The 55,166-nt window shown below is 60.2% G+C and carries 55 protein-coding genes and 3 pseudogenes; 30 read left to right on the top strand and 28 right to left on the bottom strand.

What is annotated here, in order from left to right; all coding sequences use genetic code 11:
- The first annotated feature begins 142 nt into the window (after positions 1-142).
- Positions 143-1,867: a monovalent cation:proton antiporter-2 (CPA2) family protein gene (locus HX803_RS27230; protein WP_178925039.1), complete on the top strand. Its 1,725-nt coding sequence runs from the start codon at positions 143-145 to the stop codon at positions 1,865-1,867.
- Here HX803_RS27230 and HX803_RS27225 read toward each other — a convergent pair.
- Positions 1,854-3,062 carry an ammonium transporter gene (locus HX803_RS27225; RefSeq protein WP_178925037.1) on the bottom strand — a complete coding sequence of 403 codons (1,209 nt, stop codon included), beginning with the start codon at positions 3,060-3,062 and terminating at the stop codon, positions 1,854-1,856. The genes HX803_RS27230 and HX803_RS27225 overlap by 14 nt on opposite strands.
- Positions 3,063-3,409: 347 nt before the next feature.
- Here HX803_RS27225 and HX803_RS27220 point away from each other — a divergent pair, with 347 nt between their 5' ends.
- The 8 genes from HX803_RS27220 (at position 3,410) to HX803_RS27185 (ending at position 12,201) form a co-directional block, all read left to right on the top strand.
- On the top strand, positions 3,410-3,724 hold the full coding sequence (locus tag HX803_RS27220) for a YqjD family protein (RefSeq protein WP_010211812.1): 315 nt from the start codon (positions 3,410-3,412) through the stop codon (positions 3,722-3,724).
- Between the two features lie 2 nt (positions 3,725-3,726).
- Complete coding sequence (locus HX803_RS27215; protein WP_012723020.1) at positions 3,727-4,110, top strand: phage holin family protein; 384 nt, start codon at positions 3,727-3,729, stop codon at positions 4,108-4,110.
- Positions 4,107-4,448, top strand: coding sequence for a hypothetical protein (locus tag HX803_RS27210; protein WP_178925034.1), 342 nt, complete (start codon positions 4,107-4,109; stop codon positions 4,446-4,448). Before HX803_RS27215 ends, HX803_RS27210 begins: the two co-directional genes overlap by 4 nt.
- Before the next feature lie 91 nt (positions 4,449-4,539).
- Positions 4,540-5,703: an EAL domain-containing protein gene (locus tag HX803_RS27205; protein WP_178925032.1), complete on the top strand. Its 1,164-nt coding sequence runs from the start codon at positions 4,540-4,542 to the stop codon at positions 5,701-5,703.
- A gap of 72 nt (positions 5,704-5,775) precedes the next feature.
- A complete protein-coding gene (locus tag HX803_RS27200; protein WP_178925030.1) occupies positions 5,776-7,107 on the top strand; it encodes a deoxyguanosinetriphosphate triphosphohydrolase in 1,332 nt (443 codons plus the stop codon).
- A gap of 172 nt (positions 7,108-7,279) precedes the next feature.
- Positions 7,280-7,681, top strand: coding sequence for a response regulator (locus HX803_RS27195; RefSeq protein ID WP_178925071.1), 402 nt, complete (start codon positions 7,280-7,282; stop codon positions 7,679-7,681).
- 249 nt (positions 7,682-7,930) lie between these two features.
- A complete protein-coding gene (locus tag HX803_RS27190; protein WP_178925028.1) occupies positions 7,931-8,557 on the top strand; it encodes a response regulator transcription factor in 627 nt (208 codons plus the stop codon).
- An 8-nt stretch (positions 8,558-8,565) separates the two neighbouring features.
- Positions 8,566-12,201, top strand: a complete 3,636-nt coding sequence (locus tag HX803_RS27185) for a transporter substrate-binding domain-containing protein (protein WP_178925026.1) — start codon at positions 8,566-8,568, stop codon at positions 12,199-12,201.
- A 31-nt stretch (positions 12,202-12,232) separates the two neighbouring features.
- Here HX803_RS27185 and HX803_RS27180 read toward each other — a convergent pair whose 3' ends face one another.
- Together HX803_RS27180 and HX803_RS27175 are read right to left on the bottom strand one after the other, a co-directional pair.
- Positions 12,233-12,715 carry a GAF domain-containing protein gene (locus tag HX803_RS27180; protein ID WP_178925024.1) on the bottom strand — a complete coding sequence of 161 codons (483 nt, stop codon included), beginning with the start codon at positions 12,713-12,715 and terminating at the stop codon, positions 12,233-12,235.
- Complete coding sequence (locus HX803_RS27175) at positions 12,712-13,602, bottom strand: ATP-binding protein (protein ID WP_178925022.1); 891 nt, start codon at positions 13,600-13,602, stop codon at positions 12,712-12,714. The genes HX803_RS27180 and HX803_RS27175 overlap by 4 nt, the downstream gene beginning before the upstream one ends.
- Positions 13,603-13,766: 164 nt before the next feature.
- Here HX803_RS27175 and HX803_RS27170 point away from each other — a divergent pair, with 164 nt between their 5' ends.
- A complete protein-coding gene (locus tag HX803_RS27170; protein ID WP_178925020.1) occupies positions 13,767-16,076 on the top strand; it encodes a response regulator in 2,310 nt (769 codons plus the stop codon).
- On the opposite strand, the gene HX803_RS27165 is transcribed toward HX803_RS27170, so the two are convergent.
- The 3 genes from HX803_RS27165 to msrB form a co-directional block, all read right to left on the bottom strand.
- Positions 16,057-16,521 (bottom strand): MarR family winged helix-turn-helix transcriptional regulator, encoded by a 465-nt coding sequence (locus tag HX803_RS27165; RefSeq protein WP_178925018.1) that lies wholly within the window; start codon positions 16,519-16,521, stop codon positions 16,057-16,059. The genes HX803_RS27170 and HX803_RS27165 overlap by 20 nt on opposite strands.
- The gene (locus tag HX803_RS27160; protein ID WP_176998239.1) at positions 16,518-17,003 is read right to left on the bottom strand and encodes a glutathione peroxidase; all 486 of its coding nucleotides are present in this window, start codon (positions 17,001-17,003) and stop codon (positions 16,518-16,520) included. The genes HX803_RS27165 and HX803_RS27160 overlap by 4 nt, the downstream gene beginning before the upstream one ends.
- A 184-nt stretch (positions 17,004-17,187) precedes the next feature.
- Positions 17,188-17,580, bottom strand: a complete 393-nt coding sequence (gene msrB, locus HX803_RS27155) for a peptide-methionine (R)-S-oxide reductase MsrB (protein WP_176998240.1) — start codon at positions 17,578-17,580, stop codon at positions 17,188-17,190.
- A 202-nt stretch (positions 17,581-17,782) separates the two neighbouring features.
- Between msrB and HX803_RS27150 the strand changes: the two genes are divergently transcribed.
- A complete protein-coding gene (locus HX803_RS27150) occupies positions 17,783-18,994 on the top strand; it encodes a pyridoxal phosphate-dependent aminotransferase (RefSeq protein WP_016978462.1) in 1,212 nt (403 codons plus the stop codon).
- Between the two features lie 303 nt (positions 18,995-19,297).
- Entirely contained in the window at positions 19,298-20,185 is an 888-nt protein-coding gene (gene htpX / locus HX803_RS27145; protein WP_178925016.1) for a protease HtpX, read from the top strand.
- 164 nt (positions 20,186-20,349) lie between these two features.
- On the opposite strand, the pseudogene HX803_RS27140 reads toward htpX, so the two are convergent.
- Positions 20,350-20,992: pseudogene (locus HX803_RS27140) on the bottom strand (thiopurine S-methyltransferase).
- A gap of 103 nt (positions 20,993-21,095) precedes the next feature.
- On the opposite strand from HX803_RS27140, the gene HX803_RS27135 reads away from it, so the two are divergent.
- A complete protein-coding gene (locus tag HX803_RS27135; RefSeq protein WP_178925014.1) occupies positions 21,096-21,863 on the top strand; it encodes a class III extradiol ring-cleavage dioxygenase in 768 nt (255 codons plus the stop codon).
- Positions 21,864-22,071: 208 nt separating this feature from the next.
- Here HX803_RS27135 and HX803_RS27130 read toward each other — a convergent pair whose 3' ends face one another.
- Positions 22,072-23,745, bottom strand: coding sequence for a DEAD/DEAH box helicase (locus tag HX803_RS27130; RefSeq protein WP_178925012.1), 1,674 nt, complete (start codon positions 23,743-23,745; stop codon positions 22,072-22,074).
- A gap of 422 nt (positions 23,746-24,167) precedes the next feature.
- Between HX803_RS27130 and HX803_RS27125 the strand changes: the two genes are divergently transcribed.
- Positions 24,168-24,959, top strand: coding sequence for a crotonase/enoyl-CoA hydratase family protein (locus tag HX803_RS27125; RefSeq protein ID WP_178925010.1), 792 nt, complete (start codon positions 24,168-24,170; stop codon positions 24,957-24,959).
- Between the two features lie 119 nt (positions 24,960-25,078).
- Here HX803_RS27125 and HX803_RS27120 read toward each other — a convergent pair whose 3' ends face one another.
- On the bottom strand, positions 25,079-25,834 hold the full coding sequence (locus HX803_RS27120) for a spermidine synthase (RefSeq protein WP_178925008.1): 756 nt from the start codon (positions 25,832-25,834) through the stop codon (positions 25,079-25,081).
- A gap of 122 nt (positions 25,835-25,956) precedes the next feature.
- Between HX803_RS27120 and HX803_RS27115 the strand changes: the two genes are divergently transcribed.
- Positions 25,957-27,303, top strand: coding sequence for a class II 3-deoxy-7-phosphoheptulonate synthase (locus tag HX803_RS27115; RefSeq protein ID WP_176998246.1), 1,347 nt, complete (start codon positions 25,957-25,959; stop codon positions 27,301-27,303).
- 113 nt (positions 27,304-27,416) lie between these two features.
- Here the strand turns inward: HX803_RS27115 and HX803_RS27110 are convergent, their stop codons facing one another.
- Positions 27,417-28,649 (bottom strand): winged helix-turn-helix domain-containing protein, encoded by a 1,233-nt coding sequence (locus HX803_RS27110; RefSeq protein ID WP_178925006.1) that lies wholly within the window; start codon positions 28,647-28,649, stop codon positions 27,417-27,419.
- A gap of 45 nt (positions 28,650-28,694) precedes the next feature.
- Entirely contained in the window at positions 28,695-28,901 is a 207-nt protein-coding gene (locus tag HX803_RS27105; protein WP_256732950.1) for a DUF1127 domain-containing protein, read from the bottom strand.
- A gap of 70 nt (positions 28,902-28,971) precedes the next feature.
- On the opposite strand from HX803_RS27105, the gene HX803_RS27100 reads away from it, so the two are divergent.
- The gene (locus HX803_RS27100; RefSeq protein WP_178925002.1) at positions 28,972-29,853 is read left to right on the top strand and encodes a LysR family transcriptional regulator; all 882 of its coding nucleotides are present in this window, start codon (positions 28,972-28,974) and stop codon (positions 29,851-29,853) included.
- Here HX803_RS27100 and HX803_RS27095 read toward each other — a convergent pair.
- Positions 29,843-30,592, bottom strand: a complete 750-nt coding sequence (locus HX803_RS27095) for a sulfite exporter TauE/SafE family protein (protein WP_178925000.1) — start codon at positions 30,590-30,592, stop codon at positions 29,843-29,845. The genes HX803_RS27100 and HX803_RS27095 overlap by 11 nt on opposite strands.
- A 109-nt stretch (positions 30,593-30,701) precedes the next feature.
- Here HX803_RS27095 and HX803_RS27090 point away from each other — a divergent pair, with 109 nt between their 5' ends.
- The 4 genes from HX803_RS27090 (at position 30,702) to HX803_RS27075 (ending at position 33,968) form a co-directional block, all read left to right on the top strand.
- The gene (locus HX803_RS27090; protein WP_178924998.1) at positions 30,702-31,652 is read left to right on the top strand and encodes a LysR family transcriptional regulator; all 951 of its coding nucleotides are present in this window, start codon (positions 30,702-30,704) and stop codon (positions 31,650-31,652) included.
- A gap of 80 nt (positions 31,653-31,732) precedes the next feature.
- The gene (locus HX803_RS27085; protein WP_178924996.1) at positions 31,733-32,185 is read left to right on the top strand and encodes a MarR family winged helix-turn-helix transcriptional regulator; all 453 of its coding nucleotides are present in this window, start codon (positions 31,733-31,735) and stop codon (positions 32,183-32,185) included.
- 318 nt (positions 32,186-32,503) lie between these two features.
- Positions 32,504-32,923: an organic hydroperoxide resistance protein gene (locus HX803_RS27080; RefSeq protein ID WP_178924994.1), complete on the top strand. Its 420-nt coding sequence runs from the start codon at positions 32,504-32,506 to the stop codon at positions 32,921-32,923.
- Positions 32,924-32,951: 28 nt separating this feature from the next.
- Positions 32,952-33,968, top strand: coding sequence for an alpha/beta hydrolase (locus tag HX803_RS27075; RefSeq protein WP_178924991.1), 1,017 nt, complete (start codon positions 32,952-32,954; stop codon positions 33,966-33,968).
- 64 nt (positions 33,969-34,032) lie between these two features.
- On the opposite strand, the gene HX803_RS27070 is transcribed toward HX803_RS27075, so the two are convergent.
- Positions 34,033-34,605: an elongation factor P gene (locus tag HX803_RS27070; protein ID WP_003172723.1), complete on the bottom strand. Its 573-nt coding sequence runs from the start codon at positions 34,603-34,605 to the stop codon at positions 34,033-34,035.
- Positions 34,606-34,654: 49 nt separating this feature from the next.
- On the bottom strand, positions 34,655-35,788 hold the full coding sequence (gene earP, locus HX803_RS27065) for an elongation factor P maturation arginine rhamnosyltransferase EarP (protein WP_178924989.1): 1,134 nt from the start codon (positions 35,786-35,788) through the stop codon (positions 34,655-34,657).
- A gap of 132 nt (positions 35,789-35,920) precedes the next feature.
- Here earP and HX803_RS27060 point away from each other — a divergent pair, with 132 nt between their 5' ends.
- Positions 35,921-36,289, top strand: coding sequence for a hypothetical protein (locus HX803_RS27060; RefSeq protein WP_178924987.1), 369 nt, complete (start codon positions 35,921-35,923; stop codon positions 36,287-36,289).
- A gap of 5 nt (positions 36,290-36,294) precedes the next feature.
- Complete coding sequence (locus HX803_RS27055) at positions 36,295-36,777, top strand: transcription elongation factor GreAB (protein ID WP_178924984.1); 483 nt, start codon at positions 36,295-36,297, stop codon at positions 36,775-36,777.
- Positions 36,778-36,884: 107 nt separating this feature from the next.
- On the opposite strand, the gene cysB is transcribed toward HX803_RS27055, so the two are convergent.
- From cysB to HX803_RS27030, 5 genes are all read right to left on the bottom strand, one after another.
- The gene (gene cysB, locus HX803_RS27050; RefSeq protein WP_003189876.1) at positions 36,885-37,859 is read right to left on the bottom strand and encodes an HTH-type transcriptional regulator CysB; all 975 of its coding nucleotides are present in this window, start codon (positions 37,857-37,859) and stop codon (positions 36,885-36,887) included.
- Positions 37,860-37,963: 104 nt separating this feature from the next.
- Positions 37,964-38,464 carry a universal stress protein gene (locus tag HX803_RS27045; protein ID WP_178924982.1) on the bottom strand — a complete coding sequence of 167 codons (501 nt, stop codon included), beginning with the start codon at positions 38,462-38,464 and terminating at the stop codon, positions 37,964-37,966.
- A gap of 70 nt (positions 38,465-38,534) precedes the next feature.
- Positions 38,535-39,452, bottom strand: coding sequence for a 5'-nucleotidase (locus tag HX803_RS27040; protein WP_178924980.1), 918 nt, complete (start codon positions 39,450-39,452; stop codon positions 38,535-38,537).
- Positions 39,453-39,468: 16 nt separating this feature from the next.
- The gene (locus HX803_RS27035; RefSeq protein ID WP_178924978.1) at positions 39,469-40,431 is read right to left on the bottom strand and encodes a putative 2-dehydropantoate 2-reductase; all 963 of its coding nucleotides are present in this window, start codon (positions 40,429-40,431) and stop codon (positions 39,469-39,471) included.
- The gene (locus tag HX803_RS27030) at positions 40,428-40,814 is read right to left on the bottom strand and encodes a co-chaperone YbbN (RefSeq protein ID WP_178924976.1); all 387 of its coding nucleotides are present in this window, start codon (positions 40,812-40,814) and stop codon (positions 40,428-40,430) included. Before HX803_RS27030 ends, HX803_RS27035 begins: the two co-directional genes overlap by 4 nt.
- Between HX803_RS27030 and HX803_RS27025 the strand changes: the two genes are divergently transcribed.
- Positions 40,813-41,247: a PilZ domain-containing protein gene (locus tag HX803_RS27025; RefSeq protein WP_178924974.1), complete on the top strand. Its 435-nt coding sequence runs from the start codon at positions 40,813-40,815 to the stop codon at positions 41,245-41,247. The two genes, HX803_RS27030 and HX803_RS27025, sit on opposite strands and share 2 nt — an antisense overlap.
- A gap of 131 nt (positions 41,248-41,378) precedes the next feature.
- Positions 41,379-42,455, top strand: coding sequence for a 3-deoxy-7-phosphoheptulonate synthase (locus tag HX803_RS27020; RefSeq protein WP_010211874.1), 1,077 nt, complete (start codon positions 41,379-41,381; stop codon positions 42,453-42,455).
- Between the two features lie 65 nt (positions 42,456-42,520).
- On the opposite strand, the gene HX803_RS27015 is transcribed toward HX803_RS27020, so the two are convergent.
- Entirely contained in the window at positions 42,521-42,802 is a 282-nt protein-coding gene (locus HX803_RS27015; protein WP_003189869.1) for a GNAT family N-acetyltransferase, read from the bottom strand.
- A 612-nt stretch (positions 42,803-43,414) separates the two neighbouring features.
- Between HX803_RS27015 and oprI the strand changes: the two genes are divergently transcribed.
- Positions 43,415-43,666: an outer membrane lipoprotei OprI gene (gene oprI / locus HX803_RS27010; protein WP_003172710.1), complete on the top strand. Its 252-nt coding sequence runs from the start codon at positions 43,415-43,417 to the stop codon at positions 43,664-43,666.
- Between the two features lie 122 nt (positions 43,667-43,788).
- Here the strand turns inward: oprI and HX803_RS27005 are convergent, their stop codons facing one another.
- The 3 genes from HX803_RS27005 to HX803_RS26995 form a co-directional block, all read right to left on the bottom strand.
- On the bottom strand, positions 43,789-44,757 hold the full coding sequence (locus HX803_RS27005; protein WP_176998262.1) for a L,D-transpeptidase family protein: 969 nt from the start codon (positions 44,755-44,757) through the stop codon (positions 43,789-43,791).
- Between the two features lie 82 nt (positions 44,758-44,839).
- A complete protein-coding gene (locus tag HX803_RS27000) occupies positions 44,840-45,133 on the bottom strand; it encodes a hypothetical protein (RefSeq protein ID WP_016972348.1) in 294 nt (97 codons plus the stop codon).
- A gap of 58 nt (positions 45,134-45,191) precedes the next feature.
- Positions 45,192-45,797, bottom strand: coding sequence for an arylesterase (locus HX803_RS26995; protein ID WP_178924972.1), 606 nt, complete (start codon positions 45,795-45,797; stop codon positions 45,192-45,194).
- A gap of 10 nt (positions 45,798-45,807) precedes the next feature.
- On the opposite strand from HX803_RS26995, the gene HX803_RS26990 reads away from it, so the two are divergent.
- Entirely contained in the window at positions 45,808-46,491 is a 684-nt protein-coding gene (locus tag HX803_RS26990) for an ABC transporter ATP-binding protein (protein ID WP_178924970.1), read from the top strand.
- Positions 46,491-49,001: an ABC transporter permease gene (locus HX803_RS26985; RefSeq protein WP_178924968.1), complete on the top strand. Its 2,511-nt coding sequence runs from the start codon at positions 46,491-46,493 to the stop codon at positions 48,999-49,001. Before HX803_RS26990 ends, HX803_RS26985 begins: the two co-directional genes overlap by 1 nt.
- A 45-nt stretch (positions 49,002-49,046) precedes the next feature.
- Here HX803_RS26985 and greB read toward each other — a convergent pair whose 3' ends face one another.
- Both greB and HX803_RS26975 read right to left on the bottom strand, forming a co-directional pair.
- Entirely contained in the window at positions 49,047-49,520 is a 474-nt protein-coding gene (gene greB, locus HX803_RS26980; protein ID WP_178924966.1) for a transcription elongation factor GreB, read from the bottom strand.
- Positions 49,521-49,651: 131 nt separating this feature from the next.
- Positions 49,652-50,596 (bottom strand): hypothetical protein, encoded by a 945-nt coding sequence (locus HX803_RS26975; RefSeq protein WP_178924964.1) that lies wholly within the window; start codon positions 50,594-50,596, stop codon positions 49,652-49,654.
- 270 nt (positions 50,597-50,866) lie between these two features.
- Here HX803_RS26975 and HX803_RS26970 point away from each other — a divergent pair, with 270 nt between their 5' ends.
- Genes HX803_RS26970 through HX803_RS26960 form a run of 3 tightly spaced genes read left to right on the top strand, consistent with a single transcriptional unit; the run spans position 50,867 to position 54,198 of the window.
- Positions 50,867-51,793, top strand: coding sequence for an ABC transporter ATP-binding protein (locus HX803_RS26970; RefSeq protein ID WP_178924962.1), 927 nt, complete (start codon positions 50,867-50,869; stop codon positions 51,791-51,793).
- Positions 51,790-52,515: an ABC transporter permease gene (locus HX803_RS26965; RefSeq protein ID WP_178924960.1), complete on the top strand. Its 726-nt coding sequence runs from the start codon at positions 51,790-51,792 to the stop codon at positions 52,513-52,515. The genes HX803_RS26970 and HX803_RS26965 overlap by 4 nt, the downstream gene beginning before the upstream one ends.
- Positions 52,516-52,530: 15 nt before the next feature.
- Positions 52,531-54,198 (top strand): Gldg family protein, encoded by a 1,668-nt coding sequence (locus HX803_RS26960; protein WP_178924958.1) that lies wholly within the window; start codon positions 52,531-52,533, stop codon positions 54,196-54,198.
- Between the two features lie 4 nt (positions 54,199-54,202).
- On the opposite strand, the pseudogene HX803_RS33230 reads toward HX803_RS26960, so the two are convergent.
- From HX803_RS33230 to HX803_RS26950, 3 genes and pseudogenes are all read right to left on the bottom strand, one after another.
- Positions 54,203-54,310: pseudogene (locus HX803_RS33230) on the bottom strand (class I SAM-dependent methyltransferase); the annotation flags it as partial.
- Positions 54,311-54,314: 4 nt separating this feature from the next.
- Positions 54,315-54,437: pseudogene (locus HX803_RS33225) on the bottom strand (class I SAM-dependent methyltransferase); the annotation flags it as partial.
- A 260-nt stretch (positions 54,438-54,697) separates the two neighbouring features.
- Complete coding sequence (locus HX803_RS26950) at positions 54,698-55,132, bottom strand: DoxX family protein (RefSeq protein ID WP_178924956.1); 435 nt, start codon at positions 55,130-55,132, stop codon at positions 54,698-54,700.
- Positions 55,133-55,166: the final 34 nt, after the last annotated feature.

The following is a 55,166-nucleotide window of genomic DNA, read 5'->3' as shown; positions in this document are numbered from 1 at the left end:
TGGACCTGATCAGAAAACAGGCACACATTCTAAGCCCGGTAGCAGCCTCACGCCCACCCCATAAACCCTGACCCAGATCACCATGGCCTATAACTGATTCAGCGATGTTTGTGGCTTTTTTGCCTGCCCCCTTGCAACGGAGATGCCTGTGTTTGCCAACCTGTTGATCATCCTGGCCTCATCCCTGGTAGTGATTGCGCTGTTTCGCCGGCTGCAATTGCCTCCCGTGCTGGGCTACCTGTGCGTGGGCCTGGCCGTGGGGCCCACCGCCCTGGACTGGGTGAACGACAGTGAAGAGCTCCCCGACCTCGCCGAACTGGGTGTGGTGTTCCTGCTGTTTTCCCTGGGGCTGGAGTTTTCCCTGAGCAAGATGCTCGCCCTGCGCCGCGTGGTGTTTGGCTTGGGCAGCCTGCAAGTGGTGGGCTGTGGGGTGTTGCTGGGCGTGCTGTTGATGATCCTGGGCGTGGCACCCGGCATCGCCCTGCTGCTGGGGGCGGGACTGGCCTTGTCGTCCACCGCCATCGTGAGCAAGGAGCTCGGCAGCCTCGGGGAGATTTTCAGCAGCCATGGCCAGAACGCGATTGGCGTGTTGCTGTTCCAAGACGTAGTGGCTGTCTTGCTGCTGACCCTGGTGCCGGTGTTCGCGGGCACCGGTGAGCAGGCCTGGTACCTGGCACTGCCCTTGACCTTGGGCAAGACTGTGGTGCTGTTTGTGGGCCTTCTGTTTGCCAGCCGCTGGTTGTTGCCACGGTTGTTCCACGAAGTCGCCGAGTCCCACTCGGCCGAATTGTTTGTGCTGCTGGCCCTGGTGATTGTCTTGCTGACGGCGTGGCTTACCCACTTGCTGGGCTTGTCCCCTGCCCTCGGCGCCTTCCTGGCCGGCATGCTGCTGGGGGAGAGCCACTATCGCCACCAGATCGAAGCGGACATCCGGCCCTTTCGCGACATCCTGCTGGGGCTGTTTTTCGTCAGTATCGGCATGCTCATCGACCTGCAGCTGTTCGTCAGCCACAGCCTGCTGATCCTTGGCCTGACCCTCACCTTGATGTTGGTCAAGGGCGGCGTGGTGGCCGCGCTGGTCAAGCTACGCGGCAGCGACAGTGAAACCGCCTGGCGCAGCGGCCTGGCCCTGGCCCAGGGCGGCGAGTTCTGTTTTGCCTTGATGGCGCAGATGCAGCAAAGCCGCTTGATCCCCGACGAATTCAACGGCTTGCTACTCGCCGCGACCTTCTGCTCGATGCTGCTCACGCCCCTGTTATTGCGCGCCGCTCCGAGCCTGGCCCTGCGCCTGCACCGCACGCCCAATCAGCAGGTCCAGCTGGACGAAATCACCGCGCTCAACGCCGAGCTGCACGGGCATGCGGTGATCTGTGGCTATGGCCGCGTCGGGCAATCCATCGGGCGTTTTCTACGGCGCGAACAGCAAGCCTTTATCGCACTGGATGACGACCCTGAGCGGGTACAGGAAGCTGCCACTGAAGACAGCAGCGTGCATTACGGGGATTGCCGGCGTGGCGCCCTGCTCAGCGCGGTGGGCCTGGAGCGCGCGCGGTTGGTGGTCATCGCCGTGGACAACAGCGATGTGGCGTTGGTGGTGCTCAAGGAAGCGCGGCGCATCAACCCTGACGTGCCGATCCTGGTGCGCACCCGTGATGACAGCCAGTTGGCCGAGCTGAAAGCCGCGGGCGCCAGCGAAGTGGTGCCCGAACTGTTGGAATCCAGCTTGATGCTCGCCTCCCACGCCTTGATCCTGCTGGGCCTGCCGGACCAACAGGTGCAGGCGCGGGTCGACGAAGTACGGCACAACCGCTACCGCCTGCTGCACGGCTTTAATCCATCGGCCGAACCGCCGATCAATCCTGACTGACCGCACCGATTTTATGGATCGACAGGTCCGCGCCGTAGTACTCCTCCTCCTGGCTCAGGCGCAGCCCGTGCACGCGCTTGATCACGCCGTACACCAACAGGCCACCGCCCAGCGCCACCACCACGCCGAGGGCAGTACCGATCAGCTGGCTGATCAGGCTGACGCCGCCGAGGCCACCCAGTGCGGTCTGGCCGAAGATACCGCAGGCGATGCCACCCCACACGCCACACAGGCCGTGCAGCGGCCACACCCCCAGCACGTCGTCGATCTTCCAGCGATCCTGGGCCGCAATGAAGCACCACACGAACAGCCCGCCCGCGACCGCGCCAGTGACCAGCGCGCCCACCGGGTGCATCAGGTCGGAGCCGGCACAAATTGCCACCAACCCGGCCAATGGGCCGTTGTGCAGGAAGCCCGGGTCGTTGCGCCCAATGATCAGCGCCGCGACAGTGCCGCCCACCATCGCCATCAGCGAGTTGACCGCCACCAGGCCACTCACGCCGTTGAGGGTTTGCGCGCTCATCACGTTGAAGCCGAACCAGCCGACAATCAGGATCCACGAACCCAGGGCCAGGAACGGAATGCTCGACGGCGCGAACGCCACCAGTCGCCCTTCACGATAACGCCCGTTACGCGGGCCCAGCAGCAACACCGCTGCCAGCGCCAGCCAGCCGCCCATGGCGTGCACCACCACCGAACCGGCGAAGTCATGGAAGCTGGCGCCGAACGTCGCCAGCAGCCAGGCTTGCAGGCCGAAGTTGCCGTTCCACACCATGCCTTCGAAAAACGGGTAGATAAACGCCACGATCAACGCGGTGGCGCACAACTGCGGAACAAAACGTGCACGCTCGGCAATACCCCCGGAAATGATCGCCGGGATCGCCGCCGCAAAGGTCAGCAGGAAGAAGAACTTCACCAGGCCATAGCCGTGGTCGGCGCTGATCACCGCAGCCGGTTGCAGGAAGCTCACGCCGTAGGAGATCCAATAGCCTATAAAGAAATAAGCCAGGGTGGAGATGGCGAAGTCGCTGAGGATCTTCGACAAGGCGTTGACCTGGTTTTTCTGGCGGACCGTGCCCACTTCCAGGAACGCGAAGCCGGCGTGCATGGCCAGGACCATGACCGCGCCGATCAGGATGAACAGGGTATTGGAGCTATGGACGAGGGTGTCCACCGCACTTTGCAAATTTTCCATGGAGGTTGGCAGGCCTGCATTAAAGGCAAAAAGCACCAAAGCGGTTCAAGCCAGGGTTGCACGCACTAAATTGGCACCACCGGCCTCGCCCCTCTTCAGAGGGCGTGAACCGCTTTAGCGCAGCGATCAACTCAACAGGCTGTTGCCGACAGGGTTTTTCCGCGAGTTTCAGTTATTTAGGGTAAGGTTTTTGAAGGCATTGCTTCATTCCGCCCAGATTCAGCGCAGGCCCCGGGGCGTGCGCACCAAGGCAAAGCAAAAGCTGTACCAGACAATTGCACTGAACCTTCACCGAAGCCGGTGACTCGAAACCACTAAGTACCGTTCAGCCAATCACGGAGATACCCATGGCCAGAAGAACTGCAAAGACTGCTCAAGAAATACTGATGGCGGATTTTCAAACCCTGGTCAGCGACACCGAAAAGTTGCTCGATGACACCAAGGTGCTCGCCGGTGACCAGGCTGACGAGCTGCGCAGCAAGATCCACGAGAGCCTGCTCAAGGCCCGTGAAACCCTGCAACTGACCGAGGACTCCCTGCGTGAACGCGGCCAGGCGGCCGTCACCGCGACCGAAGATTACGTGCAGGCAAACCCTTGGCAGTCGGTGGGCATTGCCGCCGGTGTGGGCTTTCTGATCGGCCTGCTGGCTACAAGGCGCTAACCATGTCTATCGGCGAAACGGGCTCGTCCACGGGCACCACTTCAAGACGTCTGGGCGCGGCCGTGCTGGGCTTGCTGCACAGCCACGTCGAATTGTTTGGCATCGAATTGCAGGAACAGAAAGCCCGCACTGTCAGCCTGCTGCTGTTTGCCGGCCTGGCGCTGGTGTTTGCGCTGCTGTTGCTGGTGGGGTTGTCGACACTGGTCATGATCCTGGTATGGGACACCGGCTATCGCCTGACGGGGATCATCTGCCTCTGTGTGTTCTACAGCCTGGCCGCCGCCTTCTGCGGGGTGCGCCTGAAAGCGGCGGTGTTCGATGAATCCACACCGTTCCACGCCACCCTCGAAGAGCTGGCCAATGACCGGGAGCGCCTGCTGCCATGAGCATCACTGAAATCCCCCAAACCACCTCCCGCCGAGAAATGCGCAAGGCGTTGATCCGCCTGCGCATGGAAATGCACCGCCAGGAGATCCGCCACGAGTCCCAGCAATTGATGCTGCCCCTGAACAAGGTGCGCAATATGGGCAGTAACTGGCAGGACAGCCTGGGCATCAAGCACGCGCCGCTGTGGGGCGTGGCTGCGGTCACACTGTTGGGTTTCTTTACCGGCAAAGGTGCCAAGGGCGGCAGTATCAGCAGCCTGACACGCCTGGTGCGACTGGGAGCCGGGTTGATCCCGCTGATCAAGCTGGCCATGCAGGGCGCGTCTCGTAAAGGTTGAGGCCTGCTGGCTGCATTCTTGCACACAGAATCGGCCCGGCCCTCGTTACTGAGGGCTGGGCCTTTTTTCGCCGACTCTTTAAGGAGGCCCCGTGATTGACGGGCAACCGCTCGCCTGCTTCCAGCCGTTCATCGACACCGCCACCGGGCGCATTGCTGGCGTTGAGGCCCTCGGCCGCCTGCGCCAGGCCGATGGCCGCTTGCAGTCTGTGGGCCCCTTGTTCGCCGACCCACGCACGCCGGGGGCCACCTTGCGACGCCTTGACCGGCAGATTCGCGACAATGCCCTGAGCCGCTTGCATGAGGCCCCCGACGACTGGTTTCTGAGCCTGAACATCTCGCCCCGCTGGATCAACCGCCTGCGCCCCGGCCAGGCGCTGCCCAGCTTGAGGCAAGTGCAAGCCCATGGCGTCGATCCACAGCGCATCGTGTACGAGATCACCGAGCTGGGGGGTAACATCCAGCGCCTGGCCGAGGTGGTAGCGCGCTATCGCGAGGCCGGCGCACGCATCGCCATTGATGACTTTGGTGCCGGCTACTCCCAACTCGACCGCGTGCTGGCGTTGCAGCCGGACATTCTCAAGCTGGACATGCGCCTGTTCCAGGAAGCCGCCCGAGGCGGCCCGAGCAGTGAAGTGGTACGGGCCCTGGCGCAGATGGCCGAGAAAACCGGCTGCTGGATCATTGCCGAAGGCGTGGAAACCGAGGCGCAGTTGAGCTTCGCCTTGGAATGCGGCTCGCGCTACGTGCAGGGCTACCTGTTCGCCCAGGCGCAGCTGGACTGGTTCGCCACAGACGCCTTTGTGCCGCGCTTTGCCCAATTACGGACGGCCTACGTCCAGCAGAAGCTCGCAGAGCGGGGACGCGTAATGCAGTTGCGCCTGCAATTGGCCGAGCTGATGAAAATCCTGCAGGCCTGGGCACAGGGTCAAGCCCCCCTGGCTCAACTGCCCCAATTGCCGAACTTTCCCTGGCTGCTGCGCTTTTACCAATGCGACCGGCATGGCACCCAGCTGACGCCCAACTTCGAATGGCGCCAGGACGCCTGGCAGGCCGACAGCCGCTACCTGGGCCACAACTGGTCGTGGCGCCCCTACTTCTATCACCTGCTCGCGGAAGGCTGGGAGGAACGGCGCCTGACCCTGTCGTCGACCTATCGCGACGCCACCACTAATAGCTACTGCCTGACCGCAGGACAATTCTTCGATAACGGTCAGCGTTTGCTGTTAATCGATATCGACGCGGCCGGGCTGTAGATTTTCGCTTGCCCCGCCACGGCGGAACCGGGAAGCTGGGGGACGTCATTCACCGCACGGAGAGTACCCGCCTTGGATTGGCCCACCCTGTTGACTCGCGAACGCCTTGGAAAACCGTTGCACAGCCCGGAAGAACTGGGCCGCAGCCCGTTTCACAAGGACCATGACCGCATCATTTTCTCGGGCGCATTCCGCCGCCTGGGCCGCAAGACCCAAGTACACCCGGTGTCCAGCAATGACCATATCCACACGCGGCTGACCCACTCCCTGGAAGTCAGTTGCGTGGGCCGCTCCCTGGGCATGCGCGTGGGCGAGACCCTGCGCAGCGCCCTGCCCGACTGGTGCGACCCGAGCGACCTGGGCATGGTGGTGCAATCGGCCTGCCTGGCCCACGACATCGGCAACCCACCGTTCGGGCATTCGGGCGAAGATGCCATCCGTCACTGGTTCCAACAGGCGGCCGGCCGTGGCTGGCTGGATGACATGAGCAGCGCCGAGCGCAATGACTTCCTCAACTTCGAAGGCAACGCCCAGGGCTTTCGCGTGTTGACCCAGCTTGAGTATCACCAGTTCGATGGAGGCACACGGCTGACCTATGCCACCCTGGGTACTTACCTGAAGTACCCCTGGACCGCCCGCCATGCGGACTCCCTGGGCTACAAGAAACATAAGTTCGGTTGCTATCAGAGCGAGCTGCCGATCCTTGAACAGATCGCCCACAAACTCGGCCTGCCACAGCTGGAAGAACAGCGTTGGGCCCGCCACCCGCTGGTCTACCTGATGGAAGCGGCGGACGACATCTGCTACGCGTTGATCGACCTTGAAGACGGCCTGGAAATGGAGTTGCTGGAATACGCCGAGGTCGAGTCCTTGCTGCTCGATCTGGTGGGCGACGACTTGCCCCAGACCTACCGGCAATTGGGCGCGCAGGACTCGCGCCGGCGCAAGCTGGCGATCCTGCGGGGCAAGGCCATCGAACACCTGACCAATGCGGCGGCACGCGCGTTTGTCGAACAGCAGGACGCTTTGCTGGCAGGCCTGCTGCCGGGTGACCTGGTGGAGCACATGCACGGTCCCGCCAAACGCTGCGTGCTGGACGCCAAGGACATGGCCCGCAAGAAAATCTTCCAGGACAAGCGCAAGACACTGCACGAAATCGGTGCCTACACCACTCTGGAAATCCTGCTGAACGCTTTTTGCGGGGCGGCATTGGAACAACATGGCGGGCGCACGCCCTCCTTCAAGAACCGCCGCATCCTCGACTTGCTGGGCAACAGCGCGCCAAACCCGGCGTGGCCGTTGCACGCGTCATTCCTGCGCATGATCGACTTCATCGCGGGTATGACCGACAGCTACGCCACCGAAATGGCGCGGGAGATGACGGGGCGTTCCAGCCCTCAATAGCACCATGGATCAAGCTTGCCTGTTCCCTGAAAGGAATATGCCTACACAGGGAACAGAGCAGCCTGATCGAATTCGCACACGTACCCGAAGAATAATCACGCACGCTTTTGGCGGACCTGACGATGATTTCCTACGTCACGCTATCAAAGCCTGACCCCTACGTATGCTCACTATGCCCAGACATCGCCTTCGTATCCTGTTAGTGGAGGATCATCCCTTTCAACTTCTGGCCACCCAATGCCTGCTCAAAAGTTTCGACTTCGACAACCTGACCCTTGCAGAAAATGCCGAACAGGCGATCCTCCTGATGACGCAGGCCGGTACGCCTTTCGATCTCATGCTGTGCGACCAGTGCCTGCCGGATCTGCCCGGGCTTGAGTTGATTGACATCGCCAATCGCCGCCACTTCATCCTTGCCGCCATCCTTCTTAGCGGGTTGCCTGTGTCGGAGTTATCCGAACTTAGCGACCAGGCTCGGCAAAGAAACCTGCCGCTGCTGGGTTATTTATCGAAGCCACTGAGTAAAGAGAAACTTATCGAGTTGGTGAGTCGATTGCCGACCGCCAACGTGTAGGAACTTAAACATAGCAACACCACAAAAAGTCGCCTCACGATCTACACCCGCGCTCCAGCGTACTCACCGCACCTTATATTTCTCAAATATTTACATTTCGCTTCACAATGCCTTACCAGCAAGTAGGTCAACACCTTTTTTTGCGTAGGATTTTTCCTGTTTTATATCCCCTCCCCCTCTGGCTCATGCTCCCCCCTGAGCTTCTGAGCTAATGTGCCGTCTTTATTTGCACTTGCCTGGGATATGACCATGAACTCAGTTTTTATTATCGATGACCACCCCGTCATACGGCTTGCTATCCGAATGTTATTGGAACATGAGGGTTATAAAGTCGTAGGAGAAACGGACAACGGGTGTGATGCGATACAAATGGTCAGGGAATGCCTGCCAGACCTTATTATCTTGGATATCAGTATTCCAAAGCTTGACGGCCTCGAAGTGCTCTGCCGATTCAACGCAATGAACACGCCAATGAAAACCCTGATCCTTACAGCCCAGTGCCCCACGCTGTTTGCAACGCGCTGCATGCGCTCGGGTGCTGACGGCTATGTCTGCAAAGAAGGCGACTTGAGCGAACTGCTGAGCGCCATCCGTGCCGTATTGTCAGGTTACAACTATTTCCCAAGCCAGGCATTGAGCGGCAACGGTGCTGAGGGCGCCGACACCTATGAACTTGAACTATTCAAAACAGTCAACGATCGAGAACTGATGGTATTGCAACTTTTTGCACAGGGAAGAACCAACAAAGAAATTGCCAAAGGTATGTTTTTAAGCAACAAGACAGTCAGCACTTACAAAAAGAGACTTATGCAAAAACTGAAAGCCAAATCTTTGGTAGAACTTATCGAGATGGCAAAACGAAACGCGTTAGTGTGAGAAAACGGATGCCCAGCCGTATAAAGGACTATCTCATTATATTGAGTACCGGCTTGTGCTTCAGCACCGCCGTGCCCGCGGCCCCTCAAACCGGCCCGGAACACTTCACCCTGTTGAGCCGCGCGGGTGCCGTTCAACTCGACACTCAGCTGGACAAGGCACAGCGCCAGTGGTTGCAGAACAAACGCGAACTGGTGCTCGGCACCGCCGCACCTGATTACCCTCCTTTCGATCTGACGTCCAGCGGCCACGACTACGAAGGCCTCACCGCCGACTACGCAGGGCTGCTGTCCAAGGCCTTGGCCTTGCCCGTCAAGGTCTTGCGCTACCCTGACCGGGAGGCGTCGATCCGCGCCCTTGAGGCCGGCGAAATCGATTTGCTGGGCTCCTCGAATGGCTTTGAAGCCGCTAATCCGAACCTCACCCTGTCGCAGCCGTACGCGGTGGATCAACCGGTACTGGTGACCCGGGAGGGGGAAACTCGCAGCTTGAGCAATGGGCTGGGCGGGCTCCGCTTGAGCCTTGTCTATCACTATCTACCGATCAGCGAAGTCAAAAAGCTGTACCCGCAGGCCAACATCCGTACCTACCCGTCCTATCAAAACGCCCTGAACGCAGTGGCCTTTGACCAGGCGGATGTTTTTCTCGGCGATACCATTTCCACCCACTACATGATCAACAAGGGTTATCTGAAGAACATCCACATGGCCAATTTCGGCAAGCATGAGGCCTACGGCTTCAGCTTCGCATTGCGCCAGGACCAGCATATCCTCCTGGGCATCGTCGACTCGGTGCTGGCTGCCGTGCCTGTCAATGAACGGGACACCATCGCCAGACGCTGGAGTGCCGGCAGCGACATCCTGCTGACCGATAAGAAATTGCAGCTGACACCACGCGAAGAGCGCTGGTTGAAAGACCACCCGGTCGTCAACGTCATCGTGAACGAAACGTTTGCACCACTGACATTCTTCGACGCCGATGGCAACTTTCGTGGCATCACCGCTGACTTGCTGGAACTGATTCGCCTGCGTACCGGGTTGAGTTTCCATATCCAGCGCAGCCGTGAAATCAACACGATGATCGATGAGGTGAGCACTGGCAAAGCCGATATCATCGGCGCGATCGTCCCGAGTATTGAAAGGGAGGCTCAACTCAATTTTAGTCGCCCTTACCTGGAAAACTCCTATGTGCTGCTGACGCGCAAAGAGCCCAATGCCCCCTCGAACCTGGAGCAGATGGCAGGCAAACGCCTGGCGATCACCACGGGCAACCCGCTGGCAAAAAGCCTGCAACGCGACTTCCCGCAGATACAACTGGTAGAGGCCAGTGACACCTTCCGGGCATCGGAGCTACTCGCACAAGGGCTCGTTGACGGTGCCGTGAACTCGCTGGTGATCGCCAACTATTTCCTGTCCTCCCAAGTGTTCCAGGACAAACTGCAGATCAGCAGCAGCATCGGCACGCTTCCTGCCACATTCGCCCTGGCAACGTCACGCCATGCGGTTGAGCTGAGTTCGATCCTGAACAAGGCGTTGCTGAGCATCGCCCCTGACGAACTGGGGGTGATCAACAGCCGCTGGCGTGGCTACACCGCCGCCTCCGACAGCTACTGGCGTAACTACCATCACTTGATAGCCCAGATCATCGTGGGTACCGGACTGCTGCTATTGATCTCCCTGGCCTGGAACGCCTACATGCGCCGCCAGATCAAGCATCGACAAATGGCCGAGCGAGCGCTCAACGATCAGTTCGAGTTCATGCGTGCCCTGGTCAATGAAACACCCCATCCGATCTACGTACGCGATCGCAAAGGCTTGCTGCAAACCTGCAACGACAGCTACTTGCAAGTGTTCGAGGTCAATCGCGAGGACGTGATCGGCAAAAGTGTGATCCAGATGAACATGGCCCAGGAGGCGGAAGCGGCGCAGTACCATGCCGACTACCAGCGAGTGGTGACCGAGGGTACTCCGTTGATCCTCGATCGCACCCTGCATATCCACGGCAAAAAACTGACGATCTATCACTGGATCCTGCCCTATCGCGACTCGGTCGGCGAAGTCCAGGGCATTATTGGCGGCTGGATCGACATCAGCGAGCGGCGCCAGCTGTTTGATGAGTTACGCGCTGCCAAGGAGCGGGCTGACGAGGCCAACCGCGCCAAGAGCACCTTCCTCGCCACCATGAGCCACGAAATCCGCACCCCGATGAACGCGGTGATTGGCATGCTGGAGCTGACCCTCAAGCGGGCCGACCAGGGTCATCTCGACCGCCCGGCCATCGAGGTGGCGTACAACTCGGCCAAGGACCTGTTGGAGCTGATCGGCGATATCCTCGACATCGCACGTATCGAATCCGGGCGCTTGAGTCTCGCGCCAGAACGGGTCAACCTGCGGGAAGTGATCGAGTCTGTGGTGCGGGTCTTCGACGGCCTGGCCCGACAGAAAACCCTCAGTCTTTCGTTGGAGTTCACCCCGCCGCTCGATGACACCGCTGTACTGATCGACCCATTGCGCTTCAAGCAGGTGCTGTCGAACCTGATCAGCAATGCCATCAAGTTCACCGAGTGTGGCCAGGTGAAAGTCAAGGTCACGGTGCACGCAACCGAATTGCCGCAGCAGATCGAGATGAAGCTGGTGGTCGAAGACACCGGCATAGGCATCAGCCGTGAGGACCAGTTGCGACTGTTCGCCCCCTTTGCCCAAGCCGACAACTCCGGACACCTGGCAAGGAGCGGCGCTGGCCTGGGACTGGTGATCTGTCGCAGTCTGTGTTCGATGATGGGCGGTGAGTTGAGCCTGAGCAGCGTGCCGATGGTAGGCACCCAGGTTCATGTGGCCTTGAAAATGCCTCTCTTGCAGCCAGCAGTGAAAGTTGATGAACTCAAGCCCGAGCCCTGTGCCAAAGCGCCGGTGCTCAACGTGCTGGTGGTGGACGACCATCCGGCCAATCGATTGCTCATGTGCCAGCAGTTGGGTTACTTGGGTCATCAGTTCACTGATGCCCAGAACGGTGCTGCTGGCTTCCAGGCCTGGCGGCAGGACCGTTTCGACCTGATAATCGCCGACTGCAATATGCCCATCATGAATGGCTACGAACTCAGTCGCTCGATTCGTGAATACGAACAACGCGAGCACCTGACACCGTGTGTGATATTGGGTTTTACCGCCAATGCCCAGCCGGAAGAAAAACTGCGCTGCATTGAGGCCGGCATGAACGATTGCCTGTTCAAGCCCATCAGCCTCACGGCACTTGAACGGCAACTGGCACATATTGTTCTGCAACCCGACAACCAACGGCTGGACCTTGGCTGCCTGGAAGCCTTGACCGATGGTGACCCGCAATTAAGCAGGCGTTTACTCGAGGAGCTGTTGAGCAGCAGTCGCCATGATCGTCAGGAACTGGTAACCCTACGAGCTAGCGGGGCACCGCCACAGGACATCATCGAACAAGCCCACAAGATCAAGGGCGCCGCACGCATTGTCCAGGCCTACTCACTGGCCGCGCAATGCGAAGCGCTGGAGCAAGCCTGTGCCAAAGACGAAGACCGCTCACTGATCGACGCTGGGGTAAAGTCCCTGGAAAAACTCATGCAGGATCTGGAAAGAATGCTGCACCAGCAGCTTCAGGAGCTCAACCGCCAATGAAAGGCAGGGGCTACCGCCCCTGCCTCACCGATCAGCAGTCAGTCAAACGCAGGAAAATAGCCGCCAATTGCTCGATGCCCGCCTGGTCCTGGAGGGTAAACCGCGCCAGCGACGGGCTGTCCAGGTCAAGGACACCAATCAACGTACCGTCCTTGACCAATGGCACCACCAGTTCGCTGTTCGAGGCGCTGTCGCAGGCGATGTGCCCCGGGAACGCATGCACGTCCTCCACTCGCTGGGTTTGCCGTGACGCCGCCGCCGCGCCGCATACGCCACGGCCGAACGGAATGCGCACACAGGCAATCTGGCCCTGAAACGGGCCAAGTACCAGTTCTTCATTGCGGTTGAGGTAGAAACCGGCCCAGTTCAGGTCTTCCAACTGATTGAAGAGGAACGCGGAAAACTGCGCGCTGTTGGCAATGAAATCCCGCTCATCAGCCAGCAGCGATTCCAACTGCGCGCACAGCATGGCGTAGCCATCCAGGCCCGTGCCGGCGTGTTGTAGGTCGATCATGGTTGACGCTCCAGCAATTTGAGGCCCACCCAATAACGAGCGAATTGATAGGCACAGCGGCCATTGCGGTTGCCGCGGCCGGTGGCCCAGCGCACGGCAAGGATGTCGAGCGCCTCGTCACGCTGCCATTGCAGACCGGCCTTGCGCGCCAACTCGCCGATCCAGTGCTCGACCACGTCCAGGAAGTGTTCCTGGGTGAATGGGTAGAACGACAGCCACAGGCCAAAACGGTCGGACAGGGCAATCTTGTCTTCCACCGCTTCGCTTGGGTGCAACTCACCATCCACCCGCTTCCAGTTGTCATTGTCACTCTGGTTTTCCGGCACCAGGTGACGCCGGTTGGACGTGGCGTACAGCAATACGTTTTCCGGCGCCTGTTCGAGGGAGCCGTCCAGCACACTCTTGAGTACGCGGTAGTCGCCCTCGCCTGCCTCGAACGACAGGTCGTCGCAGAACAGGATGAATCGCTGCGGCAGCTTGATCAGTTGCTCCACCACCCGTGGCAGGTCGGCCAGGTGGTCGCGCTCGATTTCGATCAGGCGCAGGCCAGCCTTGGCGTGCTGTGCCAGCAAGGCGCGCACCATCGACGATTTGCCGGTACCGCGCGAGCCCCACAGCAGCGCGTGGTTGGCGGGCAGGCCGTCGATGAATTGTTGGGTATTGCGGGCCAGTTGTTCGCGTTGTTTGTCCACGCCGATCAGGTCGGACAGGCGCATGTCCAAGCTCACGTCCAGCGGCAGCAGGAAGCCGGTGCGGCCTTCGCGCTGCCAACGGGCGGCGAGGCACTGGTTCCAGTCAACGGCTTGGCGTGGCGCAGGCAACAAGGGTTCCAGGCGAGCAAGTACCGCATCGGCCCGCTCAAGAAAGGCATTCAATCGAGAATCCACGATTATTCCTCTGGCAAGTTCTTGCAAAAGATGGCGTATTGGCAACCCTGCGGCAGACCACACGAGGCTGCGTAAAAAAACGATTCATGCCGGCCAAGCCAGAGCCTGTGGATGTTCAGCTATGCTTGCCGGGCGAAGGGAAACGTGAAGTGGTTCAACACTCGATGGATATCAAGTTCGCCCACCGCTTGTCTTATAAACAAGCCAGATTGACTGTGCTGGTCGGTTTCGTCTTGGGAACCTTGCTCAGCCTGATCCAAATCGGTATTGATTATGCCAGCGAAGACGCATCCATCAACCGTGAAATTCGTTCGCTGATCGAAATCAGCCACAACCCCGCCTCACGCATTGCCTACAACATCGATGCCGAGCTGGCCCAGGAACTGACCCTGGGTCTGCTGCACTCGCCTGCGATCACCCACGCGCAATTGATTGACAACAATGGCGTGGTCCTGGCGGACGTTGATCGCCCACGCAAGGAGAGCTCCTACCGTCCCATCAGCGATTTCCTGTTTGGCGCCAGCCGCCAGTTTGAAGACCGCCTGTTCCTCAGCCACATGCCCAACGACTCCCTCGGTGTGCTGCGCCTGGATGTGGACACCTACGCCTTCGGTAGCCGTTTCCTGCGGCGCGCGGAAATCACCCTGCTCAATGGCTTCGCCCGCAGCCTACTGCTGACGGGCATTTTGCTGGGCCTGTTTTACGTGATGCTGACCCAACCCTTGGTCCGCATCATTCGCGCCTTGAGCACCAGCAAACAGGCCCACCTGGATTGCCCGCCCGGGCATGAGAACGATGAAATCGGCGTGCTGGTCAATGTCGCCAACCAACAATTCGAAAACATGGAGACTGAAATCCAGCAACGCCGTCATGCCGAGGACCGTCTCACCGAGTACCTGGGGCAACTGGAAGACATCGTCTCGGCGCGCACCCTGGAACTCAAGGCCAGCAACCAACGCTTGAGCCAGTCCAACGACGAGCTGGAGGCGGCCAAGATGACCGCCCTAGGCATGGCCCAGGCGCGGGCGGCGTTCCTGGCCAACATGAGCCATGAGATCCGCACGCCCCTCAACGGCTTGCTGGGCATGATCGCGCTGTCCCTGGACAGCCCGTTGAATGCCGAGCAACGCCAGCAACTGTCGATTGCCCACGACTCCGGCAAGGTGTTGGTGGAACTGCTCAACGATATTCTCGACCTGTCCAAGTTCGACGCCGGGCAGCTGGAGCTTGAGCGTATCCCGTTCGATCTCGGCGCCCTAGTGGAAGACACCGCCAACCTGCTTTCGCAGAATGCGGCGCCGAGCGTCGAGCTGACGTGCCTGATCGACCCGCAATTCCCCGCCCAAGTGATCGGTGACCCGACACGTGTGCGGCAGATCGTCAGCAACCTGCTTTCGAACGCCTTGAAGTTCACGCGCTTCGGCCGCGTTGACGTGCGTCTGAGCGCCCATGAAGGCCAGGTCAAGATTGAAGTGTGCGATACCGGCATCGGCATTGCCCAGGAAGCGCAGGTCAAAATCTTCCAACCCTTCACCCAGGCCGGCGCGGGCATCACTCGCCAGTTCGGTGGCACAGGCCTGGGCCTGGCGCTGACCCACAACCTGTGCGAAGCCATGAAGGGACGCTTGAGTATCAGCTCGGAAGTGGGCTTTGGCAGCCAGTTCTGTGCCGACCTGCCATTGCCCACCCACCTGCCTGCGGTTGGCTATGCCCCCCTGGCGGGTGAGGTAATTGCCATCACCAGTGCCGACAGTGGCCTCACGGAGCTGCTCACCACCCTGCTGCCCCATTGGGGGCTGACACCTCGCTGCTATTCCCGCGATGAGGACCTGAGTGGGCAAACCCCCGATCTGCTGATCACGGACTGCCCCGAATGCCTGTTCCGCCTGCGCCCGACCAGCAACACACCGATCCTGCTGGTCACCGCCTACGGCAACTTCATGCCCAGCGAAGAAGTAGCGGCCCTGGCGCCGTTGCAACAGCAGGCCCGCCCGCTGAGCCGCAACGCGCTGTACCAGATACTGCAACGCAACCTGCGCAGCGACACACAGCTGATCCTCGACCCCATCCAGATGGAGTCCCCGCCGCTCGCGCACCGGGCGCGCATCCTGTTGGTGGAGGACAACGCGGTCAATCAACTAGTGGCCAAGGGCATGCTCGGCAAGCTTGGGTGCGAAGTGGTCGTGGCCGCCCACGGCGGCGAGGCGCTCAAACGTCTTGAGGAGCAGCGCTTCGACATGGTGTTGATGGATTGCAACATGCCCGTGATGGATGGCTACGAGGCCAGCCGGCAAATCCGCCGCAGCGGGCGCTGGCCGGACCTGCCCATCGTCGCCCTGACCGCCAACGCCCTTTCGGAAGAGCGCGAACGTTGCCGGGCCGCCGGAATGGATGACTACCTGGCCAAGCCGTTCCGGCGCGAAGAACTCAACGCCCTGCTGGACCTGTGGGTGCCTAAGACGACAAGCCTCTGATCTGTGCCAGCAACTGATCCAGGCCCTGGCGCAAGGCATCGGCCTGGTTCAGGTCGACGCCGCTGTCACAGAGCAAGCGGGTTTTGAGGCGGTGGGCTTGGTCGTACAACCCGATGCCCGCCTCGCTCAACCCCAAGTGCACTTCGCGCTCGTCCATGGCACTGCGCTGACGCTTGACCAGCCCCAACTGCTCAAGGCGCTTGAGCAGTGGCGTCAGGGTGCCGGAGTCGAGCATCAGCCGCTCCCCCAGGGCCTTGACTGTGGGCTGCGCGGGCTTTTTTGAATGCCATTCCCACAACACCAGCATCGCCACGTATTGCGGGTAGGTCAGGCCCAGCTCATCCAGCATCGGCTTGTAGGCGCGGGTCACCGCCCGTGAGGCGACATAGAGCTTGAAGCACAGCTGGTCATCCAAGGCGAGGGACACGGTCGGGGCGGCAGTCATTTGAGCAGGGCTTCGATCTCTTGGGTCAGGTCCTGGGGCTTGGTGGTCGGGGCAAAGCGCTTGACCACCTGGCCGTCGCGACCGATGAGGAACTTGGTGAAGTTCCACTTGATGCCCTTGGAACCCAGCAGCCCCGGTGCCTGCTTCTTGAGCTGTACGAACAGTGGGTGGGCCTCGCTGCCATTCACGTCGATCTTCTTGAACAGCGGGAAGCTGACGCCGAAGTTCAGCTCGCAAAATTCGGAAATGGCCCCTTCGTTACCTGGCTCCTGCTTGCCGAACTGGTTGCAGGGGAAGCCCAGCACCACCAGGCCCTGATCCTTGTATTGCTGCCACAGTTGCTCAAGGCCTTTGTATTGCGGGGTGAAGCCACACTTGCTGGCGGTGTTGACCACCAGGATGGCCTTGCCGGCAAAGTCGGCCAAGGTCTTTTGTTCACCCTTGATGGTGGTGCACGGGATGCTCAGCAGGTTGTTGCTCATGGCAATGCCTCGATAAAGGAGAAGTGGGACAAACATAGTAGGCAATTGAATTGCGCGCAATTTAATTGACCAAACTGATACCCCACCATCACCACCAATCCCCGTAGGAGCCCGGCTTGCCGGCGATGGCGTCCGTGAGATCGCCATCGCCGGCAAGCCGGTCTCCTACGGGTACGGTGTTGAATCAGCGCGGAACGAGGTCCAGGCACACCGAGTTGATGCAGTAGCGCAGGCCAGTCGGCGGCGGGCCATCCGGGAATACATGGCCCAAGTGGGCATCGCATTTGGCGCAGGTGACTTCGGTGCGGATCATGCCGTGGCTGACGTCACGGATCTCGATCATCGCACTCTGGGCAATCGGCTCGTAGAAGCTCGGCCAGCCGCAACCGGCGTCGAACTTGGTCTTGGAGTCGAACAGTGGCTCATTGCAGCAAATGCAGTGGTACACACCATCGGTCGTGGTGGCGTTGTACTTGCCGGAAAACGGCCGCTCGGTGCCTTTGAGCCGGCAGACCTGATATTGAGCGGGGTCGAGCATTTCCCGCCATTCCTCCAGCGTTTTATCCAACTTTTCCATCGGTACACCTCGGCAACTGAAAAACCCTGATCTGTGTCTTTTCCATGGATCAGGCGGCACGTATGATTGCGCCTCTTCAAAACGCCAGTCTGGCACCCGCGCTACCGGCATTCAAACGTATTTATGGGTGCAGGCCTCGCAGGATTCGCAGTACGGTCGTGTCCACACCGTCTGGATCGTTCATTTTCAGGATCACATCGCCATGCAGGTCAGCAAATCGAACAAGCTCGCCAACGTCTGCTACGACATTCGCGGCCCAGTGCTCAAGCACGCCAAACGCCTGGAAGAGGAAGGCCATCGCATCCTCAAGCTGAACATTGGCAACCCGGCGCCTTTTGGTTTCGAAGCGCCGGACGAAATCCTCCAGGACGTAATCCGCAACCTGCCGACCGCCCAGGGCTACAGTGACTCCAAGGGCCTGTTCAGCGCGCGCAAGGCGGTGATGCAGTACTACCAGCAAAAGCAGGTGGAAGGCGTCGGCATCGAAGACATCTACTTGGGCAACGGCGTGTCCGAGCTGATCGTGATGTCCATGCAGGCCCTGCTCAACAATGGCGACGAAGTGCTGGTGCCGGCCCCCGACTACCCGCTGTGGACCGCTGCCGTGACCCTGGCCGGCGGCCACCCGGTGCACTATCTGTGTGACGAAGGCGCCGACTGGTTCCCGGACCTGGCCGACATCAAAGCCAAGATCACCCCGAACACCAAGGCCCTGGTGATCATCAACCCGAACAACCCCACCGGCGCGGTGTACTCCAAGGAAGTGCTGCTGGGCATGCTCGAACTGGCGCGCCAGCACAACCTGGTGGTGTTCTCCGACGAGATCTACGACAAGATCCTCTACGATGACGCCGTGCACGTGTGCACCGCCTCCCTGGCGCCGGACCTGCTGTGCCTGACCTTCAACGGCCTGTCCAAGTCCTACCGCGTGGCGGGTTTCCGCTCCGGCTGGATCGCCATCTCCGGCCCCAAGCACAACGCCCAGAGCTACATAGAAGGCATCGACATGCTGGCCAACATGCGCCTGTGCGCCAACGTGCCGAGCCAGCACGCGATCCAGACCGCCCTCGGCGGCTACCAGAGCATCAATGACCTGGTCCTGCCCCAGGGCCGTCTGCTGGAACAGCGCAACCGTACCTGGGAACTGCTCAATGCCATCCCGGGCGTAAGCTGCGTAAAGCCCATGGGCGCGCTGTATGCCTTCCCACGCATAGACCCGAAGGTCTGCCCGATCCTCAATGACGAGAAGTTCGTACTCGACCTGCTGCTGTCGGAAAAGCTGCTGGTGGTGCAAGGCACCGCGTTCAACTGGCCGTGGCCGGATCACTTCCGCGTGGTGACCTTGCCGCGTGTGGATGACTTGGACATGGCCATTGGTCGCATCGGCAACTTCCTCAAGTCCTATCGCCAATAACGAAGTGGCGCTGTGCGATCGTCATACGGTCGCACAGCGATTATCTGGCAACACTTCTCTGCCCTGCCTGACCGCTCCCCCATCGCGGCACGCCACGGATCGGCCAGCCCCCTATAATTACGGGACGGCAAGGCATGAATGTGGTGATCAAAAGCGACTTTCCAGATCGGAAAAACCTTTCAAGGCTCTACATTCAGGCTGTAGGACACAGTTTGAAATAGTCGCTCGGTTGAATAGCCCCAGGCCGCACCTTATATACCCCGCAGTACGCGACATATTAAGCATGAGGAGAACTCTACAACCATGATGCGCATCCTGCTGTTCTTGGCCACTAACCTGGCGGTCGTGCTGATTGCCAGCATCACCCTGAGCCTTTTCGGCTTCAACGGGTTCATGGCGGCCAACGGGGTTGATCTGAACCTCAATCAGCTGCTGGTCTTCTGTGCGGTCTTTGGTTTTGCCGGTTCGCTGTTCTCGCTGTTCATCTCCAAGTGGATGGCGAAGATGAGCACCAGCACCCAGGTGATCACCCAACCCCGTACCCGGCATGAGCAATGGTTGCTGCAGACCGTCGAGCAACTGTCCCGCGAAGCCGGGATCAAGATGCCCGAAGTCGGGATCTTCCCGGCCTACGAGGCCAACGCCTTTGCCACCGGCTGGAACAAGAACGACGCACTCGTTGCCGTCAGCCAGGGCATGCTGGAACGCTTCTCGTACGATGAAGTGAAGGCGGTACTGGCCCACGAGATCGGCCACGTGGCCAACGGTGACATGGTCACCCTGGCACTGGTGCAGGGCGTGGTGAACACCTTCGTGATGTTCTTCGCGCGGATCATCGGCAACTTTGTCGACAAGGTGATCTTCAAGAACGAAGAAGGCCGCGGTATCGCCTACTTCGTGGCGACCATCTTCGCCGAAGTGGTGCTCGGCTTCCTGGCCAGCGCCATCACCATGTGGTTCTCGCGCAGACGGGAATTCCGTGCAGACGAAGCCGGCGCACGCCTGGCCGGCACCGGGGCAATGATCGCAGCCCTGCAGCACCTGCGCTCCGAGCAGGGCCTGCCGGTGCATATGCCGGACAGCCTGACGGCATTTGGTATCAACGGCGGCATCAAGCAGGGCATGGCTCGCCTGTTCATGAGCCACCCGCCGCTGGAAGAGCGAATCGACGCGTTGCGTCGTCGCGGCTGACGGTCAGTAGATCACACACAAAAAAGGGGCGATTTGATCGCTCCTTTTTTATTGCCTGTGATTTCTGTGCCAAGGCTTCTGTCGTCATCGCTGGCAAGCCAGCTCCTACAGGGGTATGCATTCCAAATGTAGGAGCTGGCTTGCCTGCGATAGCGGCTGCACGGTCAACGCTTCGCCAACTGGTAGACACGTTCCTCAAGGCGATCTACACCGTCCTGCACGAACTTCCAGCTCTCAGCCAAAATGTCCTGCTCTTCCAGCTCTGCCAACGCCCAGTACTCCCCCAGCAACACCTTCACCTCTTCATCGGTGACCGCAAACGGTGGGCCGGCTTTCTGGGTCTGGTCATAATCGAGCGTGATCAAAACGCCCTGGCAACCAGGCACCAGCACGTTGCTGAGGTGCTCACAGTAACGCGCCCGCATCAGGGGCGGCAAGGCAATCAGTGCAGCGCGGTCGTAAAGCGCAGTGCAATCGGCCACGTCCCCCGCGCCTAGCGCGAAAAAATCACCGCACCACAGCTCCACCTGATCAGCCTGGTACACCGTGAAGGCCCCCTGCTGGCTGATCCGAGGCGTGAGCCCTTGCCTCCACCGCCTGCTCCGACAGCTCCACGCCCATCACTCGGTGCCCGTGACTGGCCAGCCACATCAAATCCAGGCTCTTGCCACACAGTGGCACCAGTACCTTGGTGCCTTCAGCCAGTGCAAGCCGCGGCCAGTGTCGCTGCAAGTACGGGTTGACCTCAGGCAAGTGAAAGCCGATCTGATTGCGCGCCCAGCGCTCCTGCCAAAACTTAGGCTCCATAAATCACCCTGAAAATTCGATCAAAAGGCGCTAAAACTTATATTAGATTTAGATCAATGATCTGATTGAAGATGGTCCCATGTTAACGCTCAGGACCCAACTTATGTTCCCCAGCCTGTTTATCTCCAACGGCTCGCCCATGCTGGCCCTGCAACCCGGCGCCAGTGGCCCGGCCCTGCAGCGCCTGGCCGCCGAATTGCCCCGTCCTAAAGCGATCGTGGTGGTATCGGCACATTGGGAAAGCCAGGAATTACTCGTCAGCGGCAGCCAGGCCCCGGAAACCTGGCACGACTTCGGGGGCTTCCCCCGCGAATTGTTTGCCGTGCAGTACCCCACACCCGGCGATCCGCAGTTGGCCGCTGAAATTGTGGCGTTGCTGCACGCCGACGGTTTGAATGCCCACATCGATGAACGGCGCCCCTTCGACCACGGCACCTGGGTACCGCTGTCGCTGATGTACCCGGCTGCCGATATTCCGGTGGTCCAGGTGTCACTGCCCAGTCGTATGGGCCCAGCGCTGCAGACGCGCGTGGGGCATGCCCTCGCCAGCCTGCGCGAGCAAGGCGTATTGCTGATTGGCTCCGGCAGCATCACCCACAACCTGGGCGAGCTGAACTGGCGTGCCGGGCCGGAAACCATTGAACCCTGGGCGCGGGATTTCCGTGACTGGGTGGTGGACAAGCTGGCCGCCAACGATGAAACCGCGCTGCATGACTACCGCCGACAGGCGCCCCATGCCGTGCGCAGCCATCCCAGCGATGAACACCTGTTGCCGCTGTACTTTGCGCGGGGTGCGGGGGGTGACTTCAGTGTCGCTCACCAAGGCTTCACCCTGGGCGCGCTGGGCATGGACATCTACCGCTTCGGCTGACGCCAATCCAATGATGGAAACGGGCGTGTGTAGGAGCTTGCTTGCCTGCGATGCAGGCACCCCGTTGTGCCAGGCAGACCAGGGTGATCCTATCGCAGGCAAGCCAACTCCCACAGTTGACCGAGTGTTGATCGGAAAATACCAGGCAAAAAAAATCCCCGAACCAGTCGGGGATTTTTTATGTGCGATCAATCAGCCCAAGGGCGGATCAATCTTCGCGGTAGCGACGCAGTTTGAGCTGCTTACCGGCAACGCGAGTGTCTTTCAGCTTGGTCAGCAGTTTTTCCAGACCGTCTTCCGGCAACTCCACCAGGGAGAAGCTGTCACGGACCTGGATACGACCGATGGCTTCACGTGCCAGGCCACCCTCGTTGAGGATAGCGCCCAGCAGGTTCTTGGCAGCGATACCATCACGCGCGCCCAGCGCGGTACGGCAACGAGCACGGCCTTCAGCCAATGGAACCGGAGCACGACGCTCACGATCACCACGGTCTGGACGGTCGCCGGAACGCTCTGGACGATCACCGCGTGGCGCGCTGTTCGGAACCAGTGGACGTTCTTTTTCGATGGCAGCCAGGGTCAGGGCTTGACCGTTGGTTGCTTTGCGCAGCAGGGCTGCAGCCAGGGCACGCGGGGTGCAACCGATATCGGCAGTCAGGCGGTCCAGCAGGTCGCCGTGGGTCGATTCAGCATCAGCCACCAGCGGCGACAGGCTGTTGGTCAGTTTCTTGATGCGTGCGTCCAGGACAGCCTGGGCGTCCGGCAGGCGGACTTCGGCAACTTTCTGGCCAGTCACACGCTCGATCACTTGCAGCATGCGGCGCTCACGTGGAGTCACCAGCAACAGTGCACGACCTTCGCGACCTGCACGGCCAGTACGGCCGATACGGTGAACGTAGGACTCTGGATCGTACGGCATGTCAACGTTGAACACGTGGGTGATACGTGGAACGTCGAGACCACGAGCAGCAACGTCGGTCGCTACAACGATGTCCAGGCGGCCATCCTTGAGGGAGTCGATCACGCGCTCACGCTGGTTCTGGGCGATGTCACCGTTCAGCGCAGCGGCTTTGTAGCCTTTGGCTTCCAGGGCACTGGCCAGGTCCAGGGTCGCTTGCTTGGTGCGCACGAACATGATCAGGGCGTCGAAGTCTTCGACTTCCAGCAGGCTCAAGACAGCCGAGGTCTTCTGGTCAGCGTGAACCAACAGGTGAGCCTGTTCGATCGCGGTAACGGTCTGGGTCTTGGTCTGGATCTTGACGTGCTCCGGGTCACGCAGGTGACGCTCGGCAATGGCACGGATCGACTGTGGCAGGGTGGCCGAGAACAGCACGGTCTGACGGGTCGGAGGCAGTGCCTTGAAGATGACTTCCAGGTCATCCATGAAGCCCAGCTTCAACATTTCGTCAGCTTCGTCCAGAACCAGGTGGTTCACGGTCGACAGCACTTTCTCGTCACGACGCAGGTGGTCGCACAGACGGCCCGGGGTGGCGACAACGATCTGTGCGCCATTACGGATTGCCTTGAGTTGTGGGCCCATCGGCGCGCCGCCGTAAACGGCCACAACGGTGACGCCTGGCATTTGCTTGGCGTAGGTTTCAAAAGCGGTTGCTACTTGCAGCGCCAACTCACGGGTTGGCGCCAGGATCAGGGCTTGCGGTTCGCGCTTGGCAGGGTCGATGCACTGCAGGATAGGCAAAGCGAACGCGGCGGTTTTGCCGGTACCGGTTTGCGCCTGGCCAATCATGTCCTTGCCGGCCATGATGATCGGGATCGATTGCTGCTGAATCGCCGAAGGCTCTTCGTAGCCGGTCGCTGCGACGGCTGCAAGAATATTCGGGTTCAGATTAAAAGCGGCGAAGCCGCCGGTTTCCTGGGTCATGGGTCTGCCTCTAAGTGCATCCGCAAAGACCCATGCTCCAAAGCTGCGCATGCCGTGTTGAGACTCAAGAGTCGCCCTGGCTGCTTTGTCGGCGGGGATTTGCGAAAACGAATGAATGAAAAAGATTCGTCAAGGAAGAGTCCGCTGTGCGGACGTGCAGCCGAAGCTGACTTCGGGGAATTGCGCTACCTAAACGCGGCCCGGTTAAAGGCCGGCGCGCACTATACCGGAAATACCTGAAAAAGGGAGCTTTTTTTATCGCAAAGCACCGATAAACCGCGCTGTGTCACAGTCTTTGCAGATAAGCGCGCCAGGGTCTATTTTTCAAAGGCCCGGCCCTGTTGGTCACAACGCTTAAACGGTTCACCTAACCCTTTGGACCCTTTGGTCTGAAACCTTCCCTGCGCCCGAGGGCACACCCGATGAATCAAGCCAGCAGCAGTCGCGTCAGCCGTGAATTACAGGGCCATGTCCTGCTGTTGGGCCTGGACCGAGTCGCCAAGCGCAATGCCTTTGACCTGGACCTGCTCAATGAATTGAGTCTGGCCTATGGCGAATTTGATCGAAACGAGGAGGCCCGGGTGGCCGTGGTGTTTGCCCACGGCGATCACTTCACCGCCGGGCTGGACCTGGCCAATGTCAGCGGCGTGATGGCCGGAGGCTGGCAGCCCCCGTTGGGCGGCTGCGATCCCTGGGGCGTATTCGCCGGTCCACGGGTGAGTAAACCGGTGATCGTCGCCGCCCAGGGTTACTGCCTGACCATTGGCATTGAGCTGATGCTGGCCGCCGATATCAACCTGTGCGCCAGCAATACGCGCTTTGCGCAAATGGAAGTGCAGCGTGGGATCTTTCCGTTTGGCGGCGCGACCTTGCGCTTTCATCAGATCGCCGGCTGGGGCAACGCGATGCGCTGGCTGCTCACCGGCGACGAGTTTGACGCTCACGAGGCCCTGCGCCTGGGGTTGGTACAGGAAGTGATGGCCAGCGAAGACCTGCTGCCGCGCGCCCTTGAGCTGGCCAACCGCATTGCACGCCAGGCGCCGCTGGGTGTGCAGGCCACTTTGATGTCGGCGCGATTGGCGCGCATGGAAGGTGAAACGGTGGCGGCCGCGGCGTTGCCGCCGATGGTGGATAAGTTGCTGAACAGTGAGGATGCCAAGGAGGGTGTGCGGGCGATGGTCGAGAAGCGGCCGGGGGTGTTCAAGGGGATTTAGTCGCCGGCAGTGATGGCCTCTTCGCGGGCAAGCCCGCTCCCACCTTTGTACATGTACATCCTTTGGAATGCGGTCGAATGTGGGAGCGGGCTTGCTCGCGAAGGCGTCGGTACAGACAACTAAGTCGCAGGCCGGATCGCCTTGATCAGCGACTGCAACGAATACCCCAACCGCGGCGCCAAGGCTTCGGCGCGGGCCGACAGCGCCTGCATATCCAGCGGCTGGTCCAGGTCTGACGGCACCAGCAGGATCACATTGCCCTCCTTCACCGGCAGTTCCCAATAATGCCGGTGGTACAACCCACGCAGCAACGCGGCGCCCAACGGCTTGCCATCATCCGTGGCCCATTGGTTGATCACCAACCAACCACCCGGGTTGAGTTTCTTCTGGCAGTTTTCCAGGAAGGTCCAGGCCAGGTGCCCGACGCCGGGGCCGACATCGGTGTACAGGTCGACGAAAATCAGGTCGGCCGACTCGGCCGTCTCCAGCAGTTGCAGGGCGTCGCCGATGCGAATGTACAACCGCGGATCATCATCCAGCCCCAGGTACTCGATGGCCAGGCGCGGTACGTCAGGGCGCAGCTCAATGGCCTCGACATCCTCCAGCGGCAGGAACTTGAGGCACGCCTGGGTCAGCGTACCGGCACCAAGCCCCAGGAACAGCGCGCTCTCCGGCAATTCATGGCACAGCGCACCAATCAGCATCGCGCGGGTGTAGTCGTATTCCAGCCAGCTCGGATCGGCGGTAAACACGCAGCTTTGCTCGATGGCATCGCCAAACTCGAGAAAACGGTAATCGGCCACTTCGAGCACACGGATCATGCCGAAATCATCATGGACTTCGGCCAGCAGGCGCTCGACACGCTCCTCGGTCATCACTACTCCTAACGGGTTGGGCACTGCAAAGGCGCGATTGTCGGCCAACCGGCGGCAACAGGTCACGCACTAATTGCTGATAACATTGGCGCCCGACCGTCAACCACCCAATCGAGTTCATGATGAGCCAACCCTGGAGCCCCGACAGCTGGCGCGCCCTGCCGATCCAGCAACAACCCCAGTACCCGGACGCTGCACATTTGCTGCACGTGGAGCAGAGCCTGGCCAGCTACCCGCCGCTGGTGTTTGCCGGGGAAGCCCGCGAGTTGCGCCGTCAGTTTGCCGAAGTGACCCAGGGTCGCGCGTTCCTGTTGCAGGGCGGTGACTGCGCCGAGAGTTTTGCCGAGTTCTCAGCGGCCAAGATCCGCGACACCTTCAAGGTGCTGCTGCAGATGGCCATCGTGATGACCTTCGCCGCCGGTTGCCCGGTGGTGAAAGTCGGGCGCATGGCCGGCCAGTTCGCCAAGCCGCGTTCGGCCAACGATGAGACCATCGACGGCATCACTCTGCCGGCCTACCGTGGCGACATCGTCAACGGCATCGGTTTCGACGAAAAAAGCCGCGTGCCAGACCCGGACCGCCTGCTGCAGTCGTACCACCAGTCCACCGCCACCCTGAACCTGTTGCGCGCCTTTGCCCAAGGCGGCTTTGCCGACCTGCACCAGGTGCACAAGTGGAACCTGGACTTCATCGCCAACTCCGCCCTGGCCGAAAAGTACAGCCAGTTGGCCGACCGCATCGACGAAACCCTGGCCTTCATGCGCGCCTGCGGCATGGACGATTCGCCGCAACTGCGCGAAACCAGCTTTTTCACCGCCCACGAAGCCTTGCTGCTCAACTACGAACAAGCGTTCGTGCGCCGCGACAGCCTGACCAACGACTACTACGACTGCTCGGCCCACATGCTCTGGATCGGTGATCGCACTCGCCAGTTGGACGGCGCCCACGTCGAGTTCCTGCGTGGCGTGAACAACCCGATCGGGGTCAAGGTCGGCCCGAGCATGAACCCCGACGACCTGATCCGCCTGATCGACATCCTCAACCCGGACAACGACCCAGGCCGCCTCAACCTGATCGCGCGCATGGGTGCCGGCAAGGTCGGCGACCACCTGCCAAACCTGATCCGCGCCGTTCAGCGCGAGGGCAAGCAGGTGCTGTGGAGCTCCGACCCGATGCACGGCAACACCATCAAGGCCAGCAGTGGCTACAAGACCCGCGACTTTGCGCAGATCCTCAGCGAAGTGAAGGCGTTCTTCCAGGTGCACCAGGCCGAAGGCACGTATGCGGGCGGCATCCATATCGAAATGACCGGGCAGAACGTCACCGAATGCATCGGGGGCGCGCGGCCGATCACTGAGGACGGTTTATCAGACCGCTACCACACTCATTGCGACCCACGGATGAATGCCGATCAGTCGTTGGAGTTGGCGTTTTTGATTGCGGAGACGTTAAAGCAAGTTAAGCGCTGAGATTTTAGTTGTCTGGGCTGTCGCCTTCGCGAGCAAGCCCGCTCCCACATTTGTACGCGTACCTCCTCTGGAATACGGTCAAGTGTGGGAGCGGGCTTGCTCGCGAAGAGGCCCTAAAAACCACTATCCATTTTAGCCATTGCCACCCGCAACCTATCAGCACTCGGTCGCTGGCAATTGAGCTGCACCTGCTCCAGCCCCAACCAGCTGGCCATTTGCAGCAGGTTCGCAGCCAGCGCCTGCATGCCCTCTTCGTCCAAAGCCGGTTCTTCTTCATGCACCGCATGCACGGCCAGGCGCCCATTGGCGCGTTCGGCGCGCAGGTCGACGCGTGCGGCAATCCGTTCGTTGTGCAAAAACGGCAGCACGTAATAGCCGAACACCCGCTTGTCCTGTGGTGTGTAGATCTCCAGCCGGTAGCGGAAATCAAACAGACGCTCGGTGCGGCTGCGCTCCCAGATCAGTGAATCAAAGGGTGACAACAGGGCGCTGGCCGGAACCTTGCGCGGCACTCGGGGTTCGGGAAGACAATAGGCAAGCGGCTTCCAACCCTGGACCTGGCACGTCACCAACTGGCCATCCTCGACCAGTTCCGCCAAAGCGCTGCGACTGTCGGCCGGATCCAGGCGGAAATAATCACGCAGGTCTTTCTCGGTGCCCACGCCCAGCGCAGTGGCGCTGTGCAGCAGCAAGCCGTGGTGGGCCTCGGCTTCGCTCAAGGCGGGGTGTTGAAGGATGTCGTCCGGGATGACACGCTCCGGCAAATCATAGAGCCGTTCAAAACCGCGCCGTCCTGCAACCGTGACCAAGCCGGCCGCGAACAGCCATTCCAACGCATGTTTCTCATCACTCCAGTCCCACCACGGACCGGCCCGCTCCTCACGGGTCGACAGGCTGCCCGCACCCAATGCGCCTTGCTGCTCAACGCTGCGCAGCACGCGCTGGATAGTGGCCTGTTGTTCACGACCAAAACGCGCCATCTGCGAATAGATGCCCTGCCCTTGCTTGGCTCGCTCCATGCGCCAGCGCATCAGCGGGTACAGCGCCATGGGCAGCAATGAGGCTTCATGCCCCCAATATTCGAACAGCGAACGTCGCCGGCCCTGGCTCCAGGCCGCCTGTTCAAGCATCAAGGGGGCGTAGTTGCCCAAACGGGAAAACAGCGGCAGGTAATGGGAACGCACGACGGCATTCACCGAATCGATCTGCAACACCCCCAACCGATCGATCATCCGGTTCAGGTGCGCGGCCTTGATCAGCGCAGGCGCCTGGCGCCCGGAAAATCCCTGGGCCGCCAGCGCCATGCGTCGAGCTTGCTTGAGTGAAAATGACAGGTCGGCAGGCATGGGGGTCTCCGTGTGGGCTCGCCGACTACCCTACTGCATCCGCGATCATTTTCGCAGCGGGTCTTCCCAGAAATGCAGGTGGCGCTCTTGCTCTACATCGGCACGGTTGAGGCCGATGTCCTTGAGCGCTTCGTCGCTCAGGCTCGCCAGCATCTGGCGCTCATGGTGCAGCGCCTGCCAGCGCGCCACGGTGTGAAACAGCCCGGAAAACGGACGTTTCGCCATCAACACAAACCCGGTTTGACCTTTCATCTTTTCGCCCTCCAGTGGGGATGACGCCAGTGTGTGCTTGGCACTATGATCAATCCAACGAATGTTTTTTATGCAATACATCTCGGAGATTGATCAATTGTCAGGCTACCCGAGCATCGACACTGACGTGCTGCGCACCTTCGTCGCCATCGCCGATCAGGGCGGGTTCACCCGCGCGGGAGAACTGGTCAACCGCACGCAATCGGCGGTGAGCATGCAGATGAAACGCCTGGAAGAGGACGTGCTGCAGCGCAAGCTGTTTGAGCGCGACGGCCGCCAGGTGCGGCTCACGCCCGAAGGCCAGGTGCTGCTGGGCTATGCGCGGCGCATCCTGAAATTGCACAGCGAGGTGTTCAACACGCTGCGCGAGCCGCATATGGTGGGGCTGGTGCGCATCGGCACGCCGGACGACTACGTGATGCGCTACCTGCCGGGCATCCTCAAGCGGTTCTCCAAGGCGTACCCGTTGATCCAGATCGAGATGCACTGTGAGTCGTCATTGGTGTTGATGCAGCGGCGGGACCTGGCACTGACCGTCATCAGCCGCGAGCCCGGCAGTGAAATCGGCGAACTGCTGCGCAATGAGCGCATGGTCTGGGTGGCGGCGCCGTGCTTTTGCGTGGAAGAACATGAGTCTCTGCCGCTGGCCATTTCCGGCCTGGACAGTTTTTGCACCCAGTGGACCCGCGCCGCGCTCGATGCGGTGGGGCGTGATTACCGCCTGGCCTACCACAGCTCCAATGGCGCGGCGATCCAGGCGGTGGTCGGCGCAGGCCTGGCTGTCACGGTCAGCATGGAAAGCCTGGTGACCGAAGACCTGCGCATTCTGGGCAGCGAAGAAGGATTCCCGCCATTGCCGTCGGTGAACCTGCGTTTGTTGCGCAACCCGGCAATGACTTCGCCGATCACCGAATGCCTGGCCGAATACATCCTCGAAGGCTTCAAACTTTGAAGGTGAGCATCACCGCACAAACCGCCAGGAAGCCGCAGAACAAACCGCGCAGCACGCGTTCCGGCAATGCGTGGGCCACTTTCACGCCCCAACTGATACTCAACAGGCCGCCGACGGCCAGCGGTACACCGATCATCCAGTCCACTTCGTGGTGCCAGGCGTAAGTCACCAGAGTCACGCCGGTACTGGGCAACGCCAGCGCCAGGGACAGGCCTTGGGCTACCACTTGGGTGGTGCCAAACACGCTGGTCAGCACCGGCGTGGCAACCACCGCACCGCCCACGCCGAACAGGCCGCCCATGGAGCCCGAGGCCGCGCCCAACACACCCAGCCAAGGCCAGGAATAGCGCATCTGCGCGGTGGGCGGCGCATTGCGCGTGAACATGCGCAGCAGATTGTAGGCCGCCAGCGTCAGCAGAAACGCAATAAAGCCGACGCGCATGGCCCCCGCGTCCAGGCCCACGGCCCAGATAGAACCGAGCCAGGCAAAGCTGAAACCCATCACGCCCAATGGCAGTGCGTGGCGCAGTTCGATGCGGTTGCGCTGGTGATAACGCCACAGGGCCAGCATCACGTTAGGCACCACCATGACCAGTGCTGTGCCTTGGGCAAGCTGCTGATCCAGGCCAAACAACACGCCCAGCACCGGGATTGCAATCAACCCGCCACCAATGCCAAACAGCCCGCCGACCGTGCCCAGAGCCGCGCCCAATAAGAGGTACATCGCCAAATCCAACACCGCTCATTACTCCAGAAGCCCAGGCCTTGCATGCTACGCAGTCGGCTCTGGCGCGGAAACGCACAGCAACGCACAATGGCTGTGCCAATCTCGCATAAGCGTATATTTCATGAATCCTAATGCCCTGACCGATCAACTGGGTCTGTTCCTCGATGTGCTGGAAACCGGCAGTTTTTCTGCGGCTGCGCGCCGCCATCCGCTGACACCTTCAGCGGTGGCGCGACGTATCGACAGCCTGGAAAACTCGGTGGGCAGCCAGTTGTTCCAGCGCAGCACCCATGCGGTGGTGCCCACACCGGCAGGCCTGGCCTTTGCCGAGCGTGCGCGGCGGATCGTCAGCGAACTGCAATTGGCACGGGCCGAGGCGGTGTCCTTGAGCCATGCGCCGGAAGGTTTGATTCGTGTGGATGCACCGGCGGCGTTTGGTCGGCGGCACCTCGCCCCGGTGATTGCCGACTTCCTGAATGTGTACCCAGGCCTGGATGTGCACCTGCACCTGATCGACAGCTTTGTGGACATGCAGGGCGCGCACCTGGGCAAGGTTGACCTGGTGCTGCGCGCCGGGCATATCGTCGACACCCGACTGATTGCCACGCCCCTGGCCAGTATCGTGCGCATCGCCTGCGCCAGCCCGGCTTACCTGAAAAACCGCGGTACACCCACTCATCCGCACGAACTCAGCGACCACGACGGCCTGGACTGGGATGGGCTGGCGCCAATGTTCGCCTGGCGCTTCGAACTGGATGGGCGCCGCGCCACCTATCGCCCAAAACGTATCCGCATGAGCGCCAACAATGCCGAGGCGCTGCTGTCGGGCGCTTTGGCAGGGTTGGGCATCGCTCACCTTCCCACCTGGCTGGCGAGTGAATACCTGGTACGCGGCGAATTGCTGCCGCTGTTCTGCGAAAACGGCCTGCCCAGCCCGGAAACCACAGGAATCTACGCACTGCGCCTGGAACAACAGGCCAACGCCCGCAGTCGCTTGCTGCTGGAATACCTCAAGTCACGTTTCAGCCCTGTGCCGCCTTGGGATCTGGCGCTGCAAAGCGGCTTGGTCTGACCGGGCAGACAGAATTATCTGGCGCATTAAAGATTTGGCCGCTAGATTCCAGCCCAGACACGCTTTTTCGAGGCACCGCCATGAGCAAGAACCCTGCCCCATGCGAATCACTGATGCTGGACAACCAGCTGTGCTTTGCCCTGCACTCCACATCGCTTTTGATGACCAAGGTCTACAAACCGCTGCTGCAAGCCCTTGGACTGACCTACCCGCAATACCTGGCCATGATGGTCTTGTGGGAAGAAGACGGTTTGACCGTCGGCGAAATCAGCAGCCGACTGCTGACCGACCCGGGCTCACTGACCCCACTGCTCAAGCGGCTGGAGGCCGAAGGCCTGCTCAGCCGCACCCGCAGCCGTGAAGATGAACGGGTTGTCGTGGTGGAGTTGACCGACGCCGGCCGCGCCTTGCAGGACAAGGCTATGGGCATTCCACAGTGCATTCTCGGCGCCAGCGGTTTGGAGTTGGAACAATTACTTAAGCTGCAGGCAGATCTCGTTGCATTGCGGAGCAATCTGCAGAACGCCATCTAGACCTATTGCCACTCCCCCTGTAGTGAGCGGGCTTGCCCCGCGCTGGTGGCGAAGCCGCCTCAATCCGGCCTCCGCATTCTTCCAGGTAGAGCTGGATGACTGGTTTTGGGGCGGCTCCGCCACCCAGCGCGGGCAAGCCCGCTCACTACAAGAATCGGTTGCAGCAAATTTCATTAGCGCCCTCCCACATTGACTGACAGTCGCTCACAAAAATAATTTGTAAATTTATCTTGCGCGCAAAACATTAGCGCTATACATTCGCCTCACCAACTACTTAGCGCGCAAATATTTAGCGCTAAAAACCAAGAGGACGACACCATGCAAACTCTCTATACCGCAGTAGCCACCGCCACCGGCGGCCGTGATGGCCGTGCTGTTTCCAGCGACAACATCCTCGACGTAAAACTCACCACCCCCAAAGAACTGGGCGGTGCTGGCGGCCAGGCGACCAACCCTGAGCAACTGTTCGCCGCCGGCTACTCGGCCTGCTTTATTGGCGCACTGAAGTTCGTCGCCAGCCAGACCAAACGCAAAATCCCCGATGACGCGTCGATCACTGCCCACGTCGGCATCGGCCAGATCCCTGGTGGTTTCGGTCTGGACATCGACCTGAACATCAATCTGCCGGGCCTGGCCCAGGACGACGCGCAAAGCCTGGTCGATGCTGCCCACCAGGTGTGCCCGTATTCCAACGCCACCCGTGGCAACGTCGATGTACGCCTGCACGTGACCGTCTAAATGAACTCGGCCGCCCTTGGAGAGAACAATGAACACAATTGGTAAAGCGCTCACCGGCACCCTGCTCGCCCTGTCCATCACCAGCGCGTTTGCTGCAACCGGTGATGTCGAGCACAACACTCAGGCCTTCCTGGATGTGTTGAACGCAGGTACCGGTAAACCGATGGAGCAACTGACGCCACAGGACGCCCGTGCCGTACTGGCCGGCGCCCAGGCCGGTGTGAAGCTGACGCTGCCACAGGCGGATGTGAGCCATAAGACCATCCAAGTCGATGGCAAGCCCTTGGGCCTGACCATCGTGCGCCCAGCCGGGGTCAAGGGCACATTGCCCGTGTTCATGTTCTTCCATGGCGGCGGCTGGGTGCTGGGGGATTACCCGACCCATGAACGCCTCGTGCGGGACCTGGTCGTGGGTTCGGGGGCGGCGGCGGTATTCGTCAACTACACGCCTTCGCCAGAAGCGCATTACCCGGTGGCGATCAACCAGGCCTACGGCGCCACGAAATGGGTGGCCGAGCACGGTAAAGAGATCAACGTCGATGGCAAGCGCTTGGCGGTCGCGGGCAATAGTGTCGGCGGCAACATGGCGGCGGTGGTCAGCCTGATGGCCAAGGACAAGGGCACGCCAGCGATCAAGTTCCAGTTGCTGCTGTGGCCGGTGACCGACGCCAACTTCGACACCGGGTCCTATAACCAATATGCCGAAGGGCACTTCCTCACCCGGAACATGATGAAGTGGTTCTGGGACAACTACACCACCGATGCCAAGCAACGCGCCGAGATCTACGCCTCGCCATTGCGGGCCACCACGGACCAGCTAAAGGGCCTGCCGCCCGCGCTGATCCAGACCGCCGGCGCCGACGTGCTGCGTGACGAAGGTGAAGCCTATGCCCGCAAGCTGGACGCAGCCGGTGTGCCGGTGACCGCCGTACGCTACAACGGCATGATCCACGACTACGGTTTGCTCAACGTGGTCAGCCAGGTACCGGCAGTCCGTTCAGCCCTGCTCCAAGCCGCGGATGAGCTCAAGCAGCACCTGAAGTAAAAGTGACGCCCACAAAAAAGCCCGACTCTAGGTCGGGCTTTTTTTCGTATCGGCAGGGCCTGAATTACTTCTTGGCGCGACCTTTGTACGAACCACCTTCACGGGTGTCGATTTCGATCAGGTCGTCGATTTCGATGAAGTCGGCAACTTGCAGCTCGGTACCGTTGCTCAGCTTAGCTGGCTTCATGACCTTGCCCGAAGTGTCGCCACGAGCGGAACCTTCGGTGTAGGCCACTTTACGCACGATGGTGGTCGGCAGTTCTACGGAAACCAGGCGCTCTTCGAAGAAAATAGCTTCGCAAACGTCTTCCATGCCTTCTTCGATGAACGGCAGAACGGCTTCGATATCTTCAGCGTTCAGCTCGTACATGGTGTAGTCGGTGGTGTCCATGAACGTGTAGGTGTCGCCGCTGATGAAGGACAGGGTCGCTTCTTTGCGGTCGAGGATCACGTCGTCCAGTTTGTCGTCGGCGCTGTAAACGATCTCGGTCTTGTAACCGGTCAGCAGGTTCTTCAGCTTGGTCTTCATGATTGCGCTGTTACGACCAGACTTGGTGAACTCAGCTTTCTGAACCAGCCAAGGGTCGTTTTCGAGACGGATCACTGTACCGGGTTTCAGTTCTTTACCAGTTTTCATTGCATATATCCGAAATTTGGATGGGATTTACAAAATTCAAGGTGGCGTATCATATCCAACTTTCATAAAACTGTACCAGCGCCGTCGCAAGATCGGCCTGCAAGCCTTGTTCCAGACACCACGATTGCGCGTGCAGGCTCACCTCCGGCCAGTGCTCCAGCAACATTTTCCACGGCTGTGCCATATCGCCCTCCGTGTTCCAGGCTTGCCAGAGCGCGATCAGTGCAGCCTTCGCGGCCGGGGATAACGCAGCGGTATAGAGCGCCAGGAACGCATCGAGCTTGTCCAAGTGGATGTCTTCGTCCTGCCGATAGATGTGCCACAACAGCGGGCGCCCGGCCCACTGGGCGCGCACGAACGAGTCTTCACCGCGCACCGCGTTGAACTCGCAACTCCACAGCAGACGGTCGTATTGTTCCTGGCGCACGAACGGCAGCACCTGCACGGTCAGGGCCTCGCGCACGTGGATATCGCCCGCTACCAGCCCCTCAACGCCCAGCCAGCGCTGCACATCACCCAGGATGCGCCCTTCCGGAACCAGCAGATGAGTGGCGCGCCCGTCCGTTGCCAACACGTCCAGCCAACTGGCGAGCCCTGCATTTTCATAGGCAAACAGTGACATCAAACGCGCATCCGGCGCAGGAAACACGCCCAAGGATTGCAGGAATTGCTGACGCGCGGCGCCATCTTGCTGAAACGCCTGACGCTGCTCCAACAGGCCCGTCTCACGTAACAAACCGCCCGTTCCCACACGAAAACCCGGAAAGAAGAAGTACTTCTGCACGCCCTTGAACTTCACCGATGGCAGGCGATGACACCCCACCACCCAGTCTTCGGCGCTGAGGTAATCCAGGTTCATCCACAACGGCACACGTTCGCGCGCAGCCATGGCTTCCATATAGTCGGGAGGCAGTTGGCAGGCGAATGCAGCAATGACCACATCGGCGGACGCGGTCTCGGGCCATTCAGCCGGCCAGTGGCGCACTTCAACGCCCTCCTGCCATTGCGTATCCCGCTGCACATCGATTTCCGGGCACATGCGCTCGAAGGCCCGCAGGTCATCAACCCACAAGCGCACGTCACAACCATGCTCCACCACCAGTTGCCGGGCCAGGCGCCAGGTCACGCCGATGTCGCCGTAGTTGTCGACGACGCTGCAAAAAATATCCCAGCGGGCTTTCATTCCGGGCTCCAACGATCAAAGGCTCGATTGTCCGCATAAATGCTGCAATGCAGAAGGCTTGATCGCGATTATTCTGCACGGTGGCTGTGCGACAATCGCCGCCACGCCGCAAATGCCTGCCAGGAGGCCGTCATGTCTGATCGTCCGTTGTCGCTGTTCAAGCTCAGTGTCGCTATCGCGTTTGGCGTGTGGCTGGGGTTTGTCGCCATCGTGCTCAGCACCTGGCTGGCGTCTCGCTACCTGTTCCCGCAAAGCCTGGCACCGGTGGCCCAGGCAGTGCAGCAATTGGGCAAGCCGGCGGTTGCGCCAGTTGAGCCGCCGAACCGCATGTTCGAGCAGTATCAACAGAACCTGCAGAAGCAGGAACAACAGCAAGCCCTGGACCAGGCCCGCAGCAATGCGCGCAACCTGTCCAACCCCAAATGCCAGTTCTGGCTGCAACAGGACCAGAACGCCCCCAACGAAAAGACCCGAGCCAATGTCCTGCAATTCTGCGATTGATGACCATGAATAAACACGCCGTCCTCCAGTTGATCCTGGAAAAGCTCAGCATCGATCTCGATATCGCCCAACGCGCCGCGCAGACCGCCTACGAAACCGCGACCCACGAAGAGAACATCGCGGAAAACAAGTACGACACGCTGGGATTGGAAGCCTCCTATCTCGCAGCCGGACAGGCCAGGCGCGTCGAAGAGATCAAGCAGGCACTGACGCTGTGCCAGAACCTGCAACTGCGCGCGTACGATGATCAGCGGGGAATCGAAATCGGCGCACTGCTGGGCCTCGAGGACGAGAACGGTCGCCAGCAGTGGCTGTTCCTGGCCCCCGATGCTGCGGGTTTGAAAGTGGACGTAGTGGGGCAACCGGTGACCGTCATCACCCCGCGCTCGCCCCTGGGCAAAGGCCTGCTGGGCAAGTTCGAAGGGGATGAGGTCGAGATTCTGGTGGCGGGCGCCCGGCAGTTCTTTGCGATTACCGAGGCCAAATAATGATCCCCCTGTAGGAGCCGGCTTGCCGGCGATGGCGGTGTGACCGGCGATTTATTTGCCCGCCATGCCATCGTCATCGCCGGCAAGCCGGCTCCTACAAGGTGTTATCAGTGGACGGGCAGTTCCACGCCATCGAACAGTTCTTCCAGTTCCTGCTTGTTGTGGCACTGGATCGCCTTGGCCATGACTTCACGGGTCAGGTGCGGCGCGAATTTCTCGATGAAATCGCACATGAAGCCACGCAAGAAAGTGCCACGGCGGAAACCGATCTTGGTCACGCTGGATTCGAACAGTTCACTGGCATCGAGCACCACCAGGTCTTTGTCGAGGTTGGTGTCGACCGCCATCTTGGCGACGATGCCCACGCCCAGGCCCAGGCGCACATAGGTCTTGATCACGTCGGCGTCGGCAGCCGTGAACACCACCTTGGGCGTCAGGCCGCGATGGCTGAAGGCTTCGTCGAGCTTGGAGCGGCCGGTGAAACCGAACACGTAGGTCACGATCGGGTATTCAGCCAAGGCTTCCAGGGTCAGCTTCGGCAGCTTGGCCAATGGGTGACCTTGCGGCACGACAACACAACGGTTCCAGCGGTAGCACGGCATCATCACCAGGTCGCCAAACAGCTCCAGGGCTTCAGTGGCGATGGCGAAATCCACGGTGCCGTCGGCGGCCATCTCGGCGATCTGCATCGGCGAACCCTGGTGCATGTGCAGCGCCACATCCGGGTACTGCTTGATGAAATCACGGATCACCGGCGGCAACGCATAACGTGCCTGGGTATGGGTAGTGGCGATGGACAGGGTGCCTTTCTTCTCGTTGGAGAATTCCTGGGCGATCTGCTTGATGCTTTCGACTTTGCGCAGGATCTCGCCAGCGGTGGTGATGATGCGTTCACCGGCCGGGGTGACACGGGTCAGGTGCTTGCCGCTGCGCGCGAACACTTCGACACCCAGCTCGTCTTCGAGCAGGCGGATCTGCTTGCTGATACCGGGTTGCGAGGTGTAGAGGCTTTGAGCGGTAGCGGAAACGTTGAGGTCGTGGTGCGCCACTTCCCAGATGTAGCGCAGTTGTTGAAGCTTCATATGTATCCCTCAAAGCAGATAGACGCCACGGGTATCAGCGACGGTATATAACTATATTAAAGGTTAGATGGATAAATCTAGAACTTTTTATCGTTTATTACCATTCATGTATCGTCGCTGCGCCGACGCTGCAACGAAGGCACCAGGTACACCGGCACCGTAGACAACTGCAACACCCGGGCGGCGGTGCGCCCCAACGGTGTAGCGGCAGCGGTCGCATGGCTATGACTACCTACGATCAGCAAGTCGACCGAAAGTTTGCGCAGTTGGTCGAGAATCACCTCGCACGGATCCCCCTGGATCACCCGTACCGAACGGATCAGCTTCAAGTCTTGCTCCCCCTCCCCCAACTCCTCGCGAAAACTGTCCAGCACCCGCTGTTCGATTGTCGCCATGACCGTGGTCAGCCCTTGGGTCTGCCATTCACTCAAGGCCTTCTCATCAAGGTAGCTCTGCAACACCGATTCGGCGAACAGTCCGATCGGCTCCACCACATGAATCACGTACAAATCCGCCTTGAACGTTCGCGCCAGCGCCAGGGCATGTTGCATGACATAAGGCGCATACAGACCCAGGTCTGTGGCGTACAGCATCGAACGGATCATAGAACCCCCTGGAAGGCCAGGATGGCGGAGATGAAATGAGCTTAGCAGCGCCTCGCCGAGTTCGACTGACTTAGCTTGGCGACTGGAGCTTGAGCTCGTTGCTGATGCCGTGGGGCACATGCCCGGTGGCAACCACCTCCCTGGCTTTCTCACAATGACCGGCCTGGTCATCGAAAAACACATCGGCGGCAAACGCCTCCAGAAATGCAGATTTTTCCAGCCCGCCCAGGAACAAGGATTCGTCCAGGCGAATATCCCATTCGCGCAAGGTGCGAATCACCCGTTCATGGGACGGCGCCGAGCGCGCCGTCACCAGCGCGGTACGGATCGGGCAGGCCTCGTCGGGGAACTCACGCTGCAACAGGTTGAGCGCTGCCAGGAACCCTTTGAACGGACCGCCGTGCAAAGGCTGGCGCGCCGACTCCCGCTCGCTGGCCTGGAATGCGGCCAACCCACCCTCTTGATAGACACGCTCGGACTCATCGGAAAACAACACCGCATCGCCATCGAACGCAATGCGCAGTTCCTCGCTCGAGGCCCGGCGTGCACCGCCCGACAGAATCGTCGCCGCGGCAAAACCGGCATCCAGTGCACTGCGTACGTCTTCAGCGTGGGTGGAAAGAAACAGGTGGCAACCAAAGGCGGCGAGATAAGGATAGGGGCTGCGGCCGCCGACGAACGCCGCCCGGGAAATATCCAGGCCGTAATGCTGGATCGAATTGAACACGCGCAGGCCGGTGTCGGCGCTGTTGCGCGACACCAGTACCACCTCGACTCGGGCACGGCCGAGGCTGGCATTGAGGCTGAGCAGTTTCTTGACCAGCGGGAAGGCGTCACCGGGTTCGAGGGTTTCCTCCTCGTGATCGATCTGGTACTTGCGGTAAGCCTCGACGCCTTGCGCGAGGTAGACCTTGTGGCTGTCACTAAGGTCGAACAACGCCCGTGACGAAATCGCCAGCACCAACTTGTCGCCCAATCCTTTCGCCATGGCGCATCCCTCCGACTCAGCGGTTGTGCCGATCAATAAAACTCAAGGCCTGGTAAAGCGCCTGCATGCGCGGCAATTCGCAACCGGCGGCCTTGGCGGCGGCCAGCGGTCGCGCGTAAATGGCGGCCAATTCCAGCGGGCGCTTGTGCACGTGGTCGTGGTACATGCTCGGCAGGTAGTCATCCATGGTCTCGGTCATGGCGAACATCTGCTCAGCGTAGCTCGCAGGTATTTCATGGCCACAGGCGTGGGCACCTTGTACCACTTCAGCCATCAGCGCCTGGATCAGTTCGCGGCTGGACTCATCCGCCATCATCGCGGTCGTGCCCGTGCCCAGTAACACAGAGAGACCGTTATAAGGCACGTTCCACACCAGCTTGTGCCAACGTGCCTGGTGCACGTTGGCCATGGCCTGGGACTCGATGCCTGCCGTGTGAAACAGCGCAGCGCCCTCTTCGACAATGGCTTTCTGCCGGAACTCATCATTGGCTGCCGTGCCGCTGTGATAGCCGAGATTGACCCGGCCCGACGCTTGATGCTCGACGACGCCAGGGCCGGAGCGGTGCACGCCGATGTAGCACAGGCCGCCCAGTAGATGCAGCGAGGCCGGCAGGTGCTCACGCAGGCTGTCTTCTACATCCAGGCCATTTTGCAACAGCACCACCTTGGCATCCGGTGCCGCGACCTGGGCGATGGTCGGCGCCAGGTCCACATTGCCGGTGGACTTGGTGCCTACCAGCAGCCAGTCGCATGGCGGCATGTCGGCGGCGTGGGCATAGGCTTGCACCGGGTGCAAATGCAGAGCCCCGTGCACGGTGCTGTTGAGATGCAAACCGTGTTCGCTGACCGCCGCATATTCGCTGCGCAACAGAAAATGCACGTCGAACCCGGCACGCGCCAGCATCAAGCCATAGAACCCACCGATGGCGCCGGTGCCGATGATGCCAATGCGGGGTGACTTGGGTGCAACTGCAGTCATGGCAAATCCTCTGGTGTACGGGTGAGTGCCTGGTTCAGGGCGGCGGTAAGGTCGGACGGCGTAAGGCATGTCTGTAATTGCCCCAGGAACTGACCCTCGCACACGAGGAACAACGCGGGCAAATGAAAGATCTGGTAGCGTTCGACTGCACCGCCGTTGTGCCCGGCGTCCACCCAGCACACGCGATCCACCGGCAAATGCCAGCCTGGCAATTGCCGGCGCGCCCAACGGCAACTGGAACACCCCGCACTGGTGAACACCACGAGCGAAATACCTGGCAATCCCAGCAATTGCTGGTCAATATCCAGGTCGGTCAATTCCAGTTCCTTCACTATACTGCTGCCACCGCCGTCAATTGGACGGTGCTCGGAGTCCGTGTACATGGGTCGTTTTTTACCTCACCCTGATGATGTCGCTGTCGAGTTAATCCAACGTCCCTCACCTGCCCTCCCCCGCCAACGCCTGCACACTATCGGCCTGGGCGGTATCGCCTGTCACTGGCCACGTGCTTGGCGCGAAGGCACGGCGGTTGATCTGCACATCCCCTCATTGGGCGCCAGCGCGCGCTATCCAGGCTATGTGGCGTGGTGCCGCAAGGTAGAAAACGGCTACCGCGTCGGCGTGTCGTTTACCGATGAGCATGCGCTGTTCGGCGCGCGGATGGGTGAGCAAGCATGCCGGATGGAGCGCTATTGCCGCCAGCATGAAGACGCCGATCCCACCCCCGAGCAACTCGAAGCCCTGGCTCGGGAGTGGGTCTCGCGCCATGCCGGCGAGTTCTCCCACGAAGCCTTTGTGGCGCCAGCGCTGGATTAAAGCGGGCTTTGCCCATTGTCGCGGGCCCGTGTTACGCGCTAAGGTTCCTTCCCCCTGCATTCAAATCATGCTGTGCTCCGCCGCACGGGGATGGCTGGCGGCCGGCACCCGTGACCCTGACGAGTAACACGATGGCTGATTTACCGATCAATGACCTAAACGTCGAATCCAACGAGACCCTGATCACGCCCGATCAGCTCAAGCGCGAAATCCCCCTGAGCGACGCTGCCCTGCAGACCGTCACCAAGGGCCGCGAAGTCATCCGTGACATTCTCGACGGCACCGACCACCGCCTGTTCGTCGTCATCGGGCCTTGCTCGATCCACGACCTCAAGGCCGCCCACGAATACGCCGAGCGCCTCAAGGTGCTGGCGGCAGAAGTGTCCGACACCTTGTACCTGGTGATGCGCGTCTATTTCGAAAAGCCGCGCACCACCGTCGGCTGGAAAGGCTTGATCAACGACCCGTACCTGGACGACTCGTTCAAGATCCAGGATGGCTTGCACATCGGTCGCCAACTGTTGCTGGACCTGGCTGAGATGGGCCTGCCCACCGCCACCGAAGCACTCGACCCGATCTCCCCGCAGTACCTGCAGGACCTGATCAGCTGGTCGGCCATTGGCGCCCGTACCACCGAATCCCAGACCCACCGTGAAATGGCGTCCGGCCTGTCCTCGGCCGTGGGCTTCAAGAACGGCACCGACGGCGGCCTGACCGTGGCGATCAACGCACTGCAGTCGGTCTCCAGCCCGCACCGTTTCCTGGGGATCAACCAGGAAGGTGGCGTGTCCATCGTCACGACCAAAGGTAACGCCTACGGCCACGTAGTACTGCGCGGCGGCAACGGCAAGCCCAACTATGACTCGGTCAGCGTTGCGCTGTGCGAGCAGGCGTTGAACAAGGCCAAGATCAAGCCGAACATCATGGTCGACTGCAGCCATGCCAACTCCAACAAGGACCCGGCCCTGCAACCGCTGGTGATGGAAAACGTCGCCAACCAGATCCTGGAAGGCAACCAGTCGATTATCGGCCTGATGGTCGAGAGCCACCTGAACTGGGGTTGCCAGGCGATTCCAAAAGACCTGGCCGACTTGCAGTACGGTGTCTCGATCACCGACGCCTGCATCGACTGGTCTGCCACCGAAAACACCCTGCGCAGCATGCACGCCAAGCTCAAGGACGTTCTGCCCAAGCGCAAACGCACCTGAGTACACGCTGCGCACACAAAAACGCCGGGCAATGCCCGGCGTTTTTCAGGGTGCTGTCTCAAGCCTTACAGCTTGGCAGCATGGCGCTGATGGCGCTCCATGTAGCGTTCGACATAAGAGCACGAAGGAATCACCGTGTAGCCGGCCTCTTCGGCGAACTTCAGGGCTTCCTCGGTCAATGCCGCTGCAATGCCACGGCCTCGCAGTGCGTTGGGCACGAAGGTCCGATAGATATCCAGGGTCTGTTTACCGAGGTCCATATAGGTCAGATAGGCACGATGACCGTCCACATTGGTCTCGAACTGATGACCAGCCTGGTCATGGTGGATGGACAACGCCTCGCTCATCACTACTCCTCGCGGGTCTTGTATTTCGACCCCTACCTTACCGATGTTTTTCCGGCGAAGGAACATCTACGCCACCCCGTGCCGGTTTCGACAACGAGAAAACCTATAGCGCTCACAACCAGCACGTAGGGAATAGTAGGCACCATTACAGCAATAGCTCAAGGCGCGCTTGTCATCCCCTGCCGCTGGAGGTTACACAAAGGGCTCCGATCAATCGATGACCGATAGCCTGAACATTGCCGGCAGTTGAAGCTTGAGACGAACTGCCGCTCTTAAAGTCACCTCTACATGCGCAAAAGATGCCAGGCAAGGTAAAGCCAGGCCAACCCTAAGTGTCAGCGTCGATATATAAATCTTCACCTACCTACCGTGCTTAACACATGCCGGCCGGACCTCTCAGGCTGGATCCAGTTCCCGGCAAGATGAAAAAAATTGGACGGTTTTTATACAAACCTCCAAAAGATTAGCCAAAATAGATTCGGCGCAAGAATTTTTTTTGCTTCTTGCGCTACGTCAGTTTACTTACTACAAGTAATGAGTAGTATGTACGCCGGCTATCAGCTCACTCTGAGAAAGTAGCCACTTAATAGAAAGTCCTTGAAGGGGAACACGATGAACAACGTTCTGAAATTCTCTGCTCTGGCTCTGGCCGCAGTTCTGGCTACCGGTTGCAGCAGCGTCTCCAAAGAAACCGAAGCTCGTCTGACTGCAACTGAAGACGCAGCAGCTCGCTCCCAGGCTCGTGCAGACGAAGCCTACCGTAAAGCTGATGAAGCTCTGGCTGCTGCTCAAAAAGCACAACAGACTGCTGACGAAGCTAACGAGCGCGCTCTGCGCATGCTTGAAAAAGCTAGCCGCAAGTAATAATCCCTCGGGGTTGTTATCAAGCCGATCCATTTATGGGTCGGCTTTTTTATTGCCTCGCGTTTGTACCTGGATCGCGGGTAATAAAAAGCCCGCCGTAGCGGGCTGTTGATCGAACAGCGTTACTGCTGCAGGTCGATCGGTGCGCTGGCGGCGACCGAAGCTGCGCCCGGCACACCGATTTCCGTGGGCAACCCGTCTTCCGCCGCGACCACATCACGCACCTGGTCCCAGTTGACCCGCAGGTTATTGGCCAGGTCTTCACGCTTGAGCAGCGCGTTGATGACGGCCGTGTGCTTGTCGACCACCGACGGCGTGCCATCATCATTCAGCGGCGTATGCGCTTCCAGATACACCTTGCCACCACTGCTGCCGAACTTGTACGCATCGTTGATGATGCGCACCGATGTACCGACCGGCACCATGCCTGCCATTTCCAGCACATTGTTGTTGAACATGCGGAAGCAGCCGTGGCTTGTACGCGTGCCGATACCAAATTTCATGTTGGAGCCGTGGATCAGGTAGCCCGGCGTGCCCAGGGTGAACTTGAACGGGCCCAGCGGGTTGTCCGGACCGGCAGGCACCACGTTGGGCAGCGGATCGCCATTGGCGGCGTGCTCGGCCTTGATCGAAGCCGGTGGCGTCCAGGTCGGATTCGGTGTCTTCGCGATGATGCTGGTGTGGGCGATCGGCGAACCCCAACCCTCACGGCCAATGCCCAACGGGAAGGTGTAGACCACGTTCTGCCCTTTGGGGAAGTAGTAGAGCCGGTACTCCGCCAGGTTGATCACGATGCCCTCGCGCGGGCCGGGCGGCAGGATGAAGCGGGTCGGCAGCACGATCTCGGTGCCCGCGCCGGGCAACCAGGCATCCACGCCCGGGTTGGCCGCGACCATCTCCGAATAACCCAGGTCATAGGTGGTGCCAAGGTCGGCAAAGGTATCTTCGTACTTGGCCTTGATCACCTGGACCTGACCGACGATATCTTCACCTGGCGGCGGCAAAGGCAACTGCAAGGCTGCTGCCGAACCTGCGGCGCAAAGGGCAGCAAGAGACAGGCAGCAGGTAACGACGGAAAGGCGCGACAACATCCGGAAAATCCTTCGCAGAACGACGGGTAGGGAAAAGTTGATTGTATACGCGAAGCGAGCTTCAAGCACCCCGCAGGCGGCGTTACAGCTCGAAGCGCAGCTCCGGCCAGATCGGCGGCGTGCCGCGCTTCTGAGACTCGAGAATCGCCCGGCACAGGGGGCACAGGCGCTGGTCCTGGAAGATCGAGCGATCCACCGATGACCAGCGCGGCTGGGCCGGCAGCAACGTCCCGCAGAGCGTGCGGTCAATCGAGCCACCCAGCTCCAGTTGACGCGCGACCAGATGCACCCGGACTTCCTGGCAGGCGAACAGATCCAACTGCTCGTCAGGCTCGATCAGTTGGTAGTTGAACAGGGACCAGGCAGGACGCGACATCGGGGGCTCCAGATCGGGGGGGCGCCACCTTAGCCGAAAGCCTGCCGGTAGAAAAGCGTCATAGCAGCGGTTTTAGCGACGGCCATACATTTTCCAGCAACTTGCCCTGGGCACCGACGGCGGGGTGCAGCCCATCGGCCTGCATCAACTCCGGATGGCCACCGATGCCGTCCAGGAAAAACGGCACCAGCGGCACGTCTTTCTCCGTTGCCAGGGTGCCATAGACTTCGGCAAACGCGTGGGTGTAGCGCGGGCCGTAATTGGGTGGCAACTGCATCCCCAGCAACAACACCTTGGCGCCGATGGCTTTGGAGCGATCAATCATCGAAGCAAGATTTTGTTGCAATTGCGCCGGTGGCTGGCCACGCAGGCCATCGTTGCCGCCCAGCTCGATGATCACGACTTCGGGTTTATGCTCTGCAAGTGCCGCCGGCAGCCGCGCCAGGCCTCCGGCACTGGTGTCACCGCTGATGGAAGCATTGACCACTTTATCGTCGAAACCTTCCTGTTTGAGCCGTTGCTCCAGCAGTGCAACCCACCCTTTGCTGGTATCCAGGCCGAAACCGGCACTGATACTATCGCCAACGATCAGGACTGTACCCGCCGCTGCGTTCTGGGCCATGCACATCAAGGCCAGGCCAGCACTCAAAAACCACATTCGCATCGGATTCTCCATGGGCGCAAGCATTCTCACCGCGCGGAACCTTAGCAAAGTGGTTCCCAGCGCGGAAGGTGAACTGACTATCCTGCACGAACTGAGCCTGGAACTGAACAAGGGCGACAGCCTGGCCATCGTCGGCAGTTCCGGTTCCGGCAAATCCACCCTCCTCGGCCTGCTGGCCGGCCTCGACCTGCCCAGCAGCGGCGAAGTCACCCTCGCCGGCCAGGCCTTGAGTACCCTCGATGAGGACCAGCGCGCGCGCATCCGTGCCGAGCACGTCGGCTTCGTCTTTCAATCCTTCCAGTTACTCGACAGCCTCAACGCCCTGGAAAACGTCATGCTGCCGCTGGAGCTGGACGGCCGCCCGGACGCCCGCGAGCGCGCCCGGCACCTGCTTGAGCGCGTGGGCCTGGGGCAACGCCTGACCCACTCGCCGCGCCAGCTTTCCGGTGGAGAGCAACAACGGGTGGCGATTGCGCGGGCGTTTGCTGCCGAACCGGACGTGCTGTTTGCCGATGAACCCACCGGCAACCTCGACAGCCACACCGGCGAGCGCATCAGCGACCTGCTGTTCGAACTCAATAAAGAGAGCGGCACGACCCTGGTGCTGGTCACCCACGACGAGCGCCTGGCCCACCGTTGCCGACGCCTGATCCGCCTTGAAGCCGGCCTGATGGTCACGCCCCTGGAGCCTTGATGGCACGTTTGCCGCTGTTGCGCCTGTTCAGCCTTGCCATGCGCCAATTGCTGCGCGACGCCCGCGCCGGTGAATTGCGCGTGCTGTTTTTCGCCTTGCTGGTGGCTGTGGCCGCCAGCACTGCCATCGGTTACTTCGGGGCGCGCCTCAACGGCGCCATGCTGTTGCGCGCCACCGAGTTCCTGGGGGCCGACCTGGTGCTGGAAGGCAGCTCGCCCGCTCGCCCCGAGCAAATCAAATCCGGGACCGAGCTGGGCCTGGATCACGCACGCATCGTCGAGTTCTCCAGTGTGATCGCTGCCGACAGCGGCATTCAGCTGTCGAGCATCAAGGCCGTCAACGAGCAGTACCCGCTGCGTGGAGAACTGAAAAGCGCCGCCGAACCCTATGGGGCCGAAACGCCTGGCGGCGGCCCAAAGCCCGGCGAAGCCTGGGTGGAAGCACGACTGCTGACGGCGCTGAACCTGAAGGTCGGCGACAGCATCGATGTCGGCATGAAGACCCTGCGCCTGGCCCGTATCCTCACCTACGAACCCGACCGAGCCGGCAACTTCTACAGTCTCACGCCACGGGTGATGATCAACCTGTCGGACCTGGACGCCACCGGCGTGGTCCAACCGGGTAGCCGCGTGAGCTACCGCGAACTGTGGCGCGCACCTCAGGGCAGTACAGCACTGCAAACCTACCGCGACCTGGTCAAGCCAGGGCTTGCCGCCAACCAGCGCCTGCAGGATTCACGCGACGGCAACCAACAGATCGGCGGCGCCCTGGGCAAGGCCGAACGCTACCTGAACATGGCCAGCCTGGTCGCAGTGCTGCTGGCTGGGGTGGCCGTGGCATTGTCCGCCAACCGCTTCGCCAGCCGACGCTTCGATGCCAGTGCCTTGCTGCGCTGCCTCGGGCTGTCACGACGCGAAGCCATGCTGTTGTTCAGCGTGCAACTGGCCGTGCTGGGCCTGCTGGCAAGCCTCGCCGGCGCACTGCTGGGCTGGCTGGCACAATTTGGCCTGTTCTATTTCCTGCACGATCTGCTGCCAGCCGATGTGCCACCGGGTGGGCTGCTGCCCGCCGTCGCGGGCATCGGCACCGGGCTGGTCGCCCTCGCCGGCTTCGCGCTGCCGCCACTGGCCGCGCTGGGCCGCGTGCCACCGTTGCGGGTGTTGCGCCGCGACCTGCTGCCAATCCCGTCCAGCACCTGGATGGTCTACGGTGCGGCATTGTTCGCCCTGGGCCTGATCATGTGGCGCCTGAGCCTCGACCTGGTGTTGACCTTCGCCCTACTGGGCGGTGGTGTCATCGCCGCGCTGATTCTCGGCGGCTTGCTCCTGCTGCTGTTGCAAAGCCTGCGACGGCTGCTGGCGCGCGCCTCCTTGCCGTGGCGCCTGGGGCTTGGCCAATTGCTGCGCCACCCACTGGCAGCGGCAGGCCAATCCTTGGCGTTTGGCCTGATCCTGCTGTCCATGGGGTTGATTGCCTTATTGCGCGGCGAACTGCTCGACACTTGGCAGAACCAGTTGCCCAAGGACGCGCCCAACTATTTCGCCCTGAACATCCTGCCGGCCGACAAGGACGCCTTTGGCGCCCGCCTGCTGGAGGTGCAAGCGCAATCGGCGCCACTGTATCCAGTGGTGCCGGGCCGGCTGATCAGCATCAATGGCGAGCCGGTACAGCAGATCGTCAGCAAGGACTCCAGCGGCGATCGTGCGGTGCAACGCGATTTGAGCCTGACCTGGGCCGCCGACCTGCCACCGGGCAACGTCGTGACAGCCGGTTCCTGGTGGTCGCAGCAGCCGGGCGATGAAATACCTGGTGTGTCGGTGGAGGCCAAGGTCGCCGAGAGCCTCAAGCTCAAGCTCGACGACCACCTGGTCTTCACCGTGGGCGGGGAAAACCGCGAAGCGCGGGTGACCAGCCTGCGTACCATCAACTGGGACAACTTCCAGCCCAACTTCTTCATGATTTTCCAGCCGGGCACCTTGAAGGACCTGCCGGCCACTTACCTCACCAGCTTCTACCTGGCGCCAGGCCATGACCAACAGATCGTCGACCTCTCCAGGGCCTTCCCGGCGGTAACCATCCTGCAGGTCGAGGCACTGCTGGAACAACTGCGCAGCATCCTCGCCCAGGTGACCCTGGCGGTGGAGTATGTGCTGCTGTTTGTGTTGGCCGCCGGGATGGCCGTGCTGTTCTCCGGCTTGCAGGCCACCCTGGACGAGCGGATCCGCCAGGGTGCGCTGCTACGGGCACTGGGCGCCGAACGCAAGCTGCTGATCAAGGCGCGGCGCATCGAGTTCGGTTTGCTGGGTGCGGTCAGCGGCCTGCTGGCCGCACTGGGCACTGAACTGGTGACGCTGGTGTTGTACCGCTACGCCTTTGACCTGGCCTGGCACCCTCACCCGTGGCTATTGCTGTTGCCGGTCATCGGAGCGGTGCTGATCGGGGGGGCCGGTGTATTCGGCACACGCCGAGCGTTGAATGCCAGCCCGCTGACGGTGCTGCGCGAAGGTTGAAACGATGATGGCCCGCGCACTCGTCAGTGCGCGGGCCATCAAGGGTTACTTCACATACTCGATACCGGTGATCCACCAGCACACCTCGCCGCCGGGGGTCTGCACAATGGCCTCATCGTCCACCTCCTTGCGCAGCAAGGCCCTGGCCATGGGCGAGTCGATGGAGATGTAATCCATCCGATCATAAATCTCGTCATACCCGACGATGCGAAAGCGCTTGGTGTCACCCGCCTCGTTTTCGATATCGACCCAGGCGCCGAAAAACACCTTGCCCTCCTGCTCGGGCATGTACTCCACGACCCGCATGTCTTCCAGGCGTTTGCGCAGGTAGCGCACACGCCGATCAATCTCGCGCAGCAGCTTCTTGTTGTACTGGTAATCGGCGTTTTCACTGCGATCCCCCAGGGAGGCTGCCCAAGTCACCTTGCGGGTGGTGTCCGGGCGTTTTTCGCGCCACAGGTAATCCAGCTCTTTTTTCAGCGCTTCATGACCTTCTTTGGTAATCAGCTTGGTACTCAAACGCGTGCATCCCCAGGCAAAGTCCAACGGTGCCGATCCGCCAGGGCTTCTTGCCCTGGCGTCGGCGGGCTGGGGTTGATGATAAATGAACCGAGAAAAGTAGCCAGGCCGCTGAACAGTTCCGAGCCGCCTCAAGCCTGCAGAGACTGATCCAGTTCACCCAGCACACTTCGCAGGCTCAGTTGCAGTTGCGATAACTGTGTCGTCATTCGCGCCAGTTCCTGAGCCTTCTGGTTGATCGCCAAGGCTTGAGCATCCAATTCAGCTGCGCGTTGCTCCTGCTCACGTGCGCCGTTCTCAACCTGCGATTGCTCCTGCTGCAATCGTGCCTGCCACTGCTCCAGCATCGACTCGCGCTCGGTAATCGCAAGCTTCTGCTGTGTCAGTTCCTGGGCAACTCGAGCAAGGCTGCTCAGCGTGCTGTCGACTTCAACCAACACGGCTTGATCCATCTGCGCGATATTTTTCGGCTCTACAAACGGCGCGGTTGCGACGTCGGCGGGCTGCGGCGCTTCTTCAGTGGGTAACGCAGGAGGTTGCTGCGGCGCGGATTCCGGCGGGCTTGCATCCTTGGTGGCCGCGGTCATTTGTGAAGAGAAGCGAATGGACGGCACGATCAATGAAGCACTCTCGATCGCCGGCAGCACAGGAGCGGACATGCCCAACGTCACCACTTTCATTACCAAGGCTTTCTTGATGATCACCGAATGATGATCTTCAGGCCTCGCCGGTGGCAGTTTGCAGCCTTTCAAATCAATAAAGTGATACGGGACGGGCGGCTCGACACCTCCCGCTTTGCCTCCTGATCCGGCAGCCACCATGAGAATGTGTTTAAACACCTGCATGGCGACTTGCAGGTCTTCCCGGGAGTCCACCCCACTTAAAAAATACCGCTCGAGTTTCTTGCGCAGCATGGCGATGTAAACCCTGGAACTGCCCGGTTCCAACTCCTCGTCGAGGCTATAGGCAAGATAGTTGGACTGGGTCTGGGCAACCGCAAACCCACAGAGCAAAGCACCGTTGACGGGGGCATCTTGACCACCACGTTCAAGAACAAGAGTACGTAGAAGCATCATGACAAACAGGCCTCACTGTAAAAAGGGCGACATTACATAAACAGCAGATAAATCATCGACACGCCATAAACATCAGAGCAATTCAATTGTTTCAGCGAACATCCAAATCAAGCGTAGGACTTGTCTTATAAAAGCCAACGTACATTTTCAAGCCAAATAATTGAACGTACTCTCATTCGAAACCACTCACTACTGCGCGTGAGAAAATCACCAATATTTCAACTTTTCCTACACCCTTAAAATGCTCTAGCCCACCCACCTGGTAGAACAATGATAGAAATAAGCAACCTGACAAAAACCCTGGGTATGAAGCGTGCAATCAGCGACTTGTCATTTTGCATTGAACATCAAGAGTGTGTAGGCCTGCTGGGCAGTAGTGGCGCGGGGAAAACCACACTCCTGAACTTGATGGCGGGGGTCATGAAGCCCACCACCGGTCATATAAAAATCGAAAGATTCAATATCGGCTCCCATCCCGTTCAAGCCAAGAAACAGATTGGCTACCAACTTGATACAGGCCTCTGTCATTGCACCCTGTCAGTCAACGGTTTTCTAAACTTCATCGCCTCTGTGCACGGGTTCAGGGGCGCGGAACATCGCAGACGCGTAGACATGGCAGCGTCACGCCTGGCGTTATGGCCGGTATTCGATTACCCCATCAACACGCTTTCGTTCGGCTTGAAACGCAAGGTGGCCATTGCCCAGGCCATCCTCCACGATCCCAGGGTGTTGCTGCTTGACGAGCCAACCGCAGGACTGACGCCGACCCAACAACTCAAGCTGATGACGCTTATCCGATCCCTGGCAGAAGAAATGGCAGTCATTGTCACCTCTCGCCATGGCGACGAACTGGCCAATCTCTGCACCCGCGCCCTGGTACTCGCAGACGGGCACCTGGTTGCCGACGCGCCGCTGGCCCAGTTGCAACGCAACTCTCGCCACTCCCAAGCCATCACCCTGGCCTGTGACACCCCGCTTGACCTGTTGGCCCTGGCGGTTCTACCCGGCGTCGCGGGTATCGAAGAAAACCGACTCGCGCCGGGTACGGTCACCGTGCTCGCCATGCCTGGGCATGCCATCTATCCACCCATCAATGCACTTATCGCCAGCCGGGGATGGAACATAACAGCGGTCAGCCTGGAGCCCGGGCGCCTGAGCGATGTCGTTAATCACCTGAGTCAAGGAAGCCCGCTTTGAAACAGGTATCCGTCATTTTCAAGCATCAACTCATCCGTTATGCCTGCGTGCCAGGCACCTACCTGCATGTCGCGGTTTTCCTGGCGTTATCTGCTGCGTTGGGCCTACTGACAAACCAGTGGCTGGAACAGGAAAGCAACGATTTACAGGCCTTCTTCCGGTTTCACCCCTGGCTTTACCTGTGGTTGATACCCGCACTGTCGATGCAGTTATGGGCCGATGAGTGCAACCGTGGCTTTTTCGAGTTGATGCAAGCCTTGCCCATTACACCGGCAGAGCACGTCATCGGAAAGTTCCTGGCAGGCTGGGTAATCAGCGCAATCGCCTTATCACTGACATTCCCTGTCGTAATAGCTGTCAACTTGCTGGGCACTGCGGACAACACCGTTATTTTTTCGCAATACATGGTCAGTTGGCTATTGGCCGGGAGTTATCTGTCGGTAGGCTGTTTCATCTGCACCTTGACCCATCGTAGAACCGTTATCTTCATATTGACGATCTGCCTGTTACTTGTGGCCTGCGCGCTTTCTTCAATCCTGGACGCACTTGAACACCAGGCCCCCATCTGGTTGATCGATAGCCTGGCTACCCTGGACTCCCTATTACGCTTTGGCACTGTCGGCTATGGAAAACTTACCCTGCATGACACTTTGTATTTCATCAGCATGATCTTGGCCTTTCTATTTGCGGCGACTGTCACGCTTAACGCTAAAAACCGCTGACAAGGAAAGCACGCTATGCATTCCGCTCTTCGCTCAGGTATCACACTGATCGTCATCCTATTGCTGTTTCTGGCGTTCAACTTAGTGTGGATAGGTAAGATTCCGAATATTCGGTGGGACTTTTCACAGCAAAAACTTTACACGTTGTCGCCTGCCGCACACCAATTGGCAGCAACGCTCGAGGGTCCGGTGGATTTGTATTTTTTCAACGATCAACTGCACCCCAAACGAAACAGCATTGAGAAACGCTTTGGCCTGCGAGTGGAGGACCTGCTCAAGGAATACGAAAAAGCGGCGTCGGGCAGGATCAATCTGCACATCATTCACCCCGCTCCTTTTTCAGAAGATGCCTACAAGGCAGGGTTGTTTGGCCTTGACGACCAGTACGGTTTATTCGGGCTTATCGGCACCCGCGCCGGCCAGAGCGCGCAACGTATCGAAGCCTTCAGCAGTGATCGCGAAGCATTGCTCGAGTATGAAATCGGCCACTTGCTGCAAAACCTGTCAAACCCCGAACCCAGGTCGGTGGGTCTGCTCTCAGGGGTATCCATCAATAAATCCGCTGGGCGCCTGCTGACGCAATTGAGGGGACATTTCAATGTCATGGAGTTGGCGCCGCACCTTGAGCGCATGCCTCAAGGCATCAAGACGTTGATGGTCATCCATCCGGAAAAACTGCCTGATCGGGCCCTGTATGCGATCGATCAGTTTGTATTGGGCGGCGGCAAAATAGTGGTGTTTACCGAACCGTCAAGCGGCGCACCGACCAGGTTCGGCTCAATGCTGGCTGGCTGGGGCGTGCATCTGCAGACGGACGGGATACTCGTCGACACTACCTATACCATCCCCCAAGGCCTGTTGGCGCTGCCTCGCGAAGCGACAAACGCCAACGACATCAGCAGTGGAAGGGTCAACGCGCTGACAATGTCGAGCGTTGGCGCACTCGCGCGCGCCGAGAAAGTCCGCACCCGCTTCACTCCGCTGCTCCAGGGTTCAGCGCAATCCCGATGGGTGATCGCTGGGATTAGCGTGCCCGCCGATAAAGCCTCTCCCGAAGCCCAGCGCGCAGTGATCGCCGCGCGTATCGAGGGGCCGGCCTACTCTGCATTCACGGACGGTATCGGCGGACTGCCTGCCGGATTGCAGAAAGCTTCGCAGATTCATGCCGTCGTCGTGGCTGACGCCGACATGCTCAGTGACGCCCTGAATGACCCAGGCAACAACGACAACATAAGGTTTGCCCTCAATATACTGGACAACCTGGCCGCTCCCGAAGCGCTTGCCGATATCCGCCCCCGATCAATGACAGGCCACACACTGCACGTGTTGAAAGCCATGGGGGCGGCCGCTGAACAACACTACCGAGAAAAGGCGGGTGAGCTGGAACTAAGCCTTGAGCGAACGGAACGGGAGTGGCAGACGCTGCACCCGCAAGCCGTGACGCTCACTCCCCAGTCGGTTGACATCAGCACCCGACTGCAAGCACTCAACAAAGAACGGCTGCGTTTGCCCATGGAATTGCACGGTTTGAAGGTCGAGGCCTACGCCGAACTGCAGCGCCTGAAATTCATCATCAAGCTGGTACTGATCGCGGCCGTGCCGCTGGTGCTGTGCCTGATTGCCTGGGCGCTGCTCCTGTACCAGAACCGTCGCCGCACTTTGCCACCCGTGGCTTTTGACTGACCCCTCAGCGACGGGCAATCAGCCCCTGGCGCGCGATGCGCACCAAGTGTCCAATCACTTCGTCTGCCGCATAGGCGCTGGGGGCCTGGATCACAGCCAGGTCAAAGCTGTTGNNGCCAGCCGTCCAGGTAACGCAACAGCGTCGGCTGGTGCTTGCCACCCAGCAGGATTTTAGGATTGCGTTGAGTCAGGTCCGCGGTGATCGGGGCCAGGCGTATCAGGGGGCGTAGTGCATTCATCGTGTCGTGTCTCTGCCTCAAAAGTCTGCGGGCAGGTGAGAGGCAACACCGAACCAGCGCTTTAGCGGTATTTCGAAACCTGCCTCGGGGTGAGTGCATGCTTCTGTCAGGACTGCATTGAGTCCCGCTGGCGCCCCGCAATTAGCTGTTTAAATCGGCGCATGAGCAGCATCCTAGAGAAGCCGGTGGGCCAGTGTCAAGAATCCCGAGAGACGAAAAAGCCCGCTCATGGCGGGCTTTTTCAGGTTTTTCTGCAGGTGTCAGTGGCTGATGGCACGGTCCGCAGACAACTTGCCCGCCCCTTCCAGCAATACCGCCAGCGAGCCGCCAAGCAAGGCCAGGGCGAATTCATAGCCGTTGTTGGCCATGAACAGGCCGTTGTGAATATGCACAGAGAAGATCGCCACCACCGACAGGATGGTCAGACCCAACGCCGCAGGGCGAGCCAGCAGACCAATGATCAATGCCAGGCCAGCAAAGAACTCCGTACCACCGGACAACACCGCCATCAGGGTACCGGGCGCCAGGCCGATGCTTTCCATCCACTGCGCAGTCCCTGCGAGGCCGTAGCCACCGAACCAACCGAAGAGTTTTTGCGAACCGTGGGCGGCGAAGATGATGCCGACAAAAATGCGCAGAATCGTCAGACCATAGCCAGCGCGAGTGGACAGGATGCTTTTGATCAGTGGGCTCATGGGGATAATCCTTTTCAAAGTAGGGTTGGGTTGG

Source organism: Pseudomonas sp. P7548, assembly GCF_013386585.1.
Lineage (GTDB): Bacteria > Pseudomonadota > Gammaproteobacteria > Pseudomonadales > Pseudomonadaceae > Aquipseudomonas.
The sequence above is the reverse complement of the archived record's forward strand: the minus strand, read 5'-3'. Positions and strand labels throughout refer to the sequence as shown.

What these genes read in the sequence shown, in the direction of transcription:
- HX803_RS27230 (WP_178925039.1), top strand. Translation starts at nt 143, where the DNA reads ATGCCTGTGTTTGCCAACCTGTTGATCATCCTGGCCTCATCCCTGGTA.
- HX803_RS27225 (WP_178925037.1), bottom strand. Translation starts at nt 3,062, where the DNA reads ATGGAAAATTTGCAAAGTGCGGTGGACACCCTCGTCCATAGCTCCAAT.
- HX803_RS27220 (WP_010211812.1), top strand. Translation starts at nt 3,410, where the DNA reads ATGGCCAGAAGAACTGCAAAGACTGCTCAAGAAATACTGATGGCGGAT.
- HX803_RS27215 (WP_012723020.1), top strand. Translation starts at nt 3,727, where the DNA reads ATGTCTATCGGCGAAACGGGCTCGTCCACGGGCACCACTTCAAGACGT.
- HX803_RS27210 (WP_178925034.1), top strand. Translation starts at nt 4,107, where the DNA reads ATGAGCATCACTGAAATCCCCCAAACCACCTCCCGCCGAGAAATGCGC.
- HX803_RS27195 (WP_178925071.1), top strand. Translation starts at nt 7,280, where the DNA reads ATGCCCAGACATCGCCTTCGTATCCTGTTAGTGGAGGATCATCCCTTT.
- HX803_RS27190 (WP_178925028.1), top strand. Translation starts at nt 7,931, where the DNA reads ATGAACTCAGTTTTTATTATCGATGACCACCCCGTCATACGGCTTGCT.
- HX803_RS27185 (WP_178925026.1), top strand. Translation starts at nt 8,566, where the DNA reads ATGCCCAGCCGTATAAAGGACTATCTCATTATATTGAGTACCGGCTTG.
- HX803_RS27180 (WP_178925024.1), bottom strand. Translation starts at nt 12,715, where the DNA reads ATGATCGACCTACAACACGCCGGCACGGGCCTGGATGGCTACGCCATG.
- HX803_RS27170 (WP_178925020.1), top strand. Translation starts at nt 13,767, where the DNA reads ATGGATATCAAGTTCGCCCACCGCTTGTCTTATAAACAAGCCAGATTG.
- HX803_RS27165 (WP_178925018.1), bottom strand. Translation starts at nt 16,521, where the DNA reads ATGACTGCCGCCCCGACCGTGTCCCTCGCCTTGGATGACCAGCTGTGC.
- HX803_RS27160 (WP_176998239.1), bottom strand. Translation starts at nt 17,003, where the DNA reads ATGAGCAACAACCTGCTGAGCATCCCGTGCACCACCATCAAGGGTGAA.
- msrB (WP_176998240.1), bottom strand. Translation starts at nt 17,580, where the DNA reads ATGGAAAAGTTGGATAAAACGCTGGAGGAATGGCGGGAAATGCTCGAC.
- HX803_RS27150 (WP_016978462.1), top strand. Translation starts at nt 17,783, where the DNA reads ATGCAGGTCAGCAAATCGAACAAGCTCGCCAACGTCTGCTACGACATT.
- htpX (WP_178925016.1), top strand. Translation starts at nt 19,298, where the DNA reads ATGATGCGCATCCTGCTGTTCTTGGCCACTAACCTGGCGGTCGTGCTG.
- HX803_RS27135 (WP_178925014.1), top strand. Translation starts at nt 21,096, where the DNA reads ATGTTCCCCAGCCTGTTTATCTCCAACGGCTCGCCCATGCTGGCCCTG.
- HX803_RS27130 (WP_178925012.1), bottom strand. Translation starts at nt 23,745, where the DNA reads ATGACCCAGGAAACCGGCGGCTTCGCCGCTTTTAATCTGAACCCGAAT.
- HX803_RS27125 (WP_178925010.1), top strand. Translation starts at nt 24,168, where the DNA reads ATGAATCAAGCCAGCAGCAGTCGCGTCAGCCGTGAATTACAGGGCCAT.
- HX803_RS27120 (WP_178925008.1), bottom strand. Translation starts at nt 25,834, where the DNA reads ATGACCGAGGAGCGTGTCGAGCGCCTGCTGGCCGAAGTCCATGATGAT.
- HX803_RS27115 (WP_176998246.1), top strand. Translation starts at nt 25,957, where the DNA reads ATGAGCCAACCCTGGAGCCCCGACAGCTGGCGCGCCCTGCCGATCCAG.
- HX803_RS27110 (WP_178925006.1), bottom strand. Translation starts at nt 28,649, where the DNA reads ATGCCTGCCGACCTGTCATTTTCACTCAAGCAAGCTCGACGCATGGCG.
- HX803_RS27105 (WP_256732950.1), bottom strand. Translation starts at nt 28,901, where the DNA reads ATGAAAGGTCAAACCGGGTTTGTGTTGATGGCGAAACGTCCGTTTTCC.
- HX803_RS27100 (WP_178925002.1), top strand. Translation starts at nt 28,972, where the DNA reads ATGCAATACATCTCGGAGATTGATCAATTGTCAGGCTACCCGAGCATC.
- HX803_RS27090 (WP_178924998.1), top strand. Translation starts at nt 30,702, where the DNA reads ATGAATCCTAATGCCCTGACCGATCAACTGGGTCTGTTCCTCGATGTG.
- HX803_RS27085 (WP_178924996.1), top strand. Translation starts at nt 31,733, where the DNA reads ATGAGCAAGAACCCTGCCCCATGCGAATCACTGATGCTGGACAACCAG.
- HX803_RS27080 (WP_178924994.1), top strand. Translation starts at nt 32,504, where the DNA reads ATGCAAACTCTCTATACCGCAGTAGCCACCGCCACCGGCGGCCGTGAT.
- HX803_RS27075 (WP_178924991.1), top strand. Translation starts at nt 32,952, where the DNA reads ATGAACACAATTGGTAAAGCGCTCACCGGCACCCTGCTCGCCCTGTCC.
- HX803_RS27070 (WP_003172723.1), bottom strand. Translation starts at nt 34,605, where the DNA reads ATGAAAACTGGTAAAGAACTGAAACCCGGTACAGTGATCCGTCTCGAA.
- earP (WP_178924989.1), bottom strand. Translation starts at nt 35,788, where the DNA reads ATGAAAGCCCGCTGGGATATTTTTTGCAGCGTCGTCGACAACTACGGC.
- HX803_RS27060 (WP_178924987.1), top strand. Translation starts at nt 35,921, where the DNA reads ATGTCTGATCGTCCGTTGTCGCTGTTCAAGCTCAGTGTCGCTATCGCG.
- HX803_RS27055 (WP_178924984.1), top strand. Translation starts at nt 36,295, where the DNA reads ATGAATAAACACGCCGTCCTCCAGTTGATCCTGGAAAAGCTCAGCATC.
- cysB (WP_003189876.1), bottom strand. Translation starts at nt 37,859, where the DNA reads ATGAAGCTTCAACAACTGCGCTACATCTGGGAAGTGGCGCACCACGAC.
- HX803_RS27045 (WP_178924982.1), bottom strand. Translation starts at nt 38,464, where the DNA reads ATGATCCGTTCGATGCTGTACGCCACAGACCTGGGTCTGTATGCGCCT.
- HX803_RS27040 (WP_178924980.1), bottom strand. Translation starts at nt 39,452, where the DNA reads ATGGCGAAAGGATTGGGCGACAAGTTGGTGCTGGCGATTTCGTCACGG.
- HX803_RS27035 (WP_178924978.1), bottom strand. Translation starts at nt 40,431, where the DNA reads ATGACTGCAGTTGCACCCAAGTCACCCCGCATTGGCATCATCGGCACC.
- HX803_RS27025 (WP_178924974.1), top strand. Translation starts at nt 40,813, where the DNA reads ATGGGTCGTTTTTTACCTCACCCTGATGATGTCGCTGTCGAGTTAATC.
- HX803_RS27030 (WP_178924976.1), bottom strand. Translation starts at nt 40,814, where the DNA reads ATGTACACGGACTCCGAGCACCGTCCAATTGACGGCGGTGGCAGCAGT.
- HX803_RS27020 (WP_010211874.1), top strand. Translation starts at nt 41,379, where the DNA reads ATGGCTGATTTACCGATCAATGACCTAAACGTCGAATCCAACGAGACC.
- HX803_RS27015 (WP_003189869.1), bottom strand. Translation starts at nt 42,802, where the DNA reads ATGAGCGAGGCGTTGTCCATCCACCATGACCAGGCTGGTCATCAGTTC.
- oprI (WP_003172710.1), top strand. Translation starts at nt 43,415, where the DNA reads ATGAACAACGTTCTGAAATTCTCTGCTCTGGCTCTGGCCGCAGTTCTG.
- HX803_RS27005 (WP_176998262.1), bottom strand. Translation starts at nt 44,757, where the DNA reads ATGTTGTCGCGCCTTTCCGTCGTTACCTGCTGCCTGTCTCTTGCTGCC.
- HX803_RS27000 (WP_016972348.1), bottom strand. Translation starts at nt 45,133, where the DNA reads ATGTCGCGTCCTGCCTGGTCCCTGTTCAACTACCAACTGATCGAGCCT.
- HX803_RS26995 (WP_178924972.1), bottom strand. Translation starts at nt 45,797, where the DNA reads ATGCGAATGTGGTTTTTGAGTGCTGGCCTGGCCTTGATGTGCATGGCC.
- HX803_RS26990 (WP_178924970.1), top strand. Translation starts at nt 45,808, where the DNA reads ATGGGCGCAAGCATTCTCACCGCGCGGAACCTTAGCAAAGTGGTTCCC.
- HX803_RS26985 (WP_178924968.1), top strand. Translation starts at nt 46,491, where the DNA reads ATGGCACGTTTGCCGCTGTTGCGCCTGTTCAGCCTTGCCATGCGCCAA.
- HX803_RS26975 (WP_178924964.1), bottom strand. Translation starts at nt 50,596, where the DNA reads ATGATGCTTCTACGTACTCTTGTTCTTGAACGTGGTGGTCAAGATGCC.
- HX803_RS26970 (WP_178924962.1), top strand. Translation starts at nt 50,867, where the DNA reads ATGATAGAAATAAGCAACCTGACAAAAACCCTGGGTATGAAGCGTGCA.
- HX803_RS26960 (WP_178924958.1), top strand. Translation starts at nt 52,531, where the DNA reads ATGCATTCCGCTCTTCGCTCAGGTATCACACTGATCGTCATCCTATTG.
- HX803_RS26950 (WP_178924956.1), bottom strand. Translation starts at nt 55,132, where the DNA reads ATGAGCCCACTGATCAAAAGCATCCTGTCCACTCGCGCTGGCTATGGT.